The organism is Photobacterium sp. GB-56 (assembly GCF_003026105.1).
Lineage (GTDB): Bacteria > Pseudomonadota > Gammaproteobacteria > Enterobacterales > Vibrionaceae > Photobacterium.
Genome location: NZ_PYNW01000017.1, coordinates 1 through 57,671 on the forward strand (window position 1 = coordinate 1; position 57,671 = coordinate 57,671).

The following is a 57,671-nucleotide window of genomic DNA, read 5'->3' on the forward strand; positions in this document are numbered from 1 at the left end:
CGAACCTTCGAAGGCAGTGCCGGCAGATTTACAATCTGCTCCCTTTGGCCACTCGGGAACCCCACCACGGGGTATTGCTATATTTGGCTTTCGCCAGAAAAGACGTCAGTGGCGACAACTTTTCAAAATAGATGGTGGTGGGGGAAGGATTCGAACCTTCGAAGGCAGTGCCGGCAGATTTACAATCTGCTCCCTTTGGCCACTCGGGAACCCCACCACGGGGTGTTGCTATATTTGGCTTTCGCCAGAAAAGACGTCAGTGGCGACAGCTTTTCAAATTAGATGGTGGTGGGGGAAGGATTCGAACCTTCGAAGGCAGTGCCGGCAGATTTACAATCTGCTCCCTTTGGCCACTCGGGAACCCCACCACAAGTGCGGGGCGGATAATAGCAAACATTCGGATCCTGTAAAGACTTTTCTTTTAAATACTGAGTGTTTGCCTGAATTTTCATCAGATTACCAATTGTTGCTTATATTTACATTTCTTGACGTTGCTAAACCGTAGATTCAGATATGATTGCGGCAGGATTATTTATGGTGTGTTGATAATGAAAAAAATGGCCGTAGCAATATTAGTAACTGCAGTGTTATCTGGTGGTTACTTCTACTTTCAGGGAACCTCTCATGCTGCGCAAGAAAAGAAGGATGCGCGATCAAGCCGTGTTGTGAGTGTCACGACGGGAACGGTCTCTTCTATGCCTATCGCTCAATCACTTTCTTTAACTGGAAAGTTGCAAGCTGAGCACTCTGTAAATATTGCAGCAGAAACATCTGCACAGATTAAAAACATCGAGGTTAAACCAAATCAACGTGTTCAAAAAGGCACGCTATTAATTCAACTTAATGATGACAAAGCAAAAGCGGCTTTTGATGAAGCTCTAGCCTATTTCAATGACGAGCAACGTAAATTAAACGAATTTAAACGCTTAGTGAAACGTGGAGCTATCACTCAAACAGAAATTGATGCGCAGACGACCAGTGTCAATATCGCTCAAGCTCGTTTAAAAGCGGCGCGTGCTGAGCTTAATGATTATATGATCCGTGCGCCTTTTAATGGCACAGTTGGACTCTTTGATTTCAGCCAAGGTCATCGTGTTGCTGAAGGCGTGGAACTGTTGACGTTTGACGATCTTTCGACAATGCGATTAGACATTCCTGTTCCTGAACAATATCTCTCACACCTTATACCGGGAATGAAAGTTATCGCAACAAGCCAAGCATGGCCTGATCGTGTGTTTAATGGTGAAGTACAAGCGATTGATTCACGTGTTCAAACCGATTCTTTAAATATCAAAGTTCGAGTGGTATTTGATAACAAAGATAATTCACTTAAGCCTGGCATGCTGTTAGCGGCAGATATAGGTTTTGTCCCACAACCTAAAGCGGTAATTCCAGTTCAAGCGATTGAATACTCAGGAACTAAACGCTTTATCTACCTTGTTGACGATAAACAAAAAGTCCATCGAACTGAAGTGGAGCTTGGTGCCCGTATTGATAATACCGTGGTCGTTAATAAGGGGGTAGAGATTGGCGATCGTATTGTTGTTCAAGGATTAGTGAATATGCGAGATGGAATAAAAGTTTCGGATATAACAGCAACAAAGAATGATTCACAGCATGGAGCAAGTAGTTAATGTGGTTATCAGACATTTCGGTTAAACGCCCTGTTGTTGCCATTGTTTTAAGCTTATTGCTGTGTGTGTTTGGTGTGGTGTCTTTCTCTAAATTAGCCATAAGAGAAATGCCTGATGTAGAAAGCCCTGTTGTTACCGTGATGACTACATATGACGGCACATCAGCGACGGTAATGGAAAGCCAAGTTACTACTCCGATCGAAGATGAGTTGTCAGGTATTAGTGGCATTGACAACATCACCTCGATAACACGAAATGGCATGTCACGTATTTCGATTGAATTTTCGATGGATTGGGACCTTACCGAAGGTGTCAGTGATGTGCGTGATGCGGTTGCCCGTGCTCAACGACGTCTACCGGATGATGCGAGCGATCCTATTGTGTCGAAAGACAATGGTTCAGGTGAGCCTGCCGTTTATATCAATTTATCCTCATCAGAGATGGATCGTACGCAGTTAACGGATTACGCCCAGCGAGTATTGGAAGATCGTTTCAGCTTAATTAATGGGGTGAGTTCAGTCAGTTTAAGTGGTGGCCTGTATAAGGTGATGTACATAAAACTGAAACCTGAATTAATGGCAGGTCGCGGTGTTACCACCAAAGATATTATTGACGCGTTACGTGATGAAAACGTTGAATTACCTGGTGGTGAAGTACGTAATGACCAAACCGTGATGGCTGTGCGAACGGCCCGTTTATATCGCACGGCTAATGATTTTAAATACCTGACAGTTAGAACCACAGAAAATGGTACGCCGATTTACTTAAAAGATGTGGCTGATGTTGCGATTGGTGCAGAAAACGAAAATTCAACCTTTAAAAGCAACGGAGTCGTTAACTTAAGTTTGGGTATTGTCACTATGTCTGATGCTAACCCATTAGAAGTGGCAAAAGATGTTCGCGCAGAAGTCGCGCGAATGCAGAAGTTCTTACCTGAAGGGACAAGTTTAACGGTTGATTATGATGCGACGGTATTTATAGATCGCTCAATCAGTGAAGTGTACAGCACATTATTAGTCACGGGTGCTTTGGTTATTTTGGTGCTTTATGTCTTTATTGGACAAGCTCGCGCAACCTTAATTCCAGCGGTAACGGTGCCAGTATCGTTAATTTCAGCGTTTATTACCGCGTATTTCTTTGGCTTTTCAATCAACTTGCTGACCTTAATGGCATTAATTCTTGCTATTGGGTTGGTGGTCGATGATGCCATTGTGGTGGTTGAGAATATTTTCCATCACATGCAGCGCGGTGAATCACCATTGCTTGCCGCTTTTAAAGGTACCCGTGAAGTGGGGTTTGCGGTGATTGCGACCACAGCGGTACTGGTGATGGTGTTCTTACCGATTTCCTTTATGGAAGGCATGGTAGGGCGCTTATTTACTGAGTTCTCAGTATTGCTTGCGATGGCGGTCATCTTCTCTTCATTAATTGCGTTAACTTTAACGCCTGTAATGGGGAGTAAAATCTTAAAAGCCAATGTAAAACCAACTCGCTTTAACCTATGGGTGAATCGTCAGTTTGATAAGCTTGAAAATGTCTACCGCAAAGGTGTTACGTTTGCGGTTAAAAAACGCTTTATCGCACCGATTGTTGTATTAGCGTGTATTGGCGCAAGTGCCGCGTTGATGAAGGTGATCCCTGCTCAATTAGCGCCACAAGAAGATCGCGGTGTATTGTTTGCCTTTGTGAAAGGTGCAGAAGGTACCAGTTATAACCGTATGATCGGCAATATGGATGAAGTTGAAAGCCGTTTGCTGCCAATGTTGGGCAAAGGCGTATTGAAATCTGTCAGTATTCAATCACCCGCGTTTGGTGGTCGAGCAGGAGATCAAACAGGCTTTGTGATCATGCAGTTAGAAGATTGGCAAGATCGCAGTGTGTCGGCACAACAAGCATTAGGCATGGTGAGTAAAGCACTAACGGGGATTCCTGATGTACGTGTTATTCCAATTATGCCAGGCTTTCGCGGTGGTTCTTCTGAGCCAGTTCAATTTGTGCTCGGTGGCTCTGATTATCAAGAGTTGTTTAAGTGGGCTTCGGAGCTAAAACACATTGCAGAAGACAGTCCAATGATGGAAGGGGTTGATTTAGATTATGCAGAAACGACGCCTGAGTTAATGGTTAATATTGATCGTCAGCGTGCGGCGGATTTAGGTATTCCGGTTTCAGATATTGCAGAAACACTGGAAGTGATGTTGGGCGGACGTAGTGAAACTACTTTTGTTGAGCGTGGTGAAGAATACGATGTTTACCTGCGTGGTGACGAGAATCGTTTTAATAGCTCTGCTGATCTTAGTCAGATTTATTTACGTGCGAAAAATGGTCAACTTGTCACGCTTGATACCGTTGCTTCGATTGATGAAGTCGCTTCAGCGCAGAAGCTTAGCCATAACCAGAAACAGAAATCGATCACGTTAACGGCGAATTTGTCTGAAGGTTACACCTTAGGGGAAGCGTTGGATTTCTTGGATCAACAAGCGATAGAGAAGTTGCCATCGGATATAACTATTAACTATGCGGGAGAGTCGAAAGACTTTAGAGACAATCAAAGCAGTATTGCCATTGTCTTTGGTTTAGCTTTGCTAGTGGCTTACTTAGTTCTTGCTGCGCAGTTTGAAAGCTTTGTAAACCCGCTGGTGGTGATGTTGACAGTTCCTATGGGGATCTTCGGTGGCTTAGCTGGGTTATGGTTAATGGGGCAAGGGCTCAATATCTACAGTCAAATTGGTATGATCATGCTTATTGGTATGGTAACTAAAAACGGTATTCTGATTGTAGAATTTGCTAACCAATTGCGTGATAAAGGTGTTGAGTTTGAACAAGCGATCATTGATGCGTCAGTACGTCGTCTGCGTCCAATATTGATGACTGCATTTACGACTTTATTTGGCGCAATTCCGCTGATTATCTCGACGGGAGCGGGGGCTGAAAGCCGTATCTCTGTGGGGACAGTGGTGTTCTTCGGTATGGCGTTCGCGACCTTAGTGACCTTGTTTGTTATTCCTGCAATGTACCGTTTAATGGCTGGAAAGACGAAATCACCGGGTTATGTCGAAAGCTTGTTAGAAAAAGAGCTGCAACATGATTACACAGGGCGTATTAGCCATGGTGATTTACCTAAATAGATGATCTATTTATAGAGAATGCTATTAAAGAGTTAGCTTAATAAGAGGCGATAAGGATAAACCTTGTCGCCTTTTTATTTACCTTTTTATCGGCGCAAGCTTACGGCGACTACCTCTTTAGTGAGCAATCAGTTAAACTTCTGCATAGATAACTATCGAGTAATTAAACTGCATGTTTGCAGTTTTTACCCTGATCGTCCTAAAGCCCTTTATAGAAGAAAACCATGTCACAGAATCCAACTGAACAGCAGAGCCCAAAAGGGGTTCGTCTTAATAAATTCATTAGTGATACAGGCTATTGCTCACGCCGTGAGGCGGACAAGCTGATTGATCAGGGACGCGTCACTATCAATGGTCAAAAACCAGAGATGGGCGTACGAGTAATGGATAACGATGATGTGCTTATTGATGATAAGCCACTTCGTAGCAAAGAGCGTCCAATTTATATCGCGCTAAATAAGCCAACTGGGATCACCTGTACCACCGAACGTCATATCGAAGGTAACATCGTTGATTTTATTGGTCACCGCAAGCGTATTTTCCCTATTGGTCGTTTAGATAAGCCATCAGATGGCTTGATCTTCTTAACGAATGATGGCGACATCGTTAATAAAATCCTACGTGCGGGTAACTCTCACGAAAAAGAATATGTAGTCCGTGTTGATAAAGTGATCACGCCAGAATTCTTAGAGAAAATGGCATCAGGTGTTGAGATCTTAGATACGGTAACCCTACCTTGTAAGGTAACGAAAGAAACGAATTTCTCTTTCCGTATTGTGCTAACTCAAGGTTTGAACCGTCAGATCCGTCGTATGTGTGAAGCGCTTGGTTATGAAGTCTATAAGCTTCGCCGAGTACGCATTATGAACATCACGATTGATGGATTACCTAATGGTAAGTGGCGTTACTTAACTGATGATGAAATCGGTGAAATTAACCGCTTAATTGCACAATCATCAGGTACTGAAGAAGCATCAAAAGTTGATGCTGAAGGTCGTAAAATTGCTAAAGCCACTGATGCGAAACTTTACGATCACCGCCAGCAAGAAGCGCGTAATGAAAAGCGTGCTCAAGAAAAAGCGTTTAAAACCTACAGTGGTACGGGGGAATTTACTCGTCGTCCTGGTGGTCAGCGTCAAAATCGCCGCAATGAAGAAGGTGGTGAAGCGCGCCAACAGCGTGGTCAGGGACGTAATGATAATCGTCGTCCAGCGCGTCCTTCAGATCGTGATTCAAAACCAAGTTTTGGTGGTAAAAGTACTGGCATCAAAAAGTGGAAATCTAAAAGAGAAGATTAATTCACTTAAATAGATAAATAATGCCCTTTAGTTTTCTATACGTTCTCTAGACAGAGTAGATAGTTTAAAGGGCGTTTTTATTTGTAGTCGTTACTCGCGATGATATTGATAAGGAAAGAGCATGAAAATTGTTGCTGTAACAGCTTGTCCTACGGGGATCGCCCATACTTACATGGCAGCAGATGCGCTAAATAAAATGGCTCATAAAATGGGAATTCAGATCCACGTTGAAACCCAAGGTGCGATGGGGATTGAAGATCAGTTAACACTGCAAGATATAGCTAAAGCAGATTTAACCTTGATTGCTTCAGATATTGAAGTAGAGCAGCGTAGCCGATTCACAGGCAGTAAAATCCATTGTGTTACTATTGAAGAGGTCTTGGTTGATCCAGAAGCTGTGCTAAAACGTTGCCAGCAATTAATTACCCAATAGCAGAGCATTACGATGTTGGAAAGGCGCCTTACGTTCTATTGTGGTCATAGTGGATTACCCCTTTATCAGTTAGACAAATTGAAAAAGCTCGCCAGCTATTTTACTGCCGATGTGCAGGTGTTTAACTTGCAATTGTTACGATCTGAATCGGTAACCAAGCCTCTGCGCGTTTCAACGCTTGCAAGTAAGCCTTATCAATTGTGTCAGCTCGTTATTACAGGCGTGGATGCTGAATTAGCCCTATTGGTGCTGACTGATATTATTCACGAATATGCTTGTCCGTTATTGTTGCCATCGAGCGATAGTAAGGGAAATGCTATTTTAAAACAGCGTATGACAATGCTGGATTTTCCTCTGTCTTTTATCACGCCAAAACAGATTCAAGCCGATAATAAAGCACAATTATTAGCAACGATGACGCGCTCGCTGGTGGATGAAAAAGTGATTAAAGTCGATGATTATCAAGAGGTGTTAGCTGCGATAGAAAAACGTGAGAGTATTTCTGCTACTGTAATGGGCAATAGTATTGCGATGCCCCATGTGATGATAGAACCTATTACTCAGCCTGCGATGGTGATTTCTTGTTGTCAGCAAATGAATTGGCACAGCGCACGAGGAGATGTAAGCAAGGTATTGATGATGGTATTACCTAAGCCCTTATCGCGTTCTGTACTCATGGCTTTTTCTCGGTTTTCAAAGCGACTACTACAAGATCGTTATGCAGATGCTTTACGCCAAGCTTCTGATAGTAATGTTATACAAGCGCTGATCATTGAGGCGATGCTAGCGTCTGATTAAAGGCTACGATATTCAGTTGGTGTACGGCCTGTTTTGTTTTTAAATACCCGACAGAAGTAATTCATATCTTGAAACCCGCATCGGGTTGCTACTTCCGCTAAACGAAAATTGTATTTCCTGAGCATAAATTTTGCGCGTTCTAACCGTACCCAGCAGATGTAATCTGCTAATCGCATATGTCCCTGTTGTCTGAATAAGCGCGAGAGGTGATTGGGGGTAATGTTAAAACGATGAGCAATAGATTCTCGGCTGATCGCGCGGTGAAAATTCTCTTGAATATAAATACAAATCCCTTGATAAAGATCTTCACAACGATTTTTTTTCACTCTATCTGGGGTATTGAGCATAGAGCGGCTATAGCTGAGGAGCGCTAACAATAGGTATTCATCCATTGGTTTTTTCGTTGGCTCTTTTGCCAGCATATTCAATGCCGATAAAATAGGATCAATAGCATGTCCTGTCGCGGCTTGGATTGAGTGTTTTTGCACATCAAAAAAGTGAGGATTGTCTTTGCTTTTGCTGACTAAACTGAAACCAATTTGTCTTTTACCAAACAGTAGGCTCAATACCGAGCATTCCGTATCCCAATTGGGTTTATTCCAACAGTTCGGTGGAATATACAGAGCATCACCCAGCATTAAGTTAATATCTCGAATGCCATACTCACCGTCTTCTAATTGATTCACATATTCGCCTTTAAGCACGAGTTCAAGACGAGGGAAATTCACTTGGTAACTAAATTGTGGCGGTGTGGTGTGATCATTAGCAAACCAAATATGGTTAAAGCTTTCTCGTTCTTCGAGAATAGAATCAATAAGATTAAGAAATACGGTATCCATAATTTGCGTTAAGTCGCCCAATGTTGTGAGGAATTGTGAGTTAGCAATAAATATTTATGGCTATTTTTGTTATAGTACAGAGCAATATTTCGTAAAACATAACTCACTTAATGGATTATATCGAATAAGGGCTTATGGTGATCTGATTGATGTACCACTTTTTGACTTATGTAACATTTAGCATTGCTTAAATGGCATTCCTCTTAGTTCTTTTCAGATTTGCTAAGTGGAATACGATTTTATCTTCATCGATGCACAACGATAATAAATTTAGGAATGAATATGGCTGGAATTCACCGTCCTGTGTTTTTTAAAATGAATAACGTGATTCAAGATTATGCATGGGGAAGTAAAACCTCGATTGAATCTTTGTTTGGTATCGCAAACCCTGAAGCGAAACCACAAGCAGAATTATGGATGGGCGCTCATGCGAATGGCTGCTCTGAAATTGAAATGCAGGGAAAAGCGGTAAAGCTGTCTGACTTTATTGCAACGGATCCGGATGCGATCATTGGTGTGCAAACCCAGCAACAATTTGGTGAGCTGCCGTATTTATTTAAAGTGTTAGCGGCAGAAAAAGCACTGTCTATTCAGGTTCACCCAAATAAGCAGCAAGCAGAAGTCGGCTTTGCGAAAGAAGAGCAAATGGGCATTGCGCGTAATGCGGCGAACCGTAATTACAAAGATCCAAACCACAAGCCAGAGTTAGTCTTTGCGTTAACGCCGTACCAAGCGATGAATGGTTTCCGCCAAATTGAAGATATTGCTGCGCAGTTCAATGCACTTGAAATTACGACTATTAGTGAGCTAGTCGCTGCATTTAATGTAAATCAAACGGAAGCGGGCTTACGTGATTTCTTTGCGGCAATGTTATCGCTAGAAGGTGAGCAAAAAGCTTCAGCGGTAAACGCATTATTGGCTTACAGTGAAGCACATAAAGATCAGCCATTGTTTGCTTTATTATCAGAGTTAGCTGAGCAATATCCTGGTGATATCGGTTTATTTGCACCGTTAATGTTAAATGTATTAACCCTTCAACCGGGTGAGGCGATGTTTTTGAGTGCCTGTACGCCACATGCCTACATTAAAGGTACGGGTTTAGAGATCATGGCGAACTCCGATAATGTATTGCGCGCTGGTTTAACGCCAAAATACATGGATGTACCTGAGCTAGTTGCAAACACCTATTTTACGCCAATGGCGTTTGATTCATTGCTATTAGCCCCAACACAAGCAGAAAATGGTTTACATTACGCTATCCCTGTTCCTGATTTTAAGTTCAGTGTTTACAAGCAAGTAGACAATATTCGTCTTACGGTGAATAGTGCTGAAATCGTTTTTGCTATTGATGCACCTGTAACATTGACTCATAGTAATGGTGATAGTGTTGAAATAGAGAAAGGTCAGTCAGTGTTTATTCCGGCTTATACTGAGCAGTATCAAGTCACTTGTGTTGGTACTTTTGCCCGCGCCTACAACTAAGCAGATCTAACGTCCTAGCACTTATTTAAAGCGACAGAATATTCTGTCGCTTTTTTTGTTTTTGATAGTGTGAAGTCTTTCACTAAAAGTAGGCTGAGATGGAATGTTGGATGTGTGTTATTTCTAGTTAATAAAAATTTATCGCTATAGTTTTTTGTATATATTTAAACTTTAATTTAACCTTAATTGATTGATAAAAAAAGATTTTAATCTTTACCCTATCAGTTTATTGATGTTTGAGTAAAATGTGTGATAGTTCACATCCTTGTTCTAAGGTTACATTTATCCAGTTAAAGCCTTTTCTATGCTCTATTTTGAAGCAGCCAAACACTAGACAATATTCCCATACTCAAATCCATCAAGCGTAGTGTGATGGGCGATAAAAATAATTCTTGGGGATAGAACATGATCACTTCCTTGATCAACGAAAGCTTAATTAACCTTAATCTTAAGGCGAAAACCAAAGATGACGTGTTTAATGAAATGGCTGAAATATTGGCAGCGCAAGGGCGCGTGGCTGATAAAACGCAATTCATTGCTGATGTAAAAGCACGTGAAGAATTAGGCAATACAGGATTTGAAGAAGGGATCGCTATCCCTCATGCGAAAAGTGCAGCCGTTGCACAGCCTGCGGTAGCGATTGGTGTTAGCCGTGCCGGTATTGAATACGGCGCAGAAGACGGCAAACCATCACAACTGTTTTTCATGATCGCATCACCTGATAACGGCGATAACCATCATATTGAAGTCTTAGCTGAACTTTCATCAAAGTTGATTGAAGATGGTTTTGTTGAGAAGTTCTTAGCCGCTAAGACTGAAAAAGAAGCCTTAGCCTTATTGCTTGAAGAAAAAGAGCAAGTCGTTACGCAAGCTCAAACGAAAGGTTTGATCATTGGTGTGACTGGCTGTCCTGCTGGAATTGCTCATACTTACCTTGCCGCTGAAGCATTAGAAAAAGCCGGTACTGAGCTTGGGTATGAAGTAAAAGTAGAAACTAATGGCTCAATTGGTGTCAAAAACTCCCCAACAGCTGAAGAAATTGCTCGTGCAGAAGCGATAGTGGTTAGCTGTGATAAGCAAGTCGATATGGCTCGCTTTGCTGGTAAAAAACTGATTAAAACTGGCGTAAAAGCGCCAATTAAAGATGCAAAAGGTCTTATTCAACAAGCATTAGTAGCGAAAGCTTATGAAGCTGATGGTGATGACACCTCTGATTCTAGCGAAAGCAAAGTCGCGCAAACCCGTTCGAACTTATATCGTTATTTGATGAACGGTGTATCGCACATGATCCCGTTTGTAGTTACCGGTGGTTTGTTAATCGCATTATCACTGGCCATTGGTGGTCAACCCACAGATGCCGGTATGCAGATCCCTGCGGGTAGTTTATGGCAAAAAGTGCTCGATGTTGGTGTTGTTGCGTTTACTTTAATGATCCCAATTCTTGCGGGTTACATTGCTTTTGCGATTGGTGATCGTCCTGCGTTAGCACCGGGTTTTATCGGTGGTTGGATTGCTAATAACGGTTCATTTTATGACGCAAGTGCGGGTACTGGCTTTATTGGTGCCATTGTTGCGGGCTTGCTGGTGGGTTACTTCGTTCGCTGGGTTGCAACACGTAATTACCATAAGATGGTGCAGCCATTAGTGCCGATTCTTATTGCGCCAATTACGGGTACCTTGTTTATCGCTAGCTTATTTATCTTCGTTATTGGTGCGCCAATCGCTGGATTAATGGATAGCATGAACAGCATGCTTACTGAAATGAGCACAGGTAACGTAGTATTACTCGGTATTGTACTGGGTGGTATGGCTGGCTTTGATATGGGCGGTCCCTTTAACAAAGTCGCGTTCTTGTTCTCTGTTGGTATGATTGCAAACGGTCATACACAGTTCATGGGTGCAATGGCATGTGCTATTCCAGTCGCTCCTTTAGGCATGGGCTTAGCAACAGTACTTGGTCGTAAGTTAAATATCTTTGAGCAATCAGAAGTTGAAGCCGGTAAAGCGGCAGGTGCAATGGGCTTAGTAGGTATCTCTGAAGGTGCAATTCCATTTGCAGCGCAAGATCCGCTGTCGGTGATTCCAGCAAACGTGTTAGGTAGTATGGTTGCTGCAGTGATGGCGTTCTCTTTCGGTATTACCAACAGCGTAGCACACGGTGGTCCAGTTGTTGCTCTACTGGGTGCGATGAACAAACCGGTTCTTGCCCTATTATGTATGGCATCAGGTATGGTCGTTACTGCTCTTGTTGCGGTAACACTTAAGAAAGTACGTAAAGCTAAGGCTGAACGAGCATTAGCGACAGCTTAACCTCTAATTTAAAGAGTTAAATAAAAGCGATAGGTGAAAGCCTGTCGCTTTTTTTGTTTTGGAAAGATGGCACTGGCGGCAATTTGTACACTTGTTCTTGCAATCTATCGGACAACTTTGCACTATGTCTGTATTAGTAAAAATTAAAAATGCATGTAAGCATAGAGATATCACAGAGGAAGTAATGGCAGGAAATACGATTGGACAACTATTTCGCGTCACCACATTTGGCGAAAGCCATGGCTTGGCGCTGGGCTGTATTATAGATGGCTGCCCACCGGGACTCGCATTAACTGAAGCTGATATGCAGCATGACTTGGATCGCCGTCGTCCGGGAACATCAAAATATACCACGCAACGTCGCGAACCGGATGAAGTGAAAATTCTATCTGGCGTATTTGAAGGTGTAACAACGGGCACATCTATCGGTCTCTTGATTGAAAATACCGATCAACGCTCTAAAGATTACTCGAATATTCAAGACTTATTCCGTCCAGGACATGCTGATTACACTTACCATCAAAAATACGGGGTACGAGATTATCGTGGCGGTGGTCGCTCATCTGCTCGTGAAACGGCAATGCGTGTTGCTGCAGGTGCTGTGGCAAAGAAATACCTAAAGCAAGTACATGGCATTGAAGTACGCGCTTACCTATCACAAATGGGTGACGTAAAAATAGATAAAGTAGATTGGGAGCAAATCGAGCAAAACGCCTTTTTCTGCCCTGATATCGATAAAGTTGAAGCTTACGATGAATTGATCCGTAAGCTGAAAAAAGAAGGCGACTCCATAGGTGCGAAAATTACCGTGGTTGCGCAAAATGTCCCTGTTGGTTTAGGTGAACCCGTTTTTGATCGCTTGGATGCCGATATTGCGCACTCTTTAATGAGTATTAATGCGGTAAAAGGTGTGGAAATTGGTGATGGCTTTGATGTGGTTGAACAACGTGGAAGCGAACACCGTGATGCGATGACACCGGAAGGTTTTAAAACTAATCATGCTGGTGGCATTTTAGGGGGTATTTCATCTGGTCAAGATGTTGTGGCACATATTGCGCTTAAGCCAACATCAAGTATTACGGTTCCGGGTGAAACCATTACTAAGCAGGGTGAATCAGCGGAAGTTGTGACGAAAGGTCGCCACGATCCATGTGTTGGCATTCGTGCGGTACCTATTGCTGAAGCCATGTTAGCGATTACTTTAATGGATCATCTATTACGTCATCGTGGTCAAAACGCAGATGTTGCTACCGATACACCGAAGATTTAACCAAATAAACTAATTGATATATAAAAGCCACGCCTTGATGTATTCAGCGTGGCTTTGCTTTATCCAATAATACGTTGAGCTTTAGTGGAAGGTTTCTTCTTTAAACTCAAACACAGGTAAGCTCCAGCTAAAATAGACAGCAGCCATGCGTAGACTAAAACCTGTAATTAAAGTAATGAGTGTGGTGATATCAGGATGGATACCTATATATGACATGGCGTAATACATAATACCTGCAATAAATGCGACCGATGCATAAAGCTCTTTATGTAGCACCATAGGTTTACGGCGAGTGATCATATCACGTAGCAGACCACCAAATACGCCTGTCACTACCGCCGCAACAACACAAATAATTGGAGAAAGCCCCATTGTCATTGCAACTTGGCATCCAATAATACTAAAAACGATTAAGCCGATAGCATCGAGCAAGATAAACACTTTATGAAAACGAACTACCCAACGGGCAAAATAGGTAGTTAAAATCCCTGCAACGCACGTGATCACTAAATATTGTGGGTGAGCTACCCAACCTAGTGGATAGTGACCGAGTAAAATATCTCGTACCGTGCCGCCACCAATTGCAGTAGCACTTGCAACCAGCATTACCCCAAACCAATCCATGTGGCGTTTACCTGCTGCTAATGCACCGGTCATTGCTTCTGCAGTAATGCCAATAATATATAAAATTGAAAGCAGCATGATATTCATCGTCCAAAAAGAAATTGAACTGATTGTATTTGTGATAGTCATCTACTTCTAATGAAAAGAAAATGGTTATGCATGAATTTAATTCATCCTAAATTAATAGCTGAGTATTTAAGTTTGTTATGCTTTGAGTGGCGTATTCTTATTTTTATTAGAATAGTTGACTGAAAAGTAAGCAAAAATTGTCATATCTTTATAAAATGACAATAACATGACGTTTGTCATAGTCTGTCACCTTAAGAATATTCGCACTTAGATTCACTGCATTGTATAATCGATAAGTTATGTATTTTAGAAGTTACCATTAGTATGAGACATGATTACAACGACTTAATCGTTATTTTCAATGGGTTATTTTTAGACAGTCTCAATACAGAGTTACTTCTAGGCGGTGAAGAGCCAATTTATCTGCCTGCTTCTAGTGAGCGACAGCATAATCAGATAATTTTTGCTCGTGGCTATTTTGCCTCGGCAATGCATGAGTTAGCACACTGGTGTATCGCAGGTGCTGAACGACGCAAATTAGAGGATTATGGTTATTGGTATGAACCTGATGGACGCTCTGAAGCTGTTCAAGCAGCATTCGAGAAAGTAGAGATTAAACCACAGGCCATAGAGTGGATTTTATCAGCAAGTTGCGGATTTAAATTCCAAGTAAGCTGTGACAACTTGAGTGGTGACTGTGAGCCTGATAGGGTAGCGTTCACGTTAAAAGTACGTGAACAAGTGCTAATCTATTTAGAGTGCGGAGTTCCAGAACGAGCAAAAATGCTATCTGATGCATTTCGAGTTTTTTATGGTATTAAACAGTTAACAGAACAGGATTTCATATAACACGTTCGATATAGTGAAATGTGTTGTGTATAGGATAGGAAATGACAATTCAAGAATATGAAGAGAGGCTATTGCAGCTTATCGACGATGGGATAGACACTGCAACAGACGATGAGCTGTTTGCTGGTGGTTATTTGCGTGGGCATATTTCATTAGCGGCTGCTGATTGTGAATTAGAAAATGAATCACAACTATCAGCAATGCAGGAAAAAGTAGGGCAAAGCATTGCTGATGCAAAAAGTGAGCTTTCTCCATCAGATTATGTTCTTGTGTGCCAAATGTGGCAAAAAGTTTCGGCTTAGTTTTTAGTTAAATTTTAAAATTTGTAACTAGCTTTGTGGGTTTATAGCGTAGCCTAAGGGCGGTAGCGTGTGTGAATTATGATGAATAATCAAAAAAATACTATTAGAGAAGAAAATGAAGGGTTTGACTTGATAACTCTTCTAAAATTATTATTAAAAAATAAGGGAGTGATAATCACTAGTTCTCTTATATTTTTAATTATAGGTGTTTCATATTCCCTTCTTGCTCAACAGTGGTGGTCATCTTCTGCTCAAATTACAAAAGTTGAATATAGTGACCTTAGAAGTGTCAGGAAAAGTTTAGCGAGTCTAAACATCATTTTAGATGGCAATCAAAAGAAAATATTCAATAATATAATATCAGAAAAAGATTTACTTAAAGATTTTGTTCTAGATTATAACTCTGAATCGAATAAAGAGTATTTTATAAGATCTAGTGATCTGTTTGAAAAAAACTTATCAGATAAAGATATAGGATTATGGGCTAAAAGAATAAAAATAGAAGTAAATAAGAATAATGACCAGATATATAATTTAACAGTTCAATCTAAATCTAAAGTTTCAAGTTATAAAATACTAAGTGAATATATTTCATTTATTAGTAAAAAAGTAAAAGATAATACGTATAATAATATTGAGTCATTAGTTAATCTACAATTAAGTGAAGTAGAACAAAGTATTATCAAAAGTAATGAAGAGGCTTTGATTCGTTTAAACAACGATAAGAAAATAAACGAATTCAGTATAAAAATAGCTGAAGCTGCTGGTGTTAAAAAACCATTATCTAATTTTGACCAAGATCAAGGTGTTTTTTCAATTGCACTAGGTACTGATGCACTTAAAGAAAAAATGGAAGTGTTAAATAGCATTAAAGCTGAAACGATTAAAACGCCTAAAGAAGCGAACTTAATGTCAGAAAAAATACTATTATCAAATATCAAAATTGAAAAATTTTCTAATGTTGTTAGGTTTGTTAATAATATTAAGAGTAATGATAATAGAGATAAACCTTTGAGAACTATAATCTGCTTGTTTTCTCTTATATTTGGCCTTTGTTTTGGTATTGTTATCGCTCTTACAAAAGAACTATTTATTGATAATGAGAAATAATATGAAAGTTGTTATAACATATGGTACATTTGATTTATTTCATGTTGGGCACGTACGATTATTAAAAAGATTGAGCTCTCTTGGTGATAAATTAGTTGTTGGTTTATCAAGTGATGAGTTTAATAGCAAAAAAGGAAAAAAATCATTTTTTTCTTATTCTGAAAGAGAAGAAATTTTAAATAGTTGTAGATATGTTGATCTTGTATTTCCTGAGGATAATTGGGATCAAAAAAAAGATGATATTTTAAAATATCAAGCTAATATATTTGCAATGGGTGATGATTGGAAAGGTAAATTTGATACCTTAAAGGATTATTGTGATGTTATTTATCTGCCTAGAACTGAAGATATTTCCACTACTGAAATTAAGAAGACACTTTCATCTGTAAATGAAAACGAGCTAGATAATATAGAAAAACAATTACATTCAGTTATCAGTATTGTTAAAAGCTTATCTCAAAGTAAATAATTGTATGAAAAAAATTAAACAGTTCCTTATTAATTTGCCAAATGAATCTAAATTAGCTGAATTTACTCTCAATATATTGAATAAATTTAGAAAAGAAAAAATAGTCGAAAATAGAGCCTTTGATGCAAAAAATGTTTTTGATTTAATTAGTTTATTATCAGTTAAGGTTTACCCATTTTTTGGAACACTTTTAAGTATTTATCGAGATGATGCAATAATATTTGCTGATGATTATGATTTTGCTACAACAGATAAATATATATTCACAAAAGAGTTCATTGAAGAAGTTGAATCATATGGAGCAAAACTTATAGCATTCTCTGTCGTTGGAGATGAACTAGTTGAAATATCATTTAAATTAAATGGTACTAAGATTGATTTCTTTTATTTAAAAAAGGATGATAAATACACATATCATTACTGTCCTAATTTTAGAAAAGAAAGAGCTAGAAAAGAATTCTCAAATTTAGAAATTAATAATTTTAAAACAAGTTTCATTGTTAAATATTGTAATTATGATCTAGTTTACAATGATAAATGGAAAATATACTGCCCAGTTGATCCTGTGAAAATTTTTGAAAAGCATTATGGAGATGATTGGAATATACCAAAAACAAGTAACTTTATTGATTATAATAACTATCAATTTGTTGAAGTTCCTAGCTTTACTGCCATTGGCAATGAAAAGCATCTAAAAGATAAGTTACAAAAATATGTCTAATATCATAAAAAAGATTAATTTTATTGATATAAGGGTTTTAAAAAACTTTAGTCATCTAGCTATTGCTAATATATTTATAATGATTATACCTTTTATTTACTACCCATACCTTATAAGGGTGCTTGGTAGTGAGGTATATGGTAATATTATATATGTACAAGCAATATACTTTTTTTTATCAATTGTAATCCAATTTGGTTTTTCTGTATCAGCGACTAAAGATGTTTCAGTTAACCGTGATGATAATGAATATATATCAAATATATTTATATCTATATTTATAATTAAAGCTATATTACTGATTATAGGGTTAGTTGTTGTTGCTTTCTTTATCAATTATTTTAATATTCAAGGTGTCGAGTTAGATTTACATTTAACATCATTACTTTATGTATTTGGTGATTTATTTTTAGTAAATTGGATTTATCAAGGGTTCGAGAAGATGCAGTATGTATCCCTAGGAACTATTGCTTATAAACTGGTATTTCTTATTTCTATTTTCTTTTTCATCAAGTCATCTGAAGATATAATTAATTATTCATTTCTATTTTCATTATCATATGTACTTGGTAATCTTTTCTTATTTATCTTTGCTATATATTTATTTAAGCTAAAGTTAATAAAGCCTAATTATCAACTATGCAAAAGTTTATTTAAAGATTCATGGCAATTTTTTTTAGCAAGAATGTCGGCAGTTTTTGTTGAAAGATTTAACTTATTTATTTTGGGGTATACTGGTAATAAAGAGGAAGTTGCGTACTATGATCTTGCTATAAAATTAGTAGGAATATTCCAGTTACCATTCAATTTATTTAATCAAGCTTACTACCCAAATGCATCTAGAAATAAAGATTCAAGGCAAGTTTACAAGATTATAAAGATATTATCTATAGTTGCTTTCTTCGGTATAATTATATCTTATGTTATAGCTCCATGGTTCATTAATATTTATGCGGGAAAATCAATGGAAGCATCGGTTTTAATCTACTATATATTAATGTTTACCGTCCTAATCAATGTGCCTTCACATTTTATTGGTAATTGCTTACTTGTTGTTAATAATTATAGTAAAGAATTTAAAAGTTCAATAACAAGGTGTACATTGTTATATATTCCTCTTGTTATGATTGGTTATTATTGTAATGTTTTGGATTCCTATCTTCTTGCTACATTATATTTAATTTATGTTTTAGGTATATCTATTTATCGCTGTTTATTTTGGTTACAGGTTAAGGATAGATGATTATAGAATGTAAAATAGCATTATTAGTTTTTTTAATGTTAATTTGTCTTATTTATTCTCCCGTTAGTTTACTTTTGTTAATAATAGTATTATCTATATTTCTAAAGGGAAGTGAAAAATATATAGGTGTTTTAATAGGGCTATTTTTGGGCTTGATATCAATGACAATCGAGTTTAACAACTATTATCCCGATGTAGTAAGGTATTACTCTCAGTATAATAATGATATCAACGATGCACTATACAAAATGAAATTTTATAGATACATTGTGTTTTCAATAATTAATTATTTTAATTTTAATGCAAATGTATATTCATTTATATCAATATGTACTATTGTTATTATCCAGTTTAAAACAGCATTAAATTATCTAGAGGTATGTAATAAAAATATAGATAGTATTAAAAATAAGCTATTACTAATAGTTGTTTGTATTTCATCTTTACCACTTACAATGTACCTATCATTTGAAAATGTATTAGCATTTTCTGTTGTATCATATGGTATATCTGTACATATTAAGAAGAAATATTTAGTATCATATACTATTTTTATCATGGCCTGTTTTATCCATGTTGCAGCTATTTTACCTGTTGCATTTATTTATATTGCTCAATTTGCAACAAAAGGTAAATGGAAAAAATATGTCTCAATTATTTCTTATGTTCTTTGTTTAATGTTTTTATTATATGTGATGAATCATAAAGTAATTACAGGTATAACGGATATAGATCAAATATTTGATAAGGTATTTCGTTATAATTCAAACGCTTGGGCTCATCTAACAAGAACAGAAAAATTATATAATTTACCTTATGTTTTCCTAATGTTTACGTTATTTTCTTTAGCAATTAGGAGTGTCAAAGATAAAAATGTAGTTATAGTAAAATACTTTTTTTCATTTTATATTATTTTCATTTTATTTTTTATTACAAATAGGATGGTTATTGTTAGATATGGTTTATTAATGCCAATCTTCTTTTCACCACTTTTAATGTTATATCTATGCTCTGTAAAAGATAGTCTTATTAATAAGACTGTTATTTTTACCTTTTTTATAGTTTGCTTTTTATCTATACCGAATGTATATATTATGAAAAAAATAGGAAATGAGCTTACATTCAATAAAAAAAGTCCGTTTTTTAATACACTACTTGATATATATAATTACAATACATCAATACCAAATTTATCTGAGTTAGAAAAAAATAAAATGTCAACTTTAAAAGAACGATCATAATATGTTTAAACTATCTATAATATTAGCAGCATACAATGTAGAGCAATATATTGACGAAGCTATTGAGTCATATCTTGACCAAGAAAAAGATTGGAGTCAATTAATTATAGTTAACGATGGTAGTACTGACTCAACAAAGTGTAAAATTGAAAAATATATAACCGCTAAAAATAATATAGTAATCCTAAATAAAATTAATGGTGGCTTAAGCTCAGCTAGAAATTATGGTATTGAATATGCTTTAGATAATAGTGAATATATCTCTTTTTTTGATGGTGATGATATTTTAACTAATGATTATTTATCTTCTTTTTTTTCCTCAGTTTCCAAAAGTGACGCTGATATTATTGAATTTAATTTACAACGATTTAATAATTTAGGTTTACAGTCAAAAGTCAAAGTATGTTGTGTTTCTCAGGAAGAACAGATTACAGAAAATATATTTTCTACAATTGTTAGTAATTATAAATGGCATTCGTGTGCTCGATTTTATAAATCTAAATTGTTTTATAACTTACGTTTTTCTTTGGGGAGAAGATATGAAGATATGTTGTTAACACCACATTTATATTTACAATCAAAAAAAATATTTGGCTTAAATAAAGAATTATATTTATATCGAACAAACGAAAATAGTATAACCAAAACAGCTAAGTTAAGTGATATTGATGATGTTAGTTATGGGTACAATATATTAAAAGATAAAATTGAGACGTCTAAATTAAGACGAATATTATACCTTCGAGTCATCAAACACTATTTCTCTATATTATTAAATATACCTAAAAGGGGAGAGGTGAAGTTAGCTCAGGAAAAAATTGCTGTATCATTAAACTTAAATATAATTTTTCTTCGTTGTATTTATTTTATTTACGAAGTGGTTTTTAAATTAAAAAAATTCAAAGGATAATATGCGAAAAGTATTAGTGGTTGGGCATTTTGGTTATAAAAATAATCAAATTGATGGACAAACAATTAAAACACGGATGCTTTATAATGCATTAGAAGTATTAAATTTTAATGTGAAATATATTGATGTCAGTGAACCTACTAAATTATCCAATATCATAAATATATTATTGTTATTTTCTTTTAAGGAAGTTATATTTCTACCAGGTCAAAATCAACTATCATTTATCTTTAAAGTTATTAATGCCATAAAGATTTTAACTAATGCAAAATTACACTATATAGTTATTGGTGGTTGGTTATATGATTATGTAAAAGAATCAAGTAAGAGAATTGATGCCCTAAAAAAATTTGATTCTATTAGTTGCGAATCAAAAGAGTTAGTTAATAACTTGAAAAATATAAATATAGAATCTCAGGTTATGTTGAATTTCAGAAAAGATTCAAAAATATGTTTTAAAAAAAGAGATAAAACTGAAGTTAAGTTCTTCTTTTTTTCTAGAGTAATTAAAGAAAAGGGTATTTTTGAAGCTATTCAAGTGGTGGAGAAGTTAATAGATCTTGGTTATGATTGTTCTTTAGATATCTTTGGGCCAAATTTACTAGATAATAACGACAGCATTAGATTTGAAAGACGACTATCAGATAAAGTAAGGTATAAGGGAGTACTTGATCCCGAGCACGATCTTCATACAACATTAACTGAATATGATATATTACTTTTCCCTACTTATTATGAAGGTGAAGGTCTCCCTGGCACTATTATTGATGCTAAATTTTCTGCAACTGTACCAGTCGTTTCTAATTGGAAATATAATAGAGAATTTGTAGCTGATTCAGATAATGGGCTTATTATAGAACTGGATGATTTTGTTAAAAATAGTGTTCTAAAGTTAGAAAGAATATTAGCTAACCCAAATATATTAGATCAGCTAAAATATAATAGTTTGTCGTCGTCAAAAATGTACTCTGAAGATATTGTAATGAATGATTGGATTAAAAAGAATTTTAGGTAAATAAATGCATAAAGTATCAATAATTACACCTGTATACAATGCTGAAAAGTATATTGTTGAAACAATCCAATCGGTTGTTGAACAATCATATAAAAATTGGGAATATATATTAATAGATGATTGTTCTACTGATAATTCAGTAAAAATAATTTTAGAAAAATTTAAAGGTGATGAACGTATAAAAGTAATATCAGCACCAGAAAATGGAGGAGCAGGAAGAGCTCGTAATATAGGGCTTGATAATGCAACATCTTCATATATTGCTTTTTTGGATTCAGATGATATTTGGCATCCTGAAAAGCTACAAAAACAAATGTCATTGATGATTTCTCTAGATGCAAGTATTATTCATACAAGTTATTCTTTTATTGATGAGAATGGAGATAAAATATCAGGTCATGTAAGTGTAAGCGATAAAGTTGATCTAAACTCATATATGAGAAATACTGAAATTGGCATGTCTACATCTTTAATAAATAAAAATAAAGTTGGTGATTTCAGGCTTCATTCGATGAGAACAAGACAAGATACAAATTTATGGCTTACCTTATTATCTAGAGGGTATTATGCTAATGGTCTTAATGAAGATTTAGTTTGTTATCGAATTCGTGAAGGCCAAATAAGTGGTAACAAATTTATTATTGCGTGGAGAACACTAAAGTTATACTTAAAAGTGAAGAAGCTACCCATCCACAGTAGAATTAAGAACTTTATTTTTTATGCCTTTAATGGTGTTTTAAAACGTTTACAGAAATGAGATTGAGAAACTATGTCATTTATACCATATTCACGCCCAGTATTAGATAACGAAGAGATTAATGAAGTTATTGATACTCTAAAATCTGGCTGGTTAACAACAGGCCCTAAAGTTGCTCAATTTGAGAATGACTTCAAAGATTATGTGGGAGTTTCATATGCTCTGGCTGTAAACTCTGCAACTTCAGGATTACATCTTGCTCTTGAAGCGATTGGAGTAGGTCCTGGTGATCAAGTAATTACTACTGTACATACATTTACAGCTACTGCTGAAGTCATACGTTATTTAGGAGCAGAGCCTATTTTTGTTGATATTGAATCTGATTCTTACAATATATCTTCAGCAGAAATAGAATTAGCATTGAAAAATAATAGTAATGTGAAAGCGATTATGCCTGTTCATTATGCTGGACAATCTGCTAATATTACAGAAATATCTAAATTAGCTAAGAAATATGGCGTCAAAGTTGTAGAGGATGCAGCTCACGCTTTGCCAACTACTCATAATGGTAAGATTATAGGTAGCTTATCTGATATTACTGTATTTAGTTTTTATGCAAATAAAACCATAACTACTGGCGAGGGAGGGATGATTACGACTAATGATCCAGAACTAGCTGAGCGAATGAAAATAATGCGTCTTCACGGTATCAATCGTGATGCATTTGATCGTTTTACTAGCTCTAAGCCAAGTTGGTATTATGAAATCGTTGCTCCTGGCTTTAAATATAATATGATGGATGTCTGTGGAGCTCTTGGTATTCACCAATTAAAAAAAGCTAAGTGTTTTCAAGAAGCAAGAGAGTCTATTGCTAATAGATATAACAAAGCATTTTCTTCTTTACCTGTAATTACACCTGTTTTAGTTAACCCTGACGATATTCATGCCTGGCATATATATGTACTCCAATTAAATTTGGATGTTCTTAATATTGGACGTGATGAATTCATTAGAAAATTGTCAGAAAAAAATATAGGGACATCAGTTCATTATATTCCTTTGCATCGAATGCCTTATTGGAAGGATAGTTTTTATCTTTCAGATGAACAGTTCCCTAATTCATCTCGTATTTCTGATCGCATTGTTAGTTTACCTAATTATGCTTCAATGACTGATGAAGAGGTTAATATTGTTATTGATACAGTTAGATCATTATTATTAGAGCATAAAAAATAATGAAGAGGTTGTTTGATATTTTAAGTTCTTTTCTAGGACTGCTTGTTTTATCTCCAGTATTTATATTTATAATGATCTGGATATTATTTGACAGTAAGGGAGAAATTTTCTTTAAACAAGAACGTGTTGGTTTAAATGGTAAACTATTTAAAATTTTAAAATTTAGAACAATGATTCCAGATGCTGAAAAAAAGGGACTACAAGTTACTGTTGGTGATGATCCTCGAATAACTCATAGTGGTAAGTTTTTGCGTAAAAGTAAATTAGATGAGTTACCACAATTACTTAATGTATTAATTGGTGATATGAGTATCGTAGGACCTAGACCAGAGGTCCCTAGTTTCATGAATGAGTATGATGATGAAACAAGACGAATTATTCTATCTGTTCGACCTGGAATTACTGATAGGGCATCAATTGAATTTACAAATGAAGCTGAGTTATTAGATTCTTCTAATGATCCAAGAAAAACATATATTACTGAAATTATGCCAATTAAAGCTAGTTATTATATCAAGTATGTGAATAATCATAGTGTTTCTTCTGATGTACTAATAATATTAGACACGTTTAAAAAAATATTAAAATAACCAATAAGGGAAATGAATAATCATTTCCCTCTTTTTTAATGAGGCGAGAATGTCTTTATTTGACTTTATATTTTCGATCCCTAGAATTTATAAAAGATTAATTAGTATCGTTATTGACTTAGCTTTTATTCAAGTTGCGTTCTGGGGCGCATTTTGGGTTCGTTTAGGCTCTTTTTATCCTATATATAGCACTGACAATTGGGTTGTTGTTACTTTATTATCAGCAATAACTATATTTATTTTTATTAAGATCGGTTTTTATCGTGCAGTTTTAAGATATATGAGTGCCGACTCAATATTAACTATTGCTACTGGTATTTTACTTTCTACGATTACTCTTGTATTGATTGCTTATTTTAATACATCAGAGCTACCAAGAACTGTATCTATTATTTACTTTGGTCTTCTCTTTATATTATCTGGTGGGGCTAGGTTATGTGTTAGAATTAGTTTTACTAAGCGGAGTATGAAACGTAAACCAAATGTAATGATTTATGGTGCGGGTGTAGCAGGCCGCCAATTAGTAAATTTATTACGTCAGGGGGACGAGTTAAATCCAATCGCTTATATTGATGATAATAAAAAATTACAAAACTCAGTTATTCAAGGACTGAATGTTTATCATCCATCAAAGTTAGTACGTATAGTTAATAAAGGTGATGTTAAGCAAATTTTATTAGCTATTCCAAGCGCTAGTCGTTCCCAACGTCGTGAAATTGTTGAGTCATTAGTTAATTTACCTGTAGAAGTACTTTCTATACCGAACCTTGATTCAATTGTTCATGATAATGTATCTCTTGATCAATTAAGAGATGTTGCAATTGAAGATTTATTAGGTCGTGAACCTGTTAAGCCTCGTGAAGACTTAATGTCGGCAAATATAGCTGATAAAGTTGTAATGGTTACTGGTGCAGGTGGTTCTATTGGTTCAGAGTTATGCCGTCAGATCGTTAAGTGTAAGCCAAAGTCATTATTATTATTTGAGCTTTCTGAGTATTGTTTATATAGCATTGAGAAAGAGTTGGCAGAATATGTACTAAAGCGTGGGTTAGATGTTGAGATTGTGCCTTTATTAGGCTCTGTTCAACGTATTAATCGTTTAGAAACAATAATGAAGACCTTTAGCGTTGATACTATTTATCATGCAGCAGCATATAAACATGTTCCAATGGTTGAGTATAATGTTGTTGAGGGTGTTAGAAATAATGTCTTTGGTACTTATTATACAGCTCAAGCGGCGGTTAATGCGGGTGTTTCTTCTTTTGTTCTAATTTCAACAGATAAAGCGGTACGTCCTACAAATGTAATGGGTACAACAAAACGTATGGCTGAGCTTGGTCTTCAAGCGTTAGCTTCTGAAGAAGCTAAAAAAGAAGCTGGAACGCGTTTTTGCATGGTACGATTTGGTAATGTGCTAGGCTCTTCTGGTTCTGTCATCCCTCTTTTTAAGCGTCAAATTAAAGAAGGCGGACCAATTACCATTACCCATCCTGATATTATTCGTTACTTTATGACTATTCCTGAAGCAGCGCAGTTAGTTATACAAGCTGGCGCGATGGGTAAAGGGGGCGACGTTTTCGTTCTGGATATGGGTGAACCCGTTAAGATTGTCGATTTAGCTGAGAATCTAGTGAAGTTATCTGGATTAGAATTGAAGACTGAAGATAATCCATTTGGTGATATTGAACTTAAATATACGGGTCTTCGTCCTGGTGAGAAATTATTTGAAGAGCTATTGATTGGAGATAATGTAGGCGAAACCGATCATAGCCGAATTATGACGGCTAATGAGCGTTTCTTATTTTTAGATGAGTATCAGCATATTCTAGATTTACTGGATAAAGCTTGTCATGATTTTAAACATGAAGATATCCGCCAAATTTTGCTTGATGCGCCAACTGACTTTAAACCAACAGATGGTATTGGTGATGTGGTTTGGAAACGAAATCAGCAAAATAGTTAATTGAACTGCATATTAATTAAGGCCAATTGTTATAAAATAATTGGCCTTTTTTATATCTATTTAAACGGAGTTAACCATGTTCAACAAAATTCTCGTGGTGTGCGTGGGTAATATTTGTCGCTCTCCTTCGGGTGAACGTATATTGCATAAAAAGTTACCGGCCAAACACATCGCTTCTGCGGGTATTGCAGCCCAAAAAAGTGGATTAGTTGGCAAGAGTGCTGATACGATAGCCTGTGAGGTGATGGAGCAATATGATGTGGATTTGTCTCATCACCAAGCACAGCAGCTAACGCCTGAATTATGTTATGAATATGATTTAATTTTAGTGATGGAAAAAGGCCATATTGAAGCTGTGACCAATATTGCGCCTGAAGCACGAGGTAAAACTATGCTATTCGGGCAATGGATTGGTCAACGTGATATTCCTGATCCTTATCGGCAAAGTCGTGAAGCGTTTGAGCATTCATTAATGTTAGTGGAACAAGCCTCACAAGCGTGGGTGGCTAAACTTTAATCTTCCGTTTATAAATATGGTTTATTTATTGAGTCAGTAGTGCGTTATTTGCGTGTTACAAGATTGTTTTTCGTTGATTTCGTGAGCTTGATCCGATTCTAGTTGTTAATATTTCTATCATGGTAATGGCTCTGTCATTATCAAAAATTGGACGAAATATAAACACAAGGAATGTTCGTGGATATTATTCACCATGGAGCAAAAACTGGCGTAACAGGATCGTGCCATGAGTTAGTGATTGGTAATAGCAGCCTATTAATTGATTGTGGTCTGTTTCAGGGTGCTGAAAATAAGAATAATAAGTTTGATATTGAATTCGATGTTAAACGTATTGAAGCGCTCTTGATCACTCATAGCCATATTGATCATATTGGTCGTATACCATGGTTACTTGCCGCTGGTTTTACCGGTCCAATTTATGCGACAGAAGCAACGGCAGCATTATTGCCATTAATGCTTGAAGATGGTTTAAAAATCCAATTAGGTTTTAACTCTCAGCAATGTCAGCAATTTACACAACTTATTCAGCAAAAAATACGTCCTGTTCCTTATGATTGTTGGGCGAAAGTCGTTTTATTAAATGGAGATAGTGTCTCTGTTCGCTTTCGTCAAGCCGGTCATATTCTAGGTTCTGCCTATATAGAAGTCGAGCTTCCAGAACAAAATACTGTAGTATTTAGTGGCGATCTCGGCCCTTGTAATACACCACTATTAACCGATCCTGTTTCTCCTGAAAAAGCCGATGTGCTTGTGATTGAAAGTACTTATGGTGACAAAGCCCTACATGATACCCAGCAACGTGAAGCTCATTTGCGGAAAATTATAGAACATTCATTACAAGATGGCGGAGCAATTTTAATTCCTGCTTTTAGTGTAGGTCGTACACAAGAGCTATTATTTGATATTGAGAATATATTAGCCGATGTGTTAACAGGTTCTAGTCATGATAATACCTATCGTCGTTGGAAATCATTGCCAGTGATCTTAGATTCACCATTGGCGTTGAAAGTGACGGAGCAATATCGCCATTTTCAAGAGTTATGGTCGAAAGAAGCAAAAGATCGTCGTTATATGGGGCGTCATCCTCTTTCTTTTGAACAGTGTATTACGATAGAAACACATCAAGATCATATCGAGTTAGTTAATCGTTTAAAGCATTCAGGGGAGCCCGCGATTATCGTTGCCGCAAGTGGAATGTGTGCAGGTGGTCGGATTGTTAACTATTTAGAAGCGTTATTATCAGACTCACGAACGGATGTCATTTTTGCAGGGTATCAAGCAGAAGGAACACTGGGACGTGCGTTATGTGATGGCGATGAAGTGGTTGAAATACATAATCAAGCGATAGATGTTGGAGCTAATATTTATCAAATGTCTGGCTATTCGGCTCATGCTGCACAAGATGATTTAGTCAAGTTTGTTGCTGGGATCAATGAGGGTCCTACAGTGATCCGTGTTGTTCATGGTGATGTTGTTGCGCAAACACAACTGGCAAAATGTTTACAAGACTGTAAGCCCGAAGCCCATATCATTATTGCTGCTCATGAATAGCAATATGATTCAATAGTATTTCTAATGTCTTTATTTTGAGAGTGATTACGCTGTTTGCTCTCAATATAATAAGATGCTTTGTATTGAATAAAATTAATGGTTTAAATTTCATTTCAATTATAAATAAGAGCTGAATCTGAAAAATATCTAAAATTTAGTCTTTACGCTTTTTATTTATCCCTTCTTATCAATATTCAAACTAAGGTAGTCATTACTCTATATTGGCTTATTGTTATCTTAGCTGTTGTTCTGTTTTTATTGTGAAGCTAAAAGCATTAGCCGCTAGTTATAATGATAAATAAGGACATTTATGAAAGCGATTTTACCTCTTACGATAGCCGCTCTATTAAGCTCTTCAGCAGTTGCCGCTGATTCTCCTGTTGTTGCGGGTTACTTTGCCGACTGGCAATACAATAATGAAGCTAATCCTTATACTGTTAAAGATATTCCTGCAGATAAGCTTACTCATGTTATTTATGCTTTTTTAAGCATGTGTGGTCCACATCAAGGTGCGAGTGATGCGGTACAGAAACAAATTGAAGCTGCATGTCAGGGTAAAGAGCCTTTTAGTGCGGTGATAGTTGATCAAGTATCAGCATTACAGAAAGATTTTGGGCCGACGAAAGCTAAGGTTGCTTATAAAGGACATTTTGCTCAGCTTAAAGATTTAAAAAATGAAAAGCCGGAATTAAAAATATTGCCTTCTTTTGGTGGTTGGACAATGTCTGAACCTTTCCATGCAATGGCAAAAGATAAAGCATCGATTGAGCACTTTTCAAAATCAGCTGTTGAACTTATTGCTCAGTATGATTTTTTCGATGGTATTGATTTAGATTGGGAGTACCCAGGTGGTGGCGGTTTAACAACCTCTCCTTGGAATCCTGATACTAAATTATCGGATGGGCAGAAAGCATCAGAAAAAGAAGCGTATACCCATTTAGTTAAAACACTGCGTTCTGAGTTAGATAACTTAGAGAAGAAAACAGGGCGTGAATATGAGCTTTCTACTGCTGTTGGTGTAGGAAGTAAAGCAGAGTCAATTGATTGGGCTGCTGTTGCGCCGCACTTAACTAATATGTTTGCGATGACTTATGATTATTTAGGTGGCTGGGGGACACAAACAGGGCATTTAACGAATCTTCATGCAACGGATAATGGTTGGTGGGGAATGGGCACCGATGTCTTTGTGAATAAAATGATTTCTCTGGGGATCCCTGCTGATAAATTAGTTGTTGGTGCGGCATTTTATGGTAGAGGCTGGGAAGGAACCAAAGGATTTGATGGCAAAGTCATTCCGAAAGAGCTTTCTTCTACGCAAGGTGCAAGTTTTGGTACGTCAGCACAAGAGCCTGGTTACTTTATGTATTGGGACTTAAAACGTAACTATACAAAAGCACAAGGCTATATCTCAGGTTATGACGAGAAAGCTGAGGCACCTTACTTGTGGAATGAAGAGAAACAAGTCTTTATTAGTTATGATGATTCACGCTCGGTAAAAGCCAAAGCTGATTGGGTGAAGAAAAACAAGCTTGCAGGTCTTTTTGTATGGGATTTATCTGGCGATGAAAATAATGAACTAATGAATGTTATGTCGGCAGAATTGAAGTAACGGTAAAATAAAGAAAGCGCAATAAGTTATCCGCTAGTAATTAGAGGATAGTCATTGCGCTTTTTTATTAATTTATAGTGCCTGAATTGCTTTGCCTTTAAGTAGCTTTCTAACCCACATGCGACCTGGGTGGAGCGCTCCAAGTACGTCAAGTGGTAGTGGTAGTGGGTCACCACAAATTTGCGATGCTAAGAGTTCACCGAGTAATGGTGCTGAGCTTAATCCACGAGAGCCTAAACCAACAATAGCAAAAAGATTGCTATAGATTGGGGCACCTTTCGCTGACGTTTGATTATCTCTAAGATCATCGTATTGCTGTAATAAATCATCATAACGACAAACATTACCCACATACGGTAAGTGATCTCGTACTGCACAACGAATACCAACACGTGCTCTGTTGTGAACATCAAAGCCATCGATATCAATTTGTTTAGGCCACTCAACATTAGGTAAGCAGTTTACTAACCGTTGCTTGTTATCTTGTTGGTCGTTTTCATTAAAATTAAGATCAATATTACGACGATCGTAACTTGCTCCAATGCAGTGACTTTGGTTTTCTGGATTTATTGGAGTGAGATAGCCGTCATAACAAAGCACCGTTTTTAGCTCGCCCAGTGATGGGTTGGTCGGCACGTGGCTGACTTGCCCGCGTACAGAAGAAGCAGGGATCTGCTGGGTTTGAGGATATTGATTAAAGCGGTGACCATTAGCCAAAATAACCGTGCTATGCCGCGTTTCACTACCATCTGTAAAAGTCAGTTGCCATTGAGTTTTGTTAACTTGTTCTAGCTGACATAATTCTTTTTGTGTTTGTAGCGTCAGTTTCCCTTCATTAACGGCATGTTCAATTAACGCTGTGGTTAACTCTTTAGGTGATAGCCATCCGCCAAGTGGGTAATGAACACTTTCAAAACCGGTTTCAATACCCGTGATTTGTTTGGTTTGTTCCTTATCGAGATGATGAACAAGTTCAGATGCAAAACCACCATTGATGATATTTGCGAGTTTATGGCTTGATTTATCATCCCACGCCAGTTGAGTTACGCCACACCAGTTATGACTAAAATCGCTGTGAATTGCGGCTTGCTCTATAAGTTGTCGAGCATAGATAAAAGCGCTAGAGAAAAAACGGGATAACTTATCATTATTGCCATTCAATAGCGGGTAGACAGCGCCTTGTCGGTTGCCTGATGCACCTTCAGCAAGTTCATTGTCAGCGCAATATAATGTGACATTTTGACCACGACGAAGCAAAGCCAGTGCGGTAGTTGCAGATGCGATACCACCACCAATAATCGCAATATTTGCATTTGGCTCTGTCTGTGCTTCACGATTATACCAAGGCATAATATTCGTTTTATGCTGACGTTCAACAACGTGACCTACGATCATGTCACGTTTAGTACCAAAGCCCTTGGTTTTGCGCATATCAAAACCGGCTTCTATTAACCCTCGACGAACAAAGCCCGCAGCGGTAAAGGTTGCTACGCTACAATCTTTACGTGCCATTTTAACCATGCCGTTAAATAAGTTTTGATTCCACATTTCAGGGTTTTTGCTAGGGGCAAAACCATCAAGGAACCATGCATCGACGATACCCTCATCGCCAACCCATACTTGAGGCATACAATCTTTGATATCACCAAACCAGAGGTCTAAGGTGATCATGCCATCTTCTAATACGATACGATGACAGTCTGCAATAGCGGGTGGGTAATGAGCATGAAGCTGCTCTGCAAGCTCTGCAAGTTCAGGCCATGCTTGATGGGCTTTAATCAAATCTTGCTGAGTTACCGGGAATTTTTCAAAGCTGATAAAGTGTAGCTCTGTGGTTGTGGCATCAGGATATTGAGAACGGTAATCTTTAAACGCTTTCCATACGGCTAAAAAGTTTAATCCGGTACCAAACCCTGTTTCTGCAATAACAAAACGACGTCGATCGCCGTCAATCCAGCGCTCAGGTAAGCCATTTTGCTTAATGAAAACATAGCGCGTTTCTTCTAATCCATTAACGTTGGAGAAGTAGACATCATCAAAGTTATTTGAGACGGGGGTTCCCACATCATTCCAATCAAGAACGGCATTTTCAATTTGTAAGGGGGATTTTTCTTGTTGTGAAGAAGACAAAAGGGAAACCTCTTTTATAACGGACAAACGATTATGAAAAACTTGGTTTAAATATCACCACTTTTAGGCGTAATATAGAAAGAAATGGCAATTTTGAACCGATTGTACCCGAATATCAGGAAAGCTGACCACTTTTTACCACTAAAGCCGTTATAGTCGATAGCTCTGTTATCTCGGTATAACAAACGCCAAACCGCTTTAAGATATGATGTTCCGTTAAGACGGTAAAATTGCTGTTATGAACGCGCATCTTAAAGCCGTTTGGGAGAAAATCCACCGTAGAGAAAGTTCACGGTTAGGCTATATCCAATTAATTTTAGTAGGAAGTCATCATGAAACGAGCCGTAATTACAGGCATGGGCATTGTATCTAGTATTGGTAACAACGTTGCAGAAGTACTAGAGTCATTGAAAACAGGCAAGTCAGGCATTAATTTTTCTGAGCAGTTTGCTGAAATGAAACTACGTTCAAATGTTTGGGGTGATTTGAAAATTAACCCAGCAGAACATATTGATCGTAAAAAAATGCGTTTCATGGGTGACGCTGCAGCTTTTGCTTACCTATCAATGGAACAAGCGGTTGCCGATTCAGGCTTAGCTGAAGATCAAGTTTCTAATGAGCGTACTGGTCTTGTGGCAGGTTCAGGTGGCGCGTCTTCGCATAACCAATACATTGCAGTTGATACGCTACGTGAAAAAGGCGTGAAACGTGTGGGTCCTTACATGGTACCCCGTACAATGTCTTCAACGGTTTCTGCGTGTTTAGCTACACCGTTTAAGATCCGTGGTGTTAACTACACCATGAGCTCTGCATGTGCAACATCTGCACACTGTATTGGTCACGCATTAGAGCTAATTCAACTGGGCAAACAAGACGTTGTTTTTGCCGGTGGTGGTGAAGAGCTCGATTGGTCATTAACGATGATGTTTGACGCAATGGGCGCACTATCAACCAAGTATAATGATGATCCATCAAAAGCATCACGTACTTATGATGCTGATCGCGATGGTTTCGTGATTTCTGGTGGTGGCGGTATGGTTGTGGTTGAAGAGCTAGAACACGCACTAGCACGTGGCGCAAAAATCTACGGTGAGATCGTCGGTTATGGCGCAACATCTGATGGTTACGATATGGTTGCACCTTCAGGTGAAGGCGCAGTTCGTTGTATGAAGATGGCGATGCAAGATCTAGATGCGCCTGTTGACTATATCAATACTCACGGTACATCAACGCCTGTTGGTGATGTGAAAGAGTTAGGTGCAATCCAAGAGCTATTTGGCGAAAACAGCCCTGCAATTTCTGCAACAAAAGCCATGACGGGTCACGCATTGGGTGCGGCGGGTGTGCACGAAGCGATTTATTCAACATTGATGTTAGAGCACGGTTTTGTTGCACCAAGCATCAATATTGATAACCTAGACGAAGCAGCACAAGGTCTTGATATTGTGACTGAGAAGCGTGATGTTGAACTGAAGACGGTAATGTCTAACAGCTTTGGTTTTGGTGGTACTAACGCAACACTAGTGATTAAAAAATACGAAGCGTAAATAAACTAGATTAAGATTAATTCTAGTATTTATAAAAATGGAAAAGAGCCATAAAGTAATTTATGGCTCTTTTTTTTAACTATATGCCAACATTGAAGAATTATTAACATGTCTAGATTGTGACTTTGTTCTTTTAGTCTATTTTCAGTTAAACTAATAGCCAGTTAGCAAGGATAATAGTAGCTACTTGCACATTAGTTTACTGAGGTTAAGTATGAAAATTACAGTTGTGGGTACAGGTTATGTAGGCCTGTCAAATGCAGTGCTTTTAGCTCAACACAATGAAGTTGTTGCATTAGACATCGTTGAGGAAAAGGTTTCATTAATCAATCAAGGGTTATCCCCAATTGTTGATAAGGAAATTGAAGATTTTTTAAAAAATAAGGATTTGAATCTTAATGCGACAGCTGATGCATCACATGCTTATGATGGCGCTGAGTTTGTTATTATAGCGACCCCTACCGATTATGATCCTATCACTAATTACTTTAACACCAGCTCTGTAGAAGCCGTTATTAAAGATGTGAACGAGAAAAATCCATCAGCGATTATGGTAATTAAATCAACTGTACCTGTTGGATATACAGAAAGTATTAAAAAGCAGTTCGGCATTACAAATATTATGTTCTCGCCAGAGTTTTTACGTGAAGGTCGTGCACTGTACGATAATTTACATCCTTCTCGTATTATTGTCGGTGAACGTTCTGAGCGAGCTGAGATCTTTGCTGGACTATTAAAACAAGGTGCAGAGAAACAAGATATTGCCGTTTTATTTACAGATTCTACAGAAGCAGAAGCGGTAAAATTATTTTCCAATACTTACCTTGCGATGCGTGTGGCTTATTTTAATGAACTTGATAGCTATGCAGAAGCATTAGGCTTAGATAGTCGTCAGATTATCGAAGGCGTAGGCTTAGACCCTCGCATTGGCAATCATTATAATAATCCATCTTTTGGTTATGGCGGTTACTGCTTACCGAAAGATACTAAGCAATTACGCGCGAATTACCGTGATGTACCGAATAACATTATTGGTGCGATTGTGGATGCGAATACCACACGTAAAGATTTCATTGCTGATTCAATTATTGCTAAACAGCCTAAAGTTGTAGGCGTTTATCGCTTAATTATGAAATCAGGATCTGATAATTTCCGCGCATCCAGTATTCAAGGCATCATGAAACGCATAAAAGCCAAAGGCATTGAAGTGGTGGTGTTTGAACCGGTACTGGAAGAAGATGAATTCTTTAATTCTAAAGTCATCAAAGATCTTGATGTATTTAAAGCGATGTCTGATGTGATTGTTTCGAACCGTATGGCGGTTGAACTTCAAGATGTACAAGAAAAAGTATATACCCGAGATTTATTCGGGGCTGATTAAGTAAAGCAGGGAAGCTGAAATGAAAATCCTTATTGATGAAAATATGCCGTATGCGTTGGCGTTGTTTAGTGAGCTTGGTGAGGTCATCGCCAAACCAGGTCGAAATTTAACGGCTGATGATTTGGTAGGGATTGATGCCCTGATGATCCGCTCGGTGACGAAAGTTAATAACAGTCTGTTAGAAAAAGCCGATAAGTTAAAATTTGTGGGAACTGCAACAGCAGGACAAGATCATGTTGATCAACCGCTATTAGCTGAGCGTGGTATTACTTTCACTGCAGCACCAGGCTGTAACAAAGTGGGTGTTGCCGAGTACGTACTGAGTAGCTTAATGGTATTAGGGCAGCAACAAGGCTTTTCTATTTTTGATCGCACTGTTGGGATTATTGGTGCTGGTAATGTTGGCTCATATTTGGCGAAATGTTTAGATGCATTAGGTATTCGTTACCTGCTTAACGATCCGTTAAAGCAAGCGCAAGGCGATGAACGTCAATTTGATTCAGTTGAAACGCTACTTGCTGAGTGTGATGTCATCACAACCCATACCCCGTTAACTCGCTATGTCGAGTTTCCAACTCATCACTTAGTCAACGACGCTTTTCTAAATGCATTAAAACCCAATGCTATTTTAATTAATGCGGCACGTGGTCCTATTGTTGATAATAGTGCTTTAAAAGCGGCCTTAGTGGCTTCTCATAATGGTACAGGGAAGGCACTTACAGCAGTACTTGATGTGTTTGAGCAAGAGCCATTGGTGGATTTAGAGCTACTACCGTATTTAGCTTTTGCGACACCGCATGTGGCTGGATATGGGCTTGAAGGTAAAGCGCGTGGAACAACCATGGTTTTCAACCGCTTTTGTGAGTTTCTAGGTGTTGATAAGCAGGTAGATGCGAGTGAACTATTGCCTGTTGCGCCAATTCCTCAAGTTGAATTAAGTCGTCAATGGGACGAGGCAAGTTTATTTAGCCTTACCCAATTGGTGTATGATGTACGTAAAGATGACGGTATGTTCCGTCGTCAAATGCAGCTAGCTGGTGACGATAACAGCAGAATGGCCACTGCTTTTGATATGATGCGAAAAAACTACTGGGATCGCCGTGAATATAGTGCAATTACAGTAGCAGGCAAGGCCGATTTTGAGGTAGAGTCGCTGGCTAAATTAGGTTTTACAGTAGTAGAGGTCACTCAATGAGTCAGGAATATGATATCGCAATACTAGGCGCAACAGGTGCTGTCGGCGAAGCTATGGTCGAGGTGCTAGAAGAGCGTAATTTTCCTGTTCGCAATCTTTACTTGCTGGCAAGTGATCGTAGCTCTGGCAAAGTGTTACGTTTTAAAGGTAAATCAATCCGTGTGAAGAACGTGGAAGATTTCGATTGGGGCCAAGTTCAAATTGCTTTGTTTTCAGCAGGCGCTGAAGCATCACGTCATTGGGCGCCTATTGCCACAGATTTTGGTGTAGTGGTTATCGATAACACATCTGAATTCCGTTATGAGTATGATGTTCCGTTAGTGATCCCTGAAGTAAACCCTGAAGCGATTGCTGATTACCGCAACCGTAATATTATTGCAAATCCCAATTGCTCTACGATTCAAATGTTAGTTGCTCTTAAGCCAATTCAAGATGCTTATGGTATTGATCGTATTAATGTTGCGACTTATCAATCGGTATCTGGCTCTGGTCGTAAGGGAATTGATGAGCTTGCCGGTCAAACAGCAAAATTGCTAAATGGTTTGCCAGCTGAAAACAGTGCTTATGACAAGCAAATTGCATTTAACTGCATACCTCATATCGATGAGTTTATGGATAACGGTTACACCAAAGAAGAAATGAAAATGGTGTGGGAAACACAAAAAATTCTTGGCGACTCAAGTATTCGTGTTAACCCAACTTGTGTGCGTGTTTCTGCTTTCTTTGGTCATGCAGAAGCGGTTCATGTTGAAACGCATCAACCTGTTGTTATCGAAGATGCAATTAATCTACTTGAAAATACTGATGGTATTGAAGTCTTCCATGGTACTGATTACCCAACACAGGTAACAGATTCAGTAGGTAAAGATCACGTGATGGTAGGTCGCATCCGTGAAGATATTAGTCACCCATGTGGTCTGAATATGTGGGTTGTAGCTGATAACGTTCGTAAAGGTGCGGCAACAAATAGTATTCAGATTGCTGAAAAGCTAATTGAAGAATATTTGTAAAAGAAATAAAAAAAGGAGCAAGAGATTGCTCCTTTCTCATTTCCATGATCTTGCTGGTAAAACCCTAAGTAGTCACTTGACATACATCGTCAGCTAGCAAAAATTAGCCATAACAACCTTAAGATTTTCTTTATGTTGTCGTTATATGTGTAGTTTGTAGAACATATAAGCAACTCGTATTGTTTCGAAATGCGTTCATTGAATTAACGTTTTCGGCTTATTTATCTCTGCCAGAGAGGAACGCAGGCAGTGTCTGATATCCCTAAGATAGTAAAGCGCTTTATTGTACCGGTAGCTTTCGTTACCATTTCTTCTTATTTGCCTGTGGTGAATGCGAATACTGTTCGGATTATTGGCCCGTCGAATGAGGATGGATCCTATTCGCAAGCGAGCCGAGGTATTGATACACCTGATCTGCGTTCAATTTCGCAGTCTAACACTGCACCACTTTCTACTCGTCGTTATGGCCCTACAGGTGAAAAAGAAACCTTGTGGTCAATCGCATCTCGAAATCGTCCTAATGCTTCAGTATCTGTATACCAAGTTATCGGTGCTATTTATCACGTTAATCCACAAGCATTTGAAAACAGCAATATTCATGGATTGATCCCTGGTAGTACCTTGGTTATGCCAACATTAAGCCAGGTTAAGAACGAGAAAGAGAGCTTGATCCGTCGTCAATTAGAAGCGGATAAAAGACGTGCACCCTATATTAAAGCAAAGCCAGCTAGTCAAAAACGTGTTGTAAAATTAAAGCCTAAGCCTGAAGAACTACAAAAAATACAAGCAGAGCAAGCAGCGAAAAAAGACGTAAAAAGCACACAGCCCGCAGAGCCAGTTGTAAAGCCTGTGGCGGTAGTTGATGAAACGGCTAACTCAACAACAAATGTTCCAGCAAAAACAATAGAGAAAGCGGTAGCGGTAGCAACAACTGCTGCTGTGATTAGTGCAGCGACACCAGCTGAATCAACCGCGATTATTTCTGAAACGCCTAAAACTGAAAACGTTGAAGTTGCTGATGTTGATAATGTAGAAAATACGGCTATTCCTGCCAAGCCTGAATTATCAGAACAGCAAAAAGCGATGACAGATGAGCAAATGACAAAGCTGGTGGAAAGTAACCACATGCTTCGTTTACGCTTAGCGGAAATGCAACAAGAAGTTGATGCATTAAAAGATCAAGTTAAAGATAGCGATGATGTACGCCAAGAACTGCTGACTTTCTTAGAGCAACAAAAACAACTGCAAAATGCGCCACAACCTGTGACACCACCTACTTCAACCTGGTTTGATTCACTGGCTAATAACCCTTGGGCATTAGCTGCTGCTGGTATTATTCCTGGCGGTTTACTTGCTGCATTGTTGGCATTCTTCTTATTGCGTCGTAAAGAAGAAGAGCAAGATGAGGTGAAATCATTAAATGCTCCAGAGGCTTCAGCTGCTGAAACGGCACCTGTTGTCATCCCTCCTATTGATGGTGATGAGCAAGCTCTTGATACTTCAGATGACCTAGATGACCTGTTTGCGGATGATGATCTATTCAATGAGCCTGACTTTACGTTAGATATTGATGATAAGAATGATCCGTCAACTAAAAATGAGAAAGAAGAGGTAAAAGAGTCTGTTACTGAATTTAGCGATGACGCTGATACGAAGACTGAATCAGCAGTTGTTAATGATATTGAATTTGATGAAGCTTTTGAAAATAACTTAAGTAGTAGTATTTCAGTTAAAGGTGATGATGCTATTGGTTTAGAAGACATGGAGCGTGCTCTTGATGAAATGGATAATGAGAGCGAGCCAAGTTCAGATGAAGCCTTAGCGTTAATGTGGGAGAAATCTCTCAATGAATCAGCGAAAAATGAAGATTCTGAAAATAGTCTCGATGATTTTGATTTATCTCAGGATGACTTTGATCTTAGTGATAATGACGATGTTAAGCCATTGCCAGCAGATAACGAAAATGAAGAGTTAGATAACGGCTTGTTAGAGCAATCATTATTAGATGAAATTTTGCAACAAGCAGAAGAGCAAAGCCAAGACCACGTTACGTCTGAAATTAATGATGAGTCAAAAGATGTTGAAATTAAAACCTCTGAGAATATTGACCAAGATGAATTGGATGCATTATTTGGTAGCTTTGGTGCTGATTTACCTGAATTAGATCAAACTGTTTCAGATGAACTGACGGATGAAACACAAGATGATGAACGTGTTTTTGAAGAAGGTAGTACTGCATTACTTGATGAGTTAGTAGAAGATGATGAATTAAGTAGTGATATTGAACTTGAAGAAGACAGTACCGCATTACTTGATGAGTTGATCTTAGATGAAGATGAACCGGAACAGTCTGATTCAACGATAGAAGTGGCTGAAGACAGTACAGCATTGCTTGATGAGTTGATCTTAGATGAAGATGAACCGGAACAATCTGATTCAACGATAGAAGTGGCTGAAGATAGTACTGAATTGCTTGATGAATTATTAAAAGACAATGATGCTGATATCTCATCAAAACAAGATCACATTGCAATTGATGAATCCAGTACTGAATTATTAGATGAAATTTTATCTGAGCAGTTAGCAGCAGTCGATGAACAAGATGCTCCTAATAATGAGAATCAACATCTTGATGAAATTATCGAATCGCCATCATTCGCTTCTGATCTAGAGCAGAAATCACAGGATGTTATTAATCCTGAAAGTGATGTTGAAAAATATGCTCAACAGGAAAAAGACATATCTCTTACTGATGAAAGCAATGCTGATACTGTAGAGCCTGATACATTAGGGTCTGAAGTTGTAACTGAATTGCCAAGTGAAGAAGCACCGAATGATGTTTTCACGTCTGAATTTGTGAGTGACACTCGCGATACGCCATCGAAAGAAGTCCTTGAGTCACAAAATACTGAAGAACTGCAAACCTTATCGCCAAGTAGTGAACAAAAATTCGATGAGATCTTAGATGATGTTTTAGACGAAGACTTTTATCGTCAATCGCTAGACAGTGATGTTAAGCCATTAACCGTTTCAGATCTTGAACGTGAACTAGATGAGCAAGATGCATTAGCGAGTCATGTTGCAGCAGAGGCACATGAACCGCTGAATGTAGACGATCTTCCTTCTTTTGATGAAGAGGATGCATTAAAAGCATTTGCTGATGATGTGTATGAATCACCACAAGAAGATGCTGTTCATCAAGACGTATTATCACTCGATGATTTACCTGAATTTGATGAACAAGCGGCATTGGATGATCCTGATGCTGAGCCTTTTGACGAAACAGAACTGAATAACGACATTGATGAGCAAATCGCACTTGATAATGTTATTCGTCAATTGCAGCAGGCCGCGGAAGCTGCAGATAAGTATTCACCTAAATCTGAATTATCTCCTGAAAATACAGTAGATTTTGTTGCTGAAACCGCTCCTGAATTACCTGATGAGTCATCGTTACCAGCATCAACGGTTGCTAGTGAAAATGAAGTATCGCCATTTGATACTGCTCAAAGGGATGTTTATCCTTTTGAAAAACTCGATCCAACGACCATTCCAGAGTTTGATGAAGGTGAAGCGCTGCAAGCCTCATTGGATGAACAACATGAGCTTGAACAATATGAAATTGAACAAGGTTTACGTTTACCCAATGAAGAGCCTATTGAGGTAACAGAGAAGCCCGTTGTATTAGATCAGTTGGATCAAACCATGGTTGATTCTGCAGGTCTTGATATGGATGCATTACTGTTTGATGATTCATTAAATGATAATGCAGATAATGAAGGCCCATCTCAGTCAATACAGCCACAAGAGGTTAGTGACAACACGACTGATGTTGAGACTGAACCATTATTAATGGATGAATTACCCAAACAGCAAGTGGAGCGCTCTGGGCTGGGTTTAGAAGACGGTGAACGTGATGGATTATTAACGCAAACAGAAGATGAGTTAGAAGCAGATTATACTTTTGACGATGAGATGTCTGATGATGATGCTAAAGTATGGCAAACCTCGGTATCTGAGCCTGAGTTAGCTCAAGAAGATTGGACACAACAACCGCATTTGGTAAAAGACGACGTGAAGTCTGTTTCGTTAGAGTCTGACTTCTCATTACATACCAATGATCTGGAAAGCGTAGCAACCAGTGAGTTACTGGCTGAACAATCTATAGCTGAAAAACCATCTTATATTAGTATTGATGAATTAATGAAAGATGACCCATCGCATCAGCAAGTTGATCCCGATACCAATCCTTTAAATTTAGAGGTAGGGCTTGACGAGTACCCTGATATGTTAGCCAGTATTGGTGACTATGATGTTGATACTAATGGTGAGTATGCAAGTAAACTTGATTTGGCTAAAGCTTATTTAGAAATGAATGATAGCGAAGGTGCTGTTGGTTTATTAGAGGATATTGCGAAAAATGCTGAACAAGATCTTCAAGCAGAAGCCAAAAGATTGCTTTTGAAGCTGTAACATCACTCTTGTTTAAGATAGAACAAGCACGGTAGAGATAATTCTATCGTGCTTTTTTATTTTTACTTGCTGCATTATGTTATCCCTATCGCGCTATTCTTTCCCTTATCTTGTGAATTACTTATAATTCGGAACAGTTTCGTAAATTACGTGTTAGTGGTTTACATAGGTTTGATTAATCGAAGTTGAATAAATTATGCGAATAGCTTTAGGTGTAGAGTACGATGGTGCTAAGTATTATGGCTGGCAACGCCAACGTGATGTAGATAGCGTACAAGAGCGTTTGGAAAAAGCTCTCTCTAAAGTCGCCAATCAACCAGTAGAAGTCTTCTGTGCTGGACGAACTGATGCTGGCGTTCATGGCACGGGGCAGGTTGTTCACTTCGATATTAATATTGATCGCAAAATGGTGGCGTGGACGATGGGCGCTAATGCTCATCTTCCTAAAGATATTGCGGTACGTTGGGCGACAGAAGTGAATGAGGATTTTCATGCTCGTTTTACTGCGACAGCACGCCGTTATCGTTACATCATTTTTAATAACGCCTTACGTCCCGCTATTTTAGGTAATGGTGTTAGCCATTATCACGGCCATCTTGATGAGAAAAAAATGCATGAGGCTGGTCAGTACTTACTGGGTGAAAATGATTTTACGTCTTTCCGCGCGGTTCACTGTCAATCTCGAAGCCCATGGCGTAATTTAATGCACCTGAATGTCACTCGCCAAGGCGACTTTGTGATCATTGATATCAAAGCGAATGCGTTTGTTCACCATATGGTACGTAACATCACAGGTAGCTTAATTAAAGTCGGCAAAGGTGAAGAAAAACCAGAGTGGATTGAGTGGCTACTTGCGCAAAAAAATCGCACATTAGCAGGAGCAACAGCCAAAGCTGAAGGCTTGTATTTGGTTGATGTTGATTACCCGAAAGAGCACAATTTACCGCGTGTACCATTAGGTCCGTTATTCTTAGCTGATTGAGTTACAAGGGTTAGCTTGATAAGGTAGTACCAGTTTTTTATCTACAGATTAGTAAGATTGTGTTTTAATCTCTGATCGTTATCCAATGAATTTGTATCTTCGGCCATTGACGGCGGAAGCATTAAAGAATAAAGGTCATTCATGAGCTGGCTTGAAAAGATTCTAACTAAAAGCAACATTGTCTCTTCACGAAAAGTGTCGATTCCTGAGGGCGTTTGGACGAAATGTACCTCTTGTGATCAAGTACTGTACCATGCAGATCTTGAGCGCAATCTAGAGGTGTGCCCTAAGTGTGATCATCACATGCGTATGAAAGCACGTCGTCGTCTTGAAACTTTCTTAGACGCTGATACGCAAGTTGAGATTGCCGCAGAGCTAGAGCCGCAAGATAAGCTTAAATTCCGCGATTCTAAAAAGTACAAAGATCGTTTGTATAGCGCGCAAAAAGCCACGGGTGAAAAAGATGCATTAATCGCAATGAAAGGGGAAGTCTTAGGTTTACCTATTGTTGCATGTGCTTTTGAATTCTCTTTTATGGGCGGTTCAATGGGCTCTGTCGTTGGTGCTAAATTTGTACGAGCAGTGGATGCGGCAATTGAAAATAACTGCCCATTGATCTGCTTCTCTGCAAGTGGCGGTGCACGTATGCAAGAAGCGCTGATGTCACTGATGCAAATGGCGAAAACCAGTGCGGCGTTAGAGCGTTTATCAGCGAAAGGCTTACCTTTCTTCTCTGTGTTAACCGATCCAACTATGGGTGGGGTATCAGCATCCCTTGCAATGCTTGGTGACATCAATATTGGTGAACCCAAAGCACTGATCGGTTTTGCAGGTCAACGTGTTATTGAGCAAACCGTACGTGAGAAGCTACCAGAAGGCTTCCAACGTAGTGAGTTCCTCCTTGAACATGGTGCGATTGATATGATTGTTGATCGCCGTGAAATGCGTCAGCGTGTTGCAGGTCTTGTTGCCAAAATGACCAACCAAGCATCACCGTTAGTTGTTTCTGTCGATAGTAAGCCAGAGTCTGTTGAGGCTACTGTCCAAGCTGAAGATTCAGAAAACACCTAATTGATTATATTGATTGATGAATATAGAAGCCGTTTAGCTAATCGCTAGGCGGTTTTTTTTTGAGTATGTAATAGCGCTATTGCCATTAACGTGGCGTTTAATCGAATTTATATCGTCATAGGTTTAAGTTATTTAAGATTCGATGGTAAATTATGGCTCAAGTGATTTATAAACAAGTGAATGATTTCTCATGTCAGGATTGACTGCACCACAAGCGACAGCCTCGCTTTCAACATGGCTGAAATATCTTGAGCAATTACATACCAGTGCAATCGATCTTGGATTAGATCGCGTTAAAGCTGTGGGTGAAAAAGCAAATCTTCTTAAACCTGCGCCTTGTGTTATTACTGTTGCGGGTACTAATGGTAAAGGTTCAACCTGTGCCATGCTAGAAGCTATCTTAATTGAAGCGGGTTATAAGGTTGGTGTTTATAGCTCTCCTCACCTTGTACGTTATAACGAACGTGTTCGTATCAATAATAAAGAGCTTGACGACGGTGAACATAGCAAAGCATTTGCAAGCGTTGAAGCAGCGCGTGGTTCTATAAGTTTAAGCTTATTTGAATTTGGTACGCTTGCTGCGTTAACACTATTTAAAACACATAAAGTGGATGTTGTTGTACTGGAAGTTGGCCTTGGTGGGCGATTAGATGCCACTAATATTGTTGATCATGATGTTAGCGTGATCACCAGTCTTGCAATCGATCATGTCGATTGGCTTGGTGATAATATAGACGTAATTGGTTATGAAAAAGCAGGTATTTTCCGCTCAGGTAAACCGGCTATTTGCGGCCAACCTCATCCGCCAGCAACGGTTCCTGCTCACGCGGATGATATTGGCGCAGAATTACATCAAGTTGGTTATCAATTTGATTATCAAATAGCCGATGACCATTGGAACTGGCAGTGTGGTGCATTTGATTTATCTCACTTGCCACTGCCTAATTTACCGCTCCCTAATGCAGCCACAGCATTAATGGCTTTAGGAACGGCAGAGCTTGATATCTCGGAAGAGAATATTATTCAAGGTTTAAGTAAAGCTCAATTACCAGGACGTATGCAGCGTGTGAGTGATGATCCATTGATCATTATGGATGTCGCACATAATCCCCATTCTGCCGAGTATTTCGCTCAGCAATTAAACCGAATGAAACAAAAAGAAGGTAAGAAGCATATTCATGCTGTCGTTGCGATGCTTCACGATAAAGATATCGCGTCGACTATCGCAATGATGAAAGATGTAGTAGATCATTGGTATCCCGCTTCTTTAACGGGCCCAAGAGCGGCGACTGCCGATGAAATATTGCAGTATTTACCACCAGATTGTATGGGTTTTGATAAGCCAGAGGCTGCATTTGACCAAGCGCTAACACAAGCTAACCGAGATGATATGGTAATCGTCTTTGGCTCGTTTTACACTGTCGGGCAAATAACGAGTCATTTACGTTAATGAGTGAAAAACACTTTTATTATAAAGTGGTTAAATAGTATAGGAGTCCATGTGGCTAGCCAATTTCAAAATCGACTGATTGGTACCATTATTTTGGTAACCGTTGGCGTGATTTTTCTTCCTGATCTTTTTGATGGGCAAAAACAGCACTATAAAGAGCAGTTCGAAAGCATTCCGTTGCAGCCTAAAATGGGTGATCAAAAGGAGTTTACTCAAATACCTAACCCTGAAACGGTAAATTCGGAGCTACCTAAAGATCCTGTCACAGTAACAGTGGATAATGGTAAAGATACGGTTTCAACATCATCAGGTGATAATAATGAAACCTATACCGTTGAAGAAGACAAAGCACCTCAACCTGAACAGCCTGTTGTGCCCGTTGAGCAACCAAAAACTGTCGTAACACCCCAACCTGTTGTAAAGCCAGAGCCTGCAGTTGTGTCTGAGCAAGGATTAAAAAATAGTGGCTGGATGATCCAATTAGGTACGTTTGGTAATTTTAAGAATGCCAGCGCACTAGTGGCGAAGCTGCGATTAAATGGTTACCAGGCACATTTATTACCTAAAGATGCGCAACCGGGTCAGTATGTAAAAGTTGTTGTGGGACCAGATCTTTCAAAAGATAAGCTTTTGGCTAAGATTGATGACTTGAAAAAATTAACCGGGTTAAGTGGTAAATTGTATCAATTTAGCCCAATAAAACCTTAAGTAAACGTTTGCGTCTTCATTTTTTCTGTTAGAATACGCATCAACAAGACGAAATACACATGATGATCTGGATTGATTATGTAATTTTAGCCGTGATTGGCTTTTCCGCTTTGGTAAGTTTAATCCGTGGTTTTGTTAAAGAAGCACTTTCATTAGTTATCTGGTTTACTGCGTTTTTTGTGGCGAGTAATTTCTACCCACAGCTTGCGGTTTACTTTACAAACTTTCATGATGAAATGCTTCGCAACGGTAGCGCTATTGCCGTTTTATTTATCGCAACGCTGATTGTTGGCGCGGTAGTTAACTATGTTATTGGTCAGTTAGTACAGAAAACAGGGTTATCTGGTACTGATAGAGTTTTGGGCGTAGTTTTTGGTGGGGTTCGCGGCGTGTTAATTGTTGCGGCAGTATTGTTCTTTCTCGATGCCTTTACAGGGTTTGCAAGTGCTGATTGGTGGAAACAGTCAAAACTCATCCCACAGTTTGGCGTTGTCATTGAATGGTTTTTTTCCTATATCAAACACAGTTCAAGCTTCTTACCTAACATGAAATAGCGCCAAATTAATAGCAGTTACCAAATTTATTCGATTTGGTAACTGTATTTTTATGCACGACGAGGATTTTGGAAATGTGTGGTATTGTTGGAATCGTGGGCTCAACCCCGGTAAACCAGTCTATCTATGATGCACTTACTGTGCTGCAACATCGCGGCCAAGATGCTGCGGGTATTTGTACCTTAGAAAGCAATCGTTTCCGTCTGCGTAAAGCGAATGGTTTAGTGCGTGATGTCTTTGAAGCTAAACACATGCAACGCTTACAAGGTAATGTAGGTATCGGACACGTGCGTTATCCAACTGCGGGTAGCTCTAGTGCATCAGAAGCCCAACCGTTTTATGTTAATTCTCCTTACGGTATTTCACTGGCTCATAATGGTAATTTAACCAACGCAGCAGATATTCGTGAGACCTTATTTGAGCAAGCTAAACGTCATGTCAATACAACCTCAGATTCTGAGATTTTACTGAATATTCTGGCAAATCAACTTGAGCATTGTCCAAGTTATCCTATTAGCCCTGAGGAAATTTTTAAAGCAATCAGTGAAGTTCACCGAATTGTAAAAGGTGCGTATGCGGTTGTTGCTATGGTTATCGGTCATGGCTTAATTGCATTTCGTGATCCAAATGGTATTCGCCCTTTATGTATTGGTAAGCGTGAAGAACAAGGTAAAGCCGAATACATGGTAGCTTCAGAATCAGTGGCACTTGATGCGGTTGGTTTTGATTTTGTCCGTGATATTGCGCCTGGTGAAGCCGTTTACATCACTTTTGATGGGCAATTATTTACTCAGCAATGTGCCGATAATCCACAGTTAAATCCATGTGTATTTGAGTTTGTTTATTTTGCTCGTCCTGATTCATTTATTGATAAAGTCTCTGTTTATGGCGCGCGTTTAGCGATGGGCACCAAGCTGGGTGAAAAGATTAAACGAGAATGGGCAGATATTGATATCGATGTTGTTATTCCTATTCCAGAAACTTCTTGTGACAGTGCGCTAGAAATTGCACGTACGTTAGATAAACCTTATCGCCAAGGCTTTGTTAAAAACCGTTATGTGGGCCGTACGTTTATCATGCCAGGACAACAAATGCGTCGTAAGTCTGTGCGTCGTAAACTCAATGCCATTCGCTCTGAATTTAAAGATAAAAATGTACTGTTAGTCGATGACTCTATTGTTCGTGGTACCACATCAGAGCAGATAATCGAAATGGCAAGAGAAGCAGGAGCGAAGAAAGTTTACTTAGCATCAGCAGCACCTGAAATTCGCTTCCCTAATGTCTATGGTATTGATATGCCAAGCGCTAATGAGTTAATTGCTCATGGTCGCGAAGTGGATGAAATTTCAAATATTATCGGTGCCGATGGTCTTATTTTCCAAGATTTACAAGATTTGGTTGATGCCGTCGCTGAAGGAAACCCTGAAATTAAATTATTTGAAACGTCTGTGTTTAATGGTAATTACGTAACCGGTGATGTGAACCAAAAGTACTTAGAGTATTTAGATTCACTACGCAGTGATGACTCGAAAAAGCAGCGTGAGATTCAGCAAGATTTAGCTAATTTAGAGTTACATAACGAAGGCATTTAAGTCTTATATGTGAGCAAATAGAGTTATAAGCCGGAGTGTAAAACTCCGGCTTTTTTATGGATAAACTCAGGCCCCAAACCATGACTCTATAAGATCACTGGCGATGTGATAATCGCCTGTCCTGCAGTAACAATTGAGCATGCATAAATAAATCCACGCTCTTTATGGATGCGCATTAATGGGGACGGCAGTATTAAGTAAATATACAGAATAAGTCAGTTCTACAAGACTTGAGATCATGAGAAAACTGAGATGCGGAAAGAGTACGCCATTCTTGGTTTTTGGGGGAGGGCAAGGTTTGTAACTGTATGTTTTTTTTATGTGGGTGATTGTTCTTAACAGGATAAAAACAAAATGCCATATTAATGGCTAATATGGCATTTTTCTAAAATATTACGTTATTAATAAATGTTTTTAGTGTTTTTCTAAGTCAAAGTAGTGACTTGCAAAATCAATAAATAGACGTAATTTTTCTGGTTGGTAATCACGGTGATTATAAATCAAATATACATCACGTGGGTTTGCTGACCAGTTTTTAAGTACTTGAGTCACCTCACCAGCTGTAATGTATTTTTCCAGCATAACATCAGGCATTAACGTGATCCCTAAGCCTGCACAACACGCTTTACGTACGACGTTAAGTTCGCTTGCTTCAAAGCGACCTCGTTCATTAATCGTAACCGTTTCGCCGTTGTGGTTGTTTAGACGCCAGCGTAGTAAAGGATTACCCTTCAGTAAAACATGGTCGTGAAGATCTTGAGCATGTTTAGGCTCTGGGTTTTTCTTTAAATATTCAGGGCTAGCAACAAGAATATCTTTTACTTCATTGATACGACGAGCGATCAGTGTTGAATCTCGTTGAGGACCAATACGGAACATAACATCCCAGTCCGTCGGATCAAGTTGATCTGGCTCATTGCTCATATATAGCTGAATGCTAATTGCTGGATGTTCCAACATAAAGGCATTCAATAAAGGTTGAAGCATTACCTTGGTAATATTGGTTGGTGCGGCAATACGTAGCTTGCCCGCTGCACCTTTACACTCTTCACTAATATGTTCAGTCGTATCAAGTAACTGTTGTAGTAAAGGCGCACAGTCATGATAGAACTTTTGACCGGCTTCAGTAAGTGACAGTTTACGGGCATGACGATTAAGCAGGCGAATATTAAGGCCTTCTTCAAGTGCTTGAATTCGACGTGTCAGTGTCGCAACTGGTACCTGGGTTTTTCTAGATGCAGCGGTATAACTGCCATTTTCCACAACCATGCGGAATAAGTTTAGATCGTCAAGTTTCATAAAAAAGTCATTATTGAACGCTTATGATGAGCAATTGTATAACAAAATGAGTCAAATGCATCTCTTTTTCTTTGTTTTTCCTACTGAAATAGTATTTTTATCATGTTTATTATGGTCAATTTACCAAAATAAAGGGGTACGATAATTTGAAGTGTATTACATAAATGAATTTATTTTTATTAAATGTTCATGAATACATATTTTTTGTGGTGTTTTTTCTATGCTTAATAGAGTCGCAAAAATTAGACAGTCTTTAAGGCCTTTAATTTCAGTTTGTAATGTGCCTTAAACTAAGTAGGTATTGGTGGAGGTGGTTTTGCTAGAAGGGAAAGATGTTCTCGTTGTAGAAGACGACCCAGTATTTAGAAATATGATTGTTGGCTTTCTTGAGAGCCAAGGATGCTTGGTGCAAGAGGCTGATAATGGTTTAGAAGGGCTACGTGCATTAAAGGAGCATATTCCTGATCTGTTACTCTGCGATCTCGCTATGCCTGTTATGACAGGTATGGAGTTTGTTGAAGAAGTGTCTATTCAATATCCAATGATACCAATTATTGTTATTTCAGGAACGGGAGCAATGACAGATGTCGCTTTAGCGTTGCGACTTGGTGTTAAGGATTTCTTAATAAAGCCATTAGAAAATATTTTAATGCTGAAATCTTCTATGATATCGGTATTGAAGGGGCAAGACAGTGCGACACATCATCGACAAGATTTTTCTAATCGATGGTTTGATACTACAGAAGATACAGAGCCTGTTGAAGAAGAATTGGAATGGCATATTAAAGATTTGCAAAATAACCCTAAAGCGGCACGTGAGCTATTAGTGGGACTAATGCCTGAAACACAATCGACTTATGGACGATGGCAGTTAAATTATTGTGTTTTACAATCCATTGATTCCCTTCCAGTTATTCTTGATTATACTTGGCTATTAGATGGTCAATTAGCCTTTTACCTTCTTGATACCAGTAGTGGTGATCATAATGCGACGGCAACTGCGTTATTAATTCGTGCTTTTTTTAATGATTATTTACGTAATCAAGGTAATTGTTTAGAAAGCTTAAGCCACTTAGTAACATTGATTGAAAAAGGGATGAAGCACTCAGGTTATGCGTCACCTATCAAGGCTTTGTTTGGCGTATTTGATTTGTCTGATAGATGTTTGCATATTCTTCCTGCAGGTATTGAAGCACAACTTCGAACAAGTGACGCTTCTTTTGAAGTCGCATCAGGTGAATGGCTTGGACGAGAAGCAAGGCACAATATGTTATCGAAGCTAGCATTGTCTCCATCAGGTGGGCGTTTATCGCTAAGCCAATTGGGGCATGCTAGTTTTAGTGTGAACTTTAAAAACATTAAGATGTAAAAAAGGGCAGTGTTAGCAACACTACCCTTAAATGGATTATTATCAGTACGGCATTACGCTTCTACTGTTTTAACCTCTGTTGTTTCGTCATTAGATGAAGATTCTGCACCATGCATCCAATTAATTAAGGTATTGGATAGTAACAGCAGTAATACACCGGCAATCACTGCAGTAATTGCAATACCAGAGAAGATTGCTAGAGGACCGGCTTCACCAATACGTGAACCAATCTCACCTGCAATATAGTTAGCAATGGCGTTAGCACCAAACCATGCACCCATCATTAATGATGCTAAGCGAAGAGGTGCAAGTTTTGTCACCATTGATAAACCAATCGGTGATAAACATAACTCACCTATCGTATGGAAGAAGTATGCACCAATCAGCCATAGCATAGAGGTTTTCACTGTCATATCGCCACCTTGCTCAAGCGCAGCACCAATCATACAAGCAAAGCCTGCTGCTAACGAGAACATTGCTAGTGCAAATTTCACAGGTGAGTTTGGCTCTTTCTTACCCAATTTTACCCAAAGAGCAGCAAGAATCGGAGCACAAATAATAATGAAAAATGGATTAAGTGATTGGAACCAAGCTGCCGGCACTTCGAAACTACCAATCATACGGTTTGTGTATTCTTGAGAATAGATATTCATTAAGCCGCCAGCTTGTTCAAAGCCTGCCCAGAATACGATAACAAAAGTACACATCACCATAATTACTTTCAGGCGATCACGTTCAATTTTGGTTAGTGGCTCTTTTTTACCGCTTGCGTTGTTTGCTGCATCACGAATTGCAGCTGGAACAGTACCAATATCACCTAGGTAACGTTGTGCGAAAAACAGTTGGATCAATAGGCTGAGTAGCATACCGATACCGGCACATAAGAAACCTGCTTTCCAGCCATAAATGGCAGAAGCTGTACCTGCAATAACACCGGCAAGTAATGAACCTATGTTGATACCCATATAGAAAATAGTAAACGCACCATCACGACGGTTATCGCCTTCTTTGTAGAGATCACCCACCATGGTTGAGATGTTTGGCTTAAATAAACCATTACCAATGATCAGGAAAGTAAGGCCTAAATAGAAAGCGTTTACAGCATGAGGATCAACGACACTGTGCGGGAGTGCGAGAGTAAATTGACCAATAGCCATTAATACGCCGCCAATAATAATTGATCGACGTTGACCTAAGTAGTTATCTGCAATCCATCCACCAATTAAAGGAGTAAAGTAGACAAGACCGGTGTAAATACCATATAGGCTTAATGCTTCTTGAGTACTCCAGCCTAAGCCGCCATCGATAGTTTTATCTGTTAAGTACAAAACTAAAATAGCGCGCATGGCGTAGTAGGAGAAACGCTCCCATAGCTCAGTTCCAAATAACAGGAACAAGCCTTTTGGGTGGCCCAATAAGGTACCACTACTATTATGACTCATAGGATTCTCTATATTATTGTGATGGTGTGTTTGCTAATACCGGTGGTTTTATAAAGCACAATATATACGACTGCAAGTTTTTACATTTAAAGAACAAATGATAAACATTTCAACCTATTGAAAAACAAATGGTTGTAGATTTCTTAGTCAAAATTGAAAAGTTAATTTTTAGTATGGTAATTATGTTGTTGTTTTTATAATTATTAATTATTTGGTTTTATATTTTGTTTTTTAATCTTTTTGTGGTTTTTTTGTCTATCTATTTAGATTGTTCATGAATGTTACAAAGTTTGACTGTGGAATTACTGTAAAAGTGGTGACTGTCTTGGTTTCCATAAATGAGTTGAGCAACAATAAGCACTCAATAAATACTTTATATCCCGAATTAGCCGCAATATAAAAAGTAGCTATTTATGTATATAATAGCGATGAATTTTAATGTTTAGGATTGATGATGAAAGATTGGTATTTGCTTTATTGTAAGCGCAGTGAACAAGAGCGTGCAGTGATCAATCTGGATCGTCAAGGTGTGGATTGCTACTACCCCCAGGTAACAGTAAAAAAAGTGAGCCGAGGCAAACGAATAGAGTCAATCGAACCATTATTTCCAAGTTATGTTTTTGTTCAATTTGATCCTGAAATGGTAAGTTATACGTCGGTGCGATCAACACGTGGTGTGGCTGACTTTATTCGCTGTGGTGCAATGCCACAAAAAGTACGTGAAGAACTTATTTATAACTTAATGATGAATGAAGATAGTGAAGAGCATCAACGTTTGTTGTCAATGCTTCCTCAGCCCGGTGAAAAATTAAAGTTAGAGCAAGGTAAGTTTCAAGGTCTTGAAGCTATTTACCAAGAACCTGATGGTGAGAAACGCTCATTTATGCTGATTAACTTGTTAGGTAAGCCTGTAAAAGTAAGCGTAGATAACACTGATCTGCTTAAAAAGTGATCATTTTTATCAGTGGGTCAGAACTCTCTTTTGCATATTTGAAAGCTATCTAATACGATGTTTGCAAACATAATATACTGGAAAAAAAATTGAATACTTCATTAGTGCGTAAAGCTGTTATTCCTGTTGCTGGTCTGGGGACTCGAATGTTACCTGCAACCAAAGCTATTCCAAAAGAGATGCTTCCAATTGTAGATAAGCCGCTTATTCAGCATGTAGTGAATGAGTGTGTTGCAGCAGGAATTAAAGAAATTATTTTAGTGACGCATTCTTCAAAAAATTCGATTGAGAACCACTTTGATACCTCTTTTGAATTAGAAGCGACATTAGAAGCGCGAGTAAAACGTCAGCTACTTGAAGAAGTACAAGCGATTTGTCCACCTGATGTGACCATTATGCATGTACGTCAAGGTCAAGCTAAAGGTTTGGGTCATGCAGTATTGTGTGCACATCCCCTTGTTGGTGATGCGCCTTTTGCAGTTGTTTTACCTGACGTAATTTTGGATGATGTTGCGAGCGATTTACGTTGCGATAATATGGCTGCCATGGTGAAAATGTTTAACGAGACTAAAGTGAGTCAGGTGATGGTTGAACCTGTTCCTATGTCTGAAGTGTCAAACTATGGTGTTGCGGATATTAATGGTGTGGAATTACATGCTGGCGAATCAGCACCGATGACAAAGGTTGTTGAGAAGCCTTCAGTTGAAGACGCGCCTTCTAATTTAGCTATTGTCGGTCGTTACATACTTCCAGCTGAAATTTGGGCATTATTAGCCCGTACGCCTGTTGGCGCGGGTGATGAAATTCAATTGACCGATGCTATCGATATGCTAATGCAATCTCAACAAGTGAATGCATTTCATATGTCAGGCGTAAGCCATGATTGTGGTAGTAAAATTGGTTACATGAAAGCGTTTGTTGAGTACGGTTTGCGCCATAATCAATTTGGTGAAGAATTTACAGCGTATGTCAAACAACTAGCTAAAAGCTTATAGTCGACGCCATAAATTGTATAATCAAAAGAAAAAGCGATGGTGTTCCATCGCTTTTTTTATTTATTCTATTTGTTAATAAGAAGAGGACTGCTAATTTAAAATAGCATTGTTTTGGAGAATAAAAGAGCAATAGGTATCACTCTTTTTATTACCAATTATTCGCCGTGAAACTGCTCGCAAGCTAACATAGTATTTTCTATTAATGTTGCGACTGTCATTGGGCCGACACCACCAGGGACTGGAGTGATATGTTTTGCTTTTTGGTTGGCAATATCAAATTCAACATCACCACATAATTTACCATTATCTAATCGGTTAATACCCACATCAATGACGGTAGCCCCTTCTTTAATCCAAGCGCCAGGAATAAAGTTAGGTTTACCTACAGCGACGACAAGGATATCTGCACGACGAACATGGCTCTCAAGATCTTGAGTAAAACGGTGACAAGTTGTTGTTGTAGCCCCTGCTAATAATAATTCGAGTGTCATCGGGCGACCTACAATATTAGAAGCGCCAACAATAATCGCTTCTTTCCCTCGTACCGGAATATTGTAACGTTCTAAGAGGGTCATAATACCTTTAGGGGTACAAGAGCGTAGTTTTGGGATACGTTGACTTAAGCGTCCGACATTGTATGGATGGAAGCCATCAACATCTTTTTCAGGATCAATACGCTCTAAAATTCGTGTGCTATCCATACCAGCTGGTAATGGAAGTTGGACTAAAATGCCATCAATCGTTGGATCGAGATTTAATTCGTCAATAAGAAGTAATAATTCTTCTTCTGAGGCTGTTGGTGGTAGATCGAATGATTTAGAGACAAAGCCGACTTCTTCACAGGCTTTTCGCTTACTACCAACATAAATTTGAGAAGCAGGATCTTGACCTACGAGCACAACAGCTAAGCCGGGTGCACGAAGACCAGCATCTTTACGAGCTTTCACTCTAGCGGCAACTTCCTGTCGAACTGTTTGGGATATTAATTTCCCATCAATAATTTGGGCGGTCATGGTAATCCTTTTTATATAGGCTAAGCATGTGGACGCTATTATTGTGTCAGAAAATGATTACTTTAGCTATAACGCAAACGTTTGCTTTTTGTTTGTTTAATAATGGCGAACAATCTTAAGTGTTTATCGTTGAAGGGAATAGGTATCTACAATTGCACTGAAAAAACTGAAAATAAAACAGATTGCTTTAACTTTAATCGCTTGGCGGTTTAAATCATGAAATTTAAAGTAAACGTATTGACCTAAATGATTAGCAACGTATAATCCTGCCTCGTAACGCCATGTTACACAATGATGCGCCCTTAGCTCAGCTGGATAGAGCACGTCCCTTCTAAGGATGTGGTCGCAGGTTCGAATCCTGCAGGGCGTGCCATTCTCTCTTCTTTATATATAAGATCCAAAATCTAATTCATTTCTAAGCTTTTTTAATACAAAAATCACTCTGTAGTTAGTCTTATAACGGCATAAAAAATGCTTTCTCTGTTACGTCATATTTGCGTTAATTCGACTGTTTTTCCAACATTTGAACCCAAAAAACGCAGAGATCTATGATTATTTTCTCCTTACCCCTTGAAATGTTCGTTATAGACCCTATCTTGTGTTTCAGTTGTAGAGCTAGATAGCAGTTTAGTCTATCTCACCTCGACGCCACCTAAGTGTGTCGTTATAATAACGCGCTTTAATTTCTAAGTTGGATGAGCATATCTGACAGTTTAGAAATAAAGTAAAAGAATTGAGGCGTTATGGTTTTCGAGCCGTAACACGAAAAGGATGCCACCGTCAGTAAATGGCTGTTCGGCAACATCACTCAGAAAGCTGAGTAAGTTTTGAGGTTAAATATAATGCAAGTTACCGTTGAAACCACTGAAGGCCTAGAACGCCAACTAACAATCACTGTTCCTGCTGCAAACATCGAAGATGCAGTAACAGCTGAACTAAAGAAAATTGCTAAAACTCGTCGTTTCGACGGTTTCCGCCCTGGTAAAGCACCAATTAAGATGGTTGCTAAAATGTTTGGCGCATCAGTACGTCAAGACATCCTAGGTGAAGTAATGCACCGTCACTTTATCGAAGCTATCGTTAAAGAGAAAATCAATCCAGCAGGCGCGCCAACATTTACTCCAGTAGAAGTTGCTGAAGGTAAAGACCTAGTATTCAAAGCGACTTTCGAAGTATTTCCTGAGATCGCACTTCAAGGTCTAGATAAAGTTGTTGTTGAGAAGCCAGTTGTTGAAGTAACTGAAGCTGACGTTGATACAATGCTTGATACTCTACGTAAGCAACAAGCTACGTGGACTGAAGTAGATGCAGCCGCTGATGCAAACAGCCGTGTAACTATCGACTTCGTTGGTACTATCGACGGTGAAGAGTTCGAGGGCGGTAAAGCTGAAGGTTTCGCACTTGCTATGGGCCAAGGTCGTATGATCCCTGGTTTCGAAGAAGGCGTTGTAGGTAAAAAAGCGGGTGAAGAGTTTACTGTTGAAGTAACGTTCCCTGAAGAATACCACGCTGAAAACCTAAAAGGTAAAGCTGCAGCATTCGCTATTAAACTTCACAAAGTTGAAGCACAAGAGCTTCCTGAACTAACTGAAGAGTTCGTTGCTAAGTTCGGTGTTGAAGACGGTTCTGTTGACGGTCTTAAAGCTGAAGTTCGTAAGAACATGGAGCGTGAACTTAAGCAAGCTGTTAAAGGTCGCATCAAAGATCAAGTTCTTAACGGTCTTGTTGAGCAAAACGACATCACAGTTCCTGCTGCACTTATCGATCAAGAAATCGAAGCACTACGTCAGCAAGCTGCACAACGTTTTGGCGGTGATGCTAAGAATATGCCTGAACTACCACGTGAGTTGTTCGAAGAGCAAGCTAAACGTCGTGTAGTTGTAGGTCTTCTAGTTGGTGAAGTGATCAAGTCAGAAGAGCTAAAAGCAGACGAAGAGCGCGTTAAAGCAATCATCGCTGAAATGGCTTCTGCATACGAAGATCCATCAGAAGTAGTTAAATACTACGAAACTAACGAACAGCTAATGAACAACATGCGTAATGTTGCTCTAGAAGAGCAAGCGATTGACGCACTTCTAGCTAAAGCACAGGTTTCTGATAAAGACGTTAGCTTCAACGAGCTAATGAATCCTGCTGCTTAATTTGCTGAAATTGATGTAGAGATTTGACATTATCTCAAGTCTTCTGCTAACAATGGTCCGTGTGAGTCATTTCATTCGGGCCATTTATTTTAGGGAAATAACGTTATGAGCTACCAAGAAAAAAACGCCATGTCACCAATTTTGGATGCGCTGGTACCTATGGTGGTCGAGCAGACTTCTCGTGGTGAGCGTTCTTATGATATATATTCTCGTCTCTTAAAAGAGCGTGTGATTTTCTTAACTGGTCAGGTTGAAGATCACATGGCTAATTTAGTAGTAGCACAGCTACTATTTTTAGAGTCAGAAAACCCAGATAAAGACATCTTCCTATACATCAACTCTCCAGGTGGTTCTGTTACTGCGGGTATGTCAATTTATGACACTATGCAGTTCATTAAGCCAAATGTGAGTACTGTATGTATGGGTCAAGCATGTTCAATGGGAGCATTCTTACTTGCTGGT

The 57,671-nt window shown here is 38.4% G+C and carries 46 protein-coding genes and 3 tRNA genes (1 of these 49 running past the window's edge); 41 read left to right on the top strand and 8 right to left on the bottom strand.

The window, feature by feature from the left end:
• Nucleotides 1–132: 132 nt before the first annotated feature.
• Together C9J42_RS17875 and C9J42_RS17880 are read right to left on the bottom strand one after the other, a co-directional pair.
• Nucleotides 133–217 (bottom strand) — tRNA-Tyr (locus C9J42_RS17875).
• Nucleotides 218–283: 66 nt separating this feature from the next.
• Nucleotides 284–368, bottom strand: a tRNA-Tyr gene (locus C9J42_RS17880).
• Between the two features lie 180 nt (nt 369–548).
• Between C9J42_RS17880 and C9J42_RS17885 the strand changes: the two genes are divergently transcribed.
• The 5 genes from C9J42_RS17885 (at nt 549) to C9J42_RS17905 (ending at nt 7,288) form a co-directional block, all read left to right on the top strand.
• Complete coding sequence (locus C9J42_RS17885) at nt 549–1,634, top strand: efflux RND transporter periplasmic adaptor subunit (RefSeq protein WP_107287208.1); 1,086 nt, start codon at nt 549–551, stop codon at nt 1,632–1,634.
• On the top strand, nt 1,634–4,759 hold the full coding sequence (locus tag C9J42_RS17890) for a multidrug efflux RND transporter permease subunit (protein ID WP_107245716.1): 3,126 nt from the start codon (nt 1,634–1,636) through the stop codon (nt 4,757–4,759). The genes C9J42_RS17885 and C9J42_RS17890 overlap by 1 nt, the downstream gene beginning before the upstream one ends.
• 224 nt (nt 4,760–4,983) lie before the next feature.
• Nucleotides 4,984–6,057, top strand: coding sequence for a 23S rRNA pseudouridine(2604) synthase RluF (gene rluF / locus C9J42_RS17895; RefSeq protein ID WP_107206024.1), 1,074 nt, complete (start codon nt 4,984–4,986; stop codon nt 6,055–6,057).
• A gap of 121 nt (nt 6,058–6,178) precedes the next feature.
• The gene (locus tag C9J42_RS17900; protein WP_107206025.1) at nt 6,179–6,490 is read left to right on the top strand and encodes a PTS fructose transporter subunit IIB; all 312 of its coding nucleotides are present in this window, start codon (nt 6,179–6,181) and stop codon (nt 6,488–6,490) included.
• Nucleotides 6,491–6,607: 117 nt separating this feature from the next.
• On the top strand, nt 6,608–7,288 hold the full coding sequence (locus tag C9J42_RS17905; RefSeq protein ID WP_233217661.1) for a PTS sugar transporter subunit IIA: 681 nt from the start codon (nt 6,608–6,610) through the stop codon (nt 7,286–7,288).
• On the opposite strand, the gene C9J42_RS17910 is transcribed toward C9J42_RS17905, so the two are convergent.
• A complete protein-coding gene (locus tag C9J42_RS17910) occupies nt 7,285–8,127 on the bottom strand; it encodes a helix-turn-helix transcriptional regulator (RefSeq protein ID WP_107291051.1) in 843 nt (280 codons plus the stop codon). The genes C9J42_RS17905 and C9J42_RS17910 overlap by 4 nt on opposite strands.
• Before the next feature lie 282 nt (nt 8,128–8,409).
• Here C9J42_RS17910 and manA point away from each other — a divergent pair, with 282 nt between their 5' ends.
• From manA to aroC, 3 genes are all read left to right on the top strand, one after another.
• The gene (manA, locus tag C9J42_RS17915; RefSeq protein WP_107287206.1) at nt 8,410–9,609 is read left to right on the top strand and encodes a mannose-6-phosphate isomerase, class I; all 1,200 of its coding nucleotides are present in this window, start codon (nt 8,410–8,412) and stop codon (nt 9,607–9,609) included.
• A 405-nt stretch (nt 9,610–10,014) separates the two neighbouring features.
• Complete coding sequence (locus C9J42_RS17920; protein WP_107294180.1) at nt 10,015–11,919, top strand: fructose-specific PTS transporter subunit EIIC; 1,905 nt, start codon at nt 10,015–10,017, stop codon at nt 11,917–11,919.
• A 184-nt stretch (nt 11,920–12,103) separates the two neighbouring features.
• Nucleotides 12,104–13,189, top strand: coding sequence for a chorismate synthase (gene aroC, locus C9J42_RS17925; protein ID WP_107206030.1), 1,086 nt, complete (start codon nt 12,104–12,106; stop codon nt 13,187–13,189).
• An 81-nt stretch (nt 13,190–13,270) separates the two neighbouring features.
• On the opposite strand, the gene C9J42_RS17930 is transcribed toward aroC, so the two are convergent.
• Nucleotides 13,271–13,891, bottom strand: a complete 621-nt coding sequence (locus tag C9J42_RS17930; protein ID WP_107206460.1) for a trimeric intracellular cation channel family protein — start codon at nt 13,889–13,891, stop codon at nt 13,271–13,273.
• A 315-nt stretch (nt 13,892–14,206) separates the two neighbouring features.
• Here C9J42_RS17930 and C9J42_RS17935 point away from each other — a divergent pair, with 315 nt between their 5' ends.
• The 16 genes from C9J42_RS17935 to C9J42_RS18010 all read left to right on the top strand — a co-directional run bounded on the left by C9J42_RS17935 (nt 14,207) and on the right by C9J42_RS18010 (nt 29,905).
• Nucleotides 14,207–14,731, top strand: a complete 525-nt coding sequence (locus tag C9J42_RS17935; protein WP_107302217.1) for an elongation factor P hydroxylase — start codon at nt 14,207–14,209, stop codon at nt 14,729–14,731.
• A 41-nt stretch (nt 14,732–14,772) separates the two neighbouring features.
• Nucleotides 14,773–15,033 (top strand): YfcL family protein, encoded by a 261-nt coding sequence (locus C9J42_RS17940; protein ID WP_107287203.1) that lies wholly within the window; start codon nt 14,773–14,775, stop codon nt 15,031–15,033.
• Between the two features lie 78 nt (nt 15,034–15,111).
• Nucleotides 15,112–16,143, top strand: a complete 1,032-nt coding sequence (locus C9J42_RS17945) for a Wzz/FepE/Etk N-terminal domain-containing protein (RefSeq protein WP_107287202.1) — start codon at nt 15,112–15,114, stop codon at nt 16,141–16,143.
• 1 nt (nt 16,144) lies between these two features.
• Complete coding sequence (gene tagD / locus C9J42_RS17950) at nt 16,145–16,612, top strand: glycerol-3-phosphate cytidylyltransferase (protein ID WP_107287201.1); 468 nt, start codon at nt 16,145–16,147, stop codon at nt 16,610–16,612.
• 4 nt (nt 16,613–16,616) lie between these two features.
• Nucleotides 16,617–17,333: a hypothetical protein gene (locus C9J42_RS17955; protein WP_107287200.1), complete on the top strand. Its 717-nt coding sequence runs from the start codon at nt 16,617–16,619 to the stop codon at nt 17,331–17,333.
• Nucleotides 17,326–18,576: an oligosaccharide flippase family protein gene (locus C9J42_RS17960; protein WP_107287199.1), complete on the top strand. Its 1,251-nt coding sequence runs from the start codon at nt 17,326–17,328 to the stop codon at nt 18,574–18,576. The genes C9J42_RS17955 and C9J42_RS17960 overlap by 8 nt, the downstream gene beginning before the upstream one ends.
• Nucleotides 18,573–19,817 (top strand): EpsG family protein, encoded by a 1,245-nt coding sequence (locus C9J42_RS17965; protein ID WP_107302218.1) that lies wholly within the window; start codon nt 18,573–18,575, stop codon nt 19,815–19,817. Before C9J42_RS17960 ends, C9J42_RS17965 begins: the two co-directional genes overlap by 4 nt.
• 1 nt (nt 19,818) lies before the next feature.
• Nucleotides 19,819–20,727, top strand: a complete 909-nt coding sequence (locus tag C9J42_RS17970; RefSeq protein WP_107287197.1) for a glycosyltransferase family 2 protein — start codon at nt 19,819–19,821, stop codon at nt 20,725–20,727.
• A gap of 1 nt (nt 20,728) precedes the next feature.
• Nucleotides 20,729–21,742, top strand: coding sequence for a glycosyltransferase (locus C9J42_RS17975; protein WP_107287196.1), 1,014 nt, complete (start codon nt 20,729–20,731; stop codon nt 21,740–21,742).
• Nucleotides 21,743–21,746: 4 nt separating this feature from the next.
• Nucleotides 21,747–22,499, top strand: a complete 753-nt coding sequence (locus tag C9J42_RS17980; protein ID WP_107287195.1) for a glycosyltransferase family 2 protein — start codon at nt 21,747–21,749, stop codon at nt 22,497–22,499.
• 12 nt (nt 22,500–22,511) lie between these two features.
• Complete coding sequence (locus tag C9J42_RS17985) at nt 22,512–23,675, top strand: DegT/DnrJ/EryC1/StrS aminotransferase family protein (protein WP_107287194.1); 1,164 nt, start codon at nt 22,512–22,514, stop codon at nt 23,673–23,675.
• Nucleotides 23,675–24,265, top strand: a complete 591-nt coding sequence (locus C9J42_RS17990; RefSeq protein ID WP_233219353.1) for a sugar transferase — start codon at nt 23,675–23,677, stop codon at nt 24,263–24,265. Before C9J42_RS17985 ends, C9J42_RS17990 begins: the two co-directional genes overlap by 1 nt.
• Nucleotides 24,266–24,314: 49 nt before the next feature.
• Complete coding sequence (locus C9J42_RS17995; protein ID WP_107287192.1) at nt 24,315–26,228, top strand: nucleoside-diphosphate sugar epimerase/dehydratase; 1,914 nt, start codon at nt 24,315–24,317, stop codon at nt 26,226–26,228.
• Between the two features lie 76 nt (nt 26,229–26,304).
• Complete coding sequence (locus C9J42_RS18000) at nt 26,305–26,745, top strand: phosphotyrosine protein phosphatase (RefSeq protein ID WP_107287191.1); 441 nt, start codon at nt 26,305–26,307, stop codon at nt 26,743–26,745.
• A 177-nt stretch (nt 26,746–26,922) separates the two neighbouring features.
• Nucleotides 26,923–28,296, top strand: coding sequence for an MBL fold metallo-hydrolase (locus tag C9J42_RS18005; RefSeq protein WP_107287190.1), 1,374 nt, complete (start codon nt 26,923–26,925; stop codon nt 28,294–28,296).
• 310 nt (nt 28,297–28,606) lie between these two features.
• Nucleotides 28,607–29,905, top strand: a complete 1,299-nt coding sequence (locus tag C9J42_RS18010; RefSeq protein WP_107287189.1) for a glycoside hydrolase family 18 protein — start codon at nt 28,607–28,609, stop codon at nt 29,903–29,905.
• A gap of 72 nt (nt 29,906–29,977) precedes the next feature.
• On the opposite strand, the gene mnmC is transcribed toward C9J42_RS18010, so the two are convergent.
• Entirely contained in the window at nt 29,978–32,035 is a 2,058-nt protein-coding gene (gene mnmC / locus C9J42_RS18015; protein WP_107287188.1) for a bifunctional tRNA (5-methylaminomethyl-2-thiouridine)(34)-methyltransferase MnmD/FAD-dependent 5-carboxymethylaminomethyl-2-thiouridine(34) oxidoreductase MnmC, read from the bottom strand.
• 332 nt (nt 32,036–32,367) lie between these two features.
• Here mnmC and fabB point away from each other — a divergent pair, with 332 nt between their 5' ends.
• The 11 genes from fabB (at nt 32,368) to purF (ending at nt 47,998) form a co-directional block, all read left to right on the top strand.
• Nucleotides 32,368–33,582, top strand: a complete 1,215-nt coding sequence (gene fabB, locus C9J42_RS18020) for a beta-ketoacyl-ACP synthase I (RefSeq protein ID WP_107206053.1) — start codon at nt 32,368–32,370, stop codon at nt 33,580–33,582.
• A 214-nt stretch (nt 33,583–33,796) separates the two neighbouring features.
• Nucleotides 33,797–34,963, top strand: coding sequence for a nucleotide sugar dehydrogenase (locus tag C9J42_RS18025; protein WP_107287187.1), 1,167 nt, complete (start codon nt 33,797–33,799; stop codon nt 34,961–34,963).
• A 19-nt stretch (nt 34,964–34,982) separates the two neighbouring features.
• On the top strand, nt 34,983–36,158 hold the full coding sequence (locus tag C9J42_RS18030; protein WP_107287186.1) for a 4-phosphoerythronate dehydrogenase: 1,176 nt from the start codon (nt 34,983–34,985) through the stop codon (nt 36,156–36,158).
• Nucleotides 36,155–37,168, top strand: a complete 1,014-nt coding sequence (locus C9J42_RS18035) for an aspartate-semialdehyde dehydrogenase (protein WP_045127745.1) — start codon at nt 36,155–36,157, stop codon at nt 37,166–37,168. The genes C9J42_RS18030 and C9J42_RS18035 overlap by 4 nt, the downstream gene beginning before the upstream one ends.
• A gap of 249 nt (nt 37,169–37,417) precedes the next feature.
• Entirely contained in the window at nt 37,418–41,641 is a 4,224-nt protein-coding gene (locus C9J42_RS18040; RefSeq protein ID WP_107302219.1) for a FimV/HubP family polar landmark protein, read from the top strand.
• A gap of 196 nt (nt 41,642–41,837) precedes the next feature.
• Nucleotides 41,838–42,623, top strand: coding sequence for a tRNA pseudouridine(38-40) synthase TruA (gene truA, locus C9J42_RS18045; RefSeq protein WP_107206058.1), 786 nt, complete (start codon nt 41,838–41,840; stop codon nt 42,621–42,623).
• 141 nt (nt 42,624–42,764) lie between these two features.
• Nucleotides 42,765–43,694: an acetyl-CoA carboxylase, carboxyltransferase subunit beta gene (gene accD, locus C9J42_RS18050; protein ID WP_107206059.1), complete on the top strand. Its 930-nt coding sequence runs from the start codon at nt 42,765–42,767 to the stop codon at nt 43,692–43,694.
• A gap of 190 nt (nt 43,695–43,884) precedes the next feature.
• Entirely contained in the window at nt 43,885–45,144 is a 1,260-nt protein-coding gene (folC, locus tag C9J42_RS18055; RefSeq protein ID WP_107302220.1) for a bifunctional tetrahydrofolate synthase/dihydrofolate synthase, read from the top strand.
• Nucleotides 45,145–45,195: 51 nt separating this feature from the next.
• Entirely contained in the window at nt 45,196–45,852 is a 657-nt protein-coding gene (gene dedD / locus C9J42_RS18060) for a cell division protein DedD (RefSeq protein WP_107260085.1), read from the top strand.
• A gap of 62 nt (nt 45,853–45,914) precedes the next feature.
• Entirely contained in the window at nt 45,915–46,406 is a 492-nt protein-coding gene (gene cvpA, locus C9J42_RS18065; RefSeq protein ID WP_006646399.1) for a colicin V production protein, read from the top strand.
• Nucleotides 46,407–46,480: 74 nt separating this feature from the next.
• Nucleotides 46,481–47,998, top strand: a complete 1,518-nt coding sequence (gene purF, locus C9J42_RS18070; RefSeq protein WP_107206062.1) for an amidophosphoribosyltransferase — start codon at nt 46,481–46,483, stop codon at nt 47,996–47,998.
• Nucleotides 47,999–48,412: 414 nt separating this feature from the next.
• Here purF and C9J42_RS18080 read toward each other — a convergent pair whose 3' ends face one another.
• Entirely contained in the window at nt 48,413–49,297 is an 885-nt protein-coding gene (locus C9J42_RS18080) for a LysR family transcriptional regulator (RefSeq protein ID WP_107206063.1), read from the bottom strand.
• A gap of 316 nt (nt 49,298–49,613) precedes the next feature.
• On the opposite strand from C9J42_RS18080, the gene C9J42_RS18085 reads away from it, so the two are divergent.
• Nucleotides 49,614–50,666, top strand: coding sequence for a response regulator (locus C9J42_RS18085; protein ID WP_107206464.1), 1,053 nt, complete (start codon nt 49,614–49,616; stop codon nt 50,664–50,666).
• Between the two features lie 53 nt (nt 50,667–50,719).
• Here the strand turns inward: C9J42_RS18085 and C9J42_RS18090 are convergent, their stop codons facing one another.
• Nucleotides 50,720–52,108 (bottom strand): peptide MFS transporter, encoded by a 1,389-nt coding sequence (locus C9J42_RS18090; protein WP_107302221.1) that lies wholly within the window; start codon nt 52,106–52,108, stop codon nt 50,720–50,722.
• A 454-nt stretch (nt 52,109–52,562) separates the two neighbouring features.
• Between C9J42_RS18090 and rfaH the strand changes: the two genes are divergently transcribed.
• Nucleotides 52,563–53,060 (top strand): transcription/translation regulatory transformer protein RfaH, encoded by a 498-nt coding sequence (gene rfaH, locus C9J42_RS18095; protein WP_107206065.1) that lies wholly within the window; start codon nt 52,563–52,565, stop codon nt 53,058–53,060.
• An 89-nt stretch (nt 53,061–53,149) separates the two neighbouring features.
• On the top strand, nt 53,150–54,055 hold the full coding sequence (galU, locus tag C9J42_RS18100; protein WP_107206066.1) for a UTP--glucose-1-phosphate uridylyltransferase GalU: 906 nt from the start codon (nt 53,150–53,152) through the stop codon (nt 54,053–54,055).
• Nucleotides 54,056–54,210: 155 nt separating this feature from the next.
• On the opposite strand, the gene folD is transcribed toward galU, so the two are convergent.
• A complete protein-coding gene (gene folD / locus C9J42_RS18105; RefSeq protein ID WP_107206067.1) occupies nt 54,211–55,068 on the bottom strand; it encodes a bifunctional methylenetetrahydrofolate dehydrogenase/methenyltetrahydrofolate cyclohydrolase FolD in 858 nt (285 codons plus the stop codon).
• Nucleotides 55,069–55,364: 296 nt separating this feature from the next.
• On the opposite strand from folD, the gene C9J42_RS18110 reads away from it, so the two are divergent.
• The 3 genes from C9J42_RS18110 to clpP form a co-directional block, all read left to right on the top strand.
• A tRNA-Arg gene (locus tag C9J42_RS18110) sits at nt 55,365–55,441 on the top strand.
• Between the two features lie 469 nt (nt 55,442–55,910).
• A complete protein-coding gene (gene tig / locus C9J42_RS18115; protein ID WP_105059697.1) occupies nt 55,911–57,209 on the top strand; it encodes a trigger factor in 1,299 nt (432 codons plus the stop codon).
• A gap of 105 nt (nt 57,210–57,314) precedes the next feature.
• Nucleotides 57,315–57,671: the 5' portion of an ATP-dependent Clp endopeptidase proteolytic subunit ClpP gene (gene clpP / locus C9J42_RS18120; protein ID WP_005369103.1), read on the top strand. 267 nt of this gene lie beyond the right edge of the window; the window shows 357 of its 624 coding nt (coding positions 1–357); its start codon is at nt 57,315–57,317; the stop codon falls past the right edge of the window.

Excerpts from the sequence above, each read along its gene's own strand:
- C9J42_RS17885 (WP_107287208.1), top strand. The coding sequence starts at position 549 with ATGAAAAAAATGGCCGTAGCAATATTAGTAACTGCAGTGTTATCTGGT.
- C9J42_RS17890 (WP_107245716.1), top strand. The coding sequence starts at position 1,634 with ATGTGGTTATCAGACATTTCGGTTAAACGCCCTGTTGTTGCCATTGTT.
- rluF (WP_107206024.1), top strand. The coding sequence starts at position 4,984 with ATGTCACAGAATCCAACTGAACAGCAGAGCCCAAAAGGGGTTCGTCTT.
- C9J42_RS17900 (WP_107206025.1), top strand. The coding sequence starts at position 6,179 with ATGAAAATTGTTGCTGTAACAGCTTGTCCTACGGGGATCGCCCATACT.
- C9J42_RS17910 (WP_107291051.1), bottom strand. The coding sequence starts at position 8,127 with ATGGATACCGTATTTCTTAATCTTATTGATTCTATTCTCGAAGAACGA.
- manA (WP_107287206.1), top strand. The coding sequence starts at position 8,410 with ATGGCTGGAATTCACCGTCCTGTGTTTTTTAAAATGAATAACGTGATT.
- C9J42_RS17920 (WP_107294180.1), top strand. The coding sequence starts at position 10,015 with ATGATCACTTCCTTGATCAACGAAAGCTTAATTAACCTTAATCTTAAG.
- aroC (WP_107206030.1), top strand. The coding sequence starts at position 12,104 with ATGGCAGGAAATACGATTGGACAACTATTTCGCGTCACCACATTTGGC.
- C9J42_RS17930 (WP_107206460.1), bottom strand. The coding sequence starts at position 13,891 with ATGCTGCTTTCAATTTTATATATTATTGGCATTACTGCAGAAGCAATG.
- C9J42_RS17935 (WP_107302217.1), top strand. The coding sequence starts at position 14,207 with ATGAGACATGATTACAACGACTTAATCGTTATTTTCAATGGGTTATTT.
- C9J42_RS17940 (WP_107287203.1), top strand. The coding sequence starts at position 14,773 with ATGACAATTCAAGAATATGAAGAGAGGCTATTGCAGCTTATCGACGAT.
- C9J42_RS17945 (WP_107287202.1), top strand. The coding sequence starts at position 15,112 with ATGATGAATAATCAAAAAAATACTATTAGAGAAGAAAATGAAGGGTTT.
- tagD (WP_107287201.1), top strand. The coding sequence starts at position 16,145 with ATGAAAGTTGTTATAACATATGGTACATTTGATTTATTTCATGTTGGG.
- C9J42_RS17955 (WP_107287200.1), top strand. The coding sequence starts at position 16,617 with ATGAAAAAAATTAAACAGTTCCTTATTAATTTGCCAAATGAATCTAAA.
- C9J42_RS17960 (WP_107287199.1), top strand. The coding sequence starts at position 17,326 with ATGTCTAATATCATAAAAAAGATTAATTTTATTGATATAAGGGTTTTA.
- C9J42_RS17965 (WP_107302218.1), top strand. The coding sequence starts at position 18,573 with ATGATTATAGAATGTAAAATAGCATTATTAGTTTTTTTAATGTTAATT.
- C9J42_RS17970 (WP_107287197.1), top strand. The coding sequence starts at position 19,819 with ATGTTTAAACTATCTATAATATTAGCAGCATACAATGTAGAGCAATAT.
- C9J42_RS17975 (WP_107287196.1), top strand. The coding sequence starts at position 20,729 with ATGCGAAAAGTATTAGTGGTTGGGCATTTTGGTTATAAAAATAATCAA.
- C9J42_RS17980 (WP_107287195.1), top strand. The coding sequence starts at position 21,747 with ATGCATAAAGTATCAATAATTACACCTGTATACAATGCTGAAAAGTAT.
- C9J42_RS17985 (WP_107287194.1), top strand. The coding sequence starts at position 22,512 with ATGTCATTTATACCATATTCACGCCCAGTATTAGATAACGAAGAGATT.
- C9J42_RS17990 (WP_233219353.1), top strand. The coding sequence starts at position 23,675 with ATGAAGAGGTTGTTTGATATTTTAAGTTCTTTTCTAGGACTGCTTGTT.
- C9J42_RS17995 (WP_107287192.1), top strand. The coding sequence starts at position 24,315 with ATGTCTTTATTTGACTTTATATTTTCGATCCCTAGAATTTATAAAAGA.
- C9J42_RS18000 (WP_107287191.1), top strand. The coding sequence starts at position 26,305 with ATGTTCAACAAAATTCTCGTGGTGTGCGTGGGTAATATTTGTCGCTCT.
- C9J42_RS18010 (WP_107287189.1), top strand. The coding sequence starts at position 28,607 with ATGAAAGCGATTTTACCTCTTACGATAGCCGCTCTATTAAGCTCTTCA.
- fabB (WP_107206053.1), top strand. The coding sequence starts at position 32,368 with ATGAAACGAGCCGTAATTACAGGCATGGGCATTGTATCTAGTATTGGT.
- C9J42_RS18025 (WP_107287187.1), top strand. The coding sequence starts at position 33,797 with ATGAAAATTACAGTTGTGGGTACAGGTTATGTAGGCCTGTCAAATGCA.
- C9J42_RS18030 (WP_107287186.1), top strand. The coding sequence starts at position 34,983 with ATGAAAATCCTTATTGATGAAAATATGCCGTATGCGTTGGCGTTGTTT.
- C9J42_RS18035 (WP_045127745.1), top strand. The coding sequence starts at position 36,155 with ATGAGTCAGGAATATGATATCGCAATACTAGGCGCAACAGGTGCTGTC.
- truA (WP_107206058.1), top strand. The coding sequence starts at position 41,838 with ATGCGAATAGCTTTAGGTGTAGAGTACGATGGTGCTAAGTATTATGGC.
- accD (WP_107206059.1), top strand. The coding sequence starts at position 42,765 with ATGAGCTGGCTTGAAAAGATTCTAACTAAAAGCAACATTGTCTCTTCA.
- folC (WP_107302220.1), top strand. The coding sequence starts at position 43,885 with ATGTCAGGATTGACTGCACCACAAGCGACAGCCTCGCTTTCAACATGG.
- cvpA (WP_006646399.1), top strand. The coding sequence starts at position 45,915 with ATGATCTGGATTGATTATGTAATTTTAGCCGTGATTGGCTTTTCCGCT.
- purF (WP_107206062.1), top strand. The coding sequence starts at position 46,481 with ATGTGTGGTATTGTTGGAATCGTGGGCTCAACCCCGGTAAACCAGTCT.
- C9J42_RS18080 (WP_107206063.1), bottom strand. The coding sequence starts at position 49,297 with ATGAAACTTGACGATCTAAACTTATTCCGCATGGTTGTGGAAAATGGC.
- C9J42_RS18090 (WP_107302221.1), bottom strand. The coding sequence starts at position 52,108 with ATGAGTCATAATAGTAGTGGTACCTTATTGGGCCACCCAAAAGGCTTG.
- rfaH (WP_107206065.1), top strand. The coding sequence starts at position 52,563 with ATGAAAGATTGGTATTTGCTTTATTGTAAGCGCAGTGAACAAGAGCGT.
- folD (WP_107206067.1), bottom strand. The coding sequence starts at position 55,068 with ATGACCGCCCAAATTATTGATGGGAAATTAATATCCCAAACAGTTCGA.
- tig (WP_105059697.1), top strand. The coding sequence starts at position 55,911 with ATGCAAGTTACCGTTGAAACCACTGAAGGCCTAGAACGCCAACTAACA.